Here is a 57,671-nt window from a genome sequence, read left to right on the forward strand (position 1 = left end):
GCGGTGTGTCAGGCTCAGAACCGTGACTGACATACCGCCATCGGGAGCAAGCCCCCTCCCACAGTAACCGCGTTAAGCCTTAACTGACTGGCATTTGGGCTTACCCCGCTCGCTACATGGCGGCCACCAGGCTGCTGATGAACGCGGCGCTGTCGATGATGCCGTCATGGTCGGTATCGATCATCACCGAACGCTCGATGCGCCCCTGGCCGATCACCGTCGCCATGTTCTGCTCGATCAGGTCCTTGAAGCGCCCTGCCCGGCTCATGGACGCCCACCAGCAACTCACGGGGGCCTTGATCGGCTTGAAGTCGGATGCCGTCATGCGTTCGCTCAAGGCCCGGTCAACCTCCCAGGATATCTGCGCTTCATTGCCATGCAACAACTCCTCCTTGATCGCCGTGAAGGCTTCGCCCAGGGTCTGTTCGGCCCAGGCGACGAACACCGACCACTGCTGGTCCTCGGCCTCGCGCTGACACGCCTGCCAGGCGTCCTGGATCTGTTCGGCAAAGGCCGGGAACATCACCCCGAGCAAGGCCGCACGTCGCTCGTTGGCCGAGACCTCGCGATCATCCTGCGTCACCACCGCATCCCAATACGGCTTGAGCCATTGCGGCGGTGCCGAGTCGATCCAGCCGACAAACTCAACCTCGCGCCCGGCCTGCTCCAGGCCATAGGCGACTTCCATCGCCAGGTTGCCACCCAGCGACCAGCCTGCCAGGCGGAAGGCGCCCAAGGGCTGCGCCGCCAATAGTTGCGCCGTGTAATCCTCGACCATCGCCTGCCACGGCGGCACCGGCGTACCGGCTTCGGCCAGTGCGCGGCAGATCACCCCGAACACCGGACGCTGCTCCCTGAGTGCCAGGGCAATCGCGGTGTAGCAATGCACCGAGCCGAAGCTTGGGTGGAACATGAACAGCGGTGTGCCTTGCGTCTGGCTATTGAGCTTGACGATCAGCGAGCGACGCGTGTCGCCCTGCAAGCAGTTGACCTGGCCGCGCACGGTCGGGTTGAGCATCAGTTGGCTGATGGACAAATCGACCTCGCTGAGCTTGCGGATCCGCTCCTTGAGCATCAGCACCAACAACGAATGGCCGCCCAGCTCGAAGAAGTTGTCGTTCAGCCCAACCCGCTCCACACCCAGCACGTCGCTCCAGATCGCCGCCACCTGCTGCTCCAGCTCGGTCTGGGGCGCCTGATAGCGCTCGGCGCCCTGGGCCTGGGGCTTGGGCAAGGCCTTGCGATCCAGCTTGCCGTTGGGACTCAACGGCATCTGGCTCAGGACCACCCACTGCGCCGGCACCATGTAGTCCGGCAACTGCGCGCCCAGATGGGCCATGACCGCGCCCCTCCAGTCGTCCTCTGGCTGTTGCAGCACCACATAACCCACCAGGTAAGCCGCATCCACCGCCAGTACCGCCGCTTCACGAATACTCACGTGCTCCAGCAGGCGCGCCTCGATCTCACCCAGCTCGATCCGCAAGCCGCGCAGCTTCACCTGGTGGTCGATGCGCCCGGCGTATTCGATCACGCCGTCGTCGCGATAACGCGCCAGGTCACCGGTGCGATACAGCCGCTCGCCGCTGCCGAACGGGTCAGTCACAAAGCGCTCGGCGGTCAACCCCGGACGGCGGTGATAACCCCGCGCCAGGCCCTTGCCGCCCAGGTACAACTCGCCCAACACGCCCACCGGCGCCGGCTCCAGGTTGCCGTCCAGCACGTAGCAAGCGAGGTTGGCGATCGGTCGACCAATCGGGACGGCATCGCGACCCTCCTCCACACAGGTCCAGTGGGTCACGTCGATAGCCGCCTCGGTGGGGCCATACAGGTTGTACAACGCTGCATCCGGCAGCTTGGCAAACACTTGCTGCTGGGCATCCGCAGGCAAGGCTTCACCACTGCACACAATGCGTTGCAGGCTATGGCACGAGGTAACCGCCGCATCCTGCAGGAATGCCTGCAACATCGACGGCACGAAGTGCAGCGTGGTGATGGTCTCGGCATTGATCAACTTGACCAGCCGGGCCGGGTCACGGTGATCCCCCGGCGCCGCCACGACCAGGCGTGCGCCGGTCATTAACGGCCAGAAGAACTCCCACACCGACACGTCGAAGCTGAACGGGGTTTTCTGCAGCACACTGTCACTGGCATCCAGGCCATAGGCTTGCTGCATCCAGCACAACCGGTTGGTCAGGGCGTTGTGGCGATTGCCGGCGCCCTTGGGTTGGCCGGTGGAGCCGGAGGTGTAGATAACATAGGCAAGGTGTTCGCCATCGACCGCAATGCCTGGATTGTGCTCGGCATAGTCCGCCAGCCAGGCGTCATCCGGCTCCAGCACCAGGTGTTGTACGCCTTGGGGGATCGGCAGTTGCGCCAGCAGATGACGCTGGGTCAACAACAAGGCCACGCCGCTGTCTTCGAGCATGTAGGCCAGCCGGTCACGCGGGTATTCCGGGTCCAGCGGGACGTAGGCGCCGCCGGCCTTGAGCACCGCCAACAGGCCCACCACCATTTCCAACGAACGCTCCAGCGCCAGCCCGACCAGCACGTCCGGCCCGACACCCTCTGCGATCAAGCGATGGGCCAGGCGGTTGGCCCGCGCATTCAACTCGGCGTAGCTCAGGCACTGCCCGCCAAACGCCACGGCCGGCGCCTGCGGCGTACGCACCACCTGTGCCTCGATCCATTGATGCACCGGCTGATCCAGCGGATAACTCTCGGCCGTGGCGTTCCACCCCAGCAGCACCTGCTCGCGCTCCTCACGGGCCAGTGAAGGCAATGCACCAAGGCGCTGCGAGGCATCGCCGGCCAGTGCTTGCAGCAATTGCTGGAAGTGCTCGGCCAGGCGTTGAATGTGCGGTGCGCTGAAGCACTGGCGGTTGTAATTGAACTCCAGGCCCAAGGTCTCGCCAATCGCCAGCAGCACGGTCAACGGATAGTGGGTCTGCTCCAGGCTGTGTACCGCACCAAAGCTCAGCCCCGACGGCGCGCTCTGCTCCAGCGCCTCGGACACCGGGTAGTTTTCGAACACCAGGATGCTGTCGAACAACGCCTCGCCGCCCAACCCGGCCCAGCGCTGGATGTCGAACAACGGCGTGTGCTCCTGCTCACGCAAGCGCACGTTCTGTGCCTGCACCTGTTGCAGCCACTGGCTGACCGTCCATTGCGCATCCGGCGTCGCCACCACCGGCAGGGTGTTGATGAACAAGCCGACTTGCTGCTCGATGCCGCGCAGTTCCGCCGGGCGCCCGGCCACGGTGGCACCGAAGGCGACCGTGGCCTGCCCGGTGTGATGCTGCAGCAGCAATAGCCAAGCGCCTTGCACCAAGGTATTGAGCGTCACTTTGTTGCGCTGGGCGAAGGTTTTCAGCTGTTCGGTTTGCGCGGCATCCAGGCTCAGGCGGTACTCGCCGTTGGCCCCAGGTTGCGCGTCGCGCACCTCACGGGCCAGGCGGGTTGGCTCACGCAGGTTTGCCAGCTGGTCTTTCCAGAACGCTTCGCTGACCGCCTTGTCCTGCGCCTGCAACCAGGCGATATAGTCGCGGTAACGCCCGGTCGGCGCCGGCAACGCTTCACCGGCGTACTGCTGCAACACTTCGCCGAACAGCTGCGAACCGCTCCAGCCGTCCATCAGCATATGGTGGTTGGTGTAGATCAGGTGATAACTCGACGCTGCGGTACGCACCACCGACAAGCTCAACAACGGCGCCTGCTCCAGCACAAAACCCTGGGTCCTGGCGGCCTGCGCCCTGTCATCCAGCGCCTGGGCGCTATCTGCCCGCTCGCGCCAATCGAGTTCGGCAAACGGCAGGCGGGCCTGTTTGTAGACCACCTGCAAGGGTTGCTCAAGCTCGGTCTGCCAGAGGAAACCACTGCGCAGGATCTCGTGACGGTCGACCGCCGCCTGCCACGCCTGGCGAAAACGCGGGACGTCCAGGCCCTGCACATCGATACGCATCTGGTTGATGTAATTCCCAGACCCTGCGCCATACAACGACTGGAACAACATGCCTTGCTGCATGGGCGACAGCGGATACAGGTCTTCGACCTCACTGACATTCAGCGGCAAGGCATCCAGTTGCGCTTGCGACAACCGCGCCAAGGGGAAGTCCGATGGCGTCACGCCCCGGCTGGCCGGCTCGCAACAGTGATCAATCAGCGCCTTGAGTTGCGCGGCGTAATCGTCGGCCAGTTGCTGCACGGTGGCTTCGTCAAACATGGCCTGGCTGAAACTCCAGTTCAACTTCAGCTCGCCGCCGTAGACCTGGCCGTTGATCTCCAGCCAGTTGCCCAGGGGTGCATCGGGGCTTTGCTCGGCACCGCTGGCGTCACCGGAGGGCGCGAACAGCCCCTCTTGCTCGCCGCTGTCGAAACTGGCGTCGAACTGCCCCAGGTAGTTGAAGGTAATGCGTGGGCGCGGCAAGGCGGCCAGCGCCTGTTGTGCCTCGGGATTGCCCAGATAGCGCAGCGCGCCGAACCCCAGGCCCTTGTCGGGCACCGCGCGCAGTTGCTCCTTGATCTGTTTGAGGGACGCGGCCAGGGAGTCCGCCGGCACCAGTTGCAGCGGATAGAGGCTGGTGAACCAACCGACCGTACGGGTCAGGTCGATCTCGTCGAACAGGTCTTCGCGCCCATGGCCCTCCAGGCGGATCAACATCGACGCCTCACCCGTCCAGCGCACGATGACTCGGGCCAGGGCCGTCAGCAGCAGGTCGTTGATCTGGGTCCGGTAGGCACTCGGCGCGTCTTGCAACAAACGACGGGTATCGCTCGCGTCCAGTTGGGTGCTCACGCTCAACGCCAGGCGGTTGCTCAAGCTGGCGTGCGGGTCAGCCACCGGCAAATCGGTCGGGCTGCCCTGCAATTGCGCTTGCCACCAGCTCAGCTCCTGCTCCAGCGCCGCGCTGCGCGCATAGGTTTGCAGGCGTTCGGCCCAGGCGCGGGTGGCGCTGGTCTTGGCCGGCAAGACCACTGGGGCACCTTGGGCGAGCTGCTGATAAGCGCGTTGCAGGTCTTCCAGCAGGATGCGCCAGGACACGCCGTCCACCACCAAATGGTGGATCACCAGCAGCAAACGCTGGGAGCCGTCGGGCAACTGCGCCAGCACCGCACGCAACAAGGGGCCGGCTGCCAGATCAAGGCTGCGCTGGGCTTCGTCACCCAGGGCGTCGAGCTCCTCGACCTGGTGCAGCGACGTCTGCCACAACAGCTGGTCCGCCTGATGCAGTTGCGGCCCGCGATACGTCGCGCTCCAACCCGCCGCGCCCTCGACGAATGCCGTGCGCAGGGCATCGTGGTGCACGATCAGCGCCTGCAAGGCCGCGACCAGCAGCGACGCCTGCAACGGCTGGTGGGGCTGCAGCACCACGGACTGGTTCCAGTGGTGACGCTGGGGGATCTCATCGGCAAAAAACGCCTGCTGCACCGGCAGCAGCAACAACGCGCCGGTCTGCGCCGATTGGTCCAACTGCACCGCGCCCTCGCCTTCACGGGCCACGGCAGCCAGGCTCTGCACGGTCTGGTGCTGGAACAGGTCCTTGGGCGTGAACCGCACACCGGCCTGACGCGCGCGGCTGACCACCTGGATCGAAATGATCGAGTCACCGCCCAGTTCGAAGAAGTTGTCGTGCAGCCCCACCTGCGGCAAGCGCAGCACATCGGCCCAGATCGCGGCGATCTGCTGCTCCAGCTTGCTCTGGGGCGCCACATACACCTGCTGCAACTGGCTCACATCCGGCTTCGGCAAGCCCTTGCGGTCGAGTTTGCCGTTAGGTGTCAGCGGCATGCGTTCGAGGAACAGCAGATGCGTGGGCACCATGTAGTCCGGCAGGCGGGTTTTCAAGGCGCGACGCAGGGCTTCGCGGCCGTTGGACTGGGCCACGGCGTCGTCCAGCAGGGTCGGGTCCAGGGGCACCACATAGGCCACCAGTTGCTTGCCGGTCGGGCCGTCCTGCGCCACCACCACGGTTTCACCCACGCTGTCCTGCTCGCGCAGGCGCGCTTCGATTTCACCCAGTTCGATGCGGAAACCACGGATCTTCACCTGATGGTCGACACGCCCCAGGTAATCCACTACGCCGTCCGGGCGCCCTCGGGTCAGGTCACCGCTGCGGTACACGCGGCTACCAGGCTTGCCGAACGGGTCCGGCACAAAACGCTCGGCGGTCAGCGCCGGACGCTCCAGGTAACCCCGCGCCACGCCCTCGCCGCCCAGGTACAACTCACCGGCCACGCCGATGGGTTGCAGGTTCAACTGCGCATCGAGCACGTAGCCGCTGCGGTTGCCCAGCAGCGTGCCAATCGGCGCATACACCGCCCCGCACGGGTCGCCCTGGCGGGCTTTCCACAACAGCGGCGTGACCACGGTTTCCGTCGGGCCGTAGCCATTGAACAGGTAGGTCGGGCGCAGTGCGCGCCAGGCCAGGTCATAGCTCGCCTGGGCCACCGCATCACCGCCGAAGCAATACACGCGCACGGCCGGAGGGTTGCCGTCACGTTCGGCATGCTCGGCCAGCTGTTGCAGGTACACCGGCGGGAATACCGCCATGGTCACCTTGTGACGGTGCATCTGTTCGTAGGTGTATTCCGGCAGCCATAGGCTGTCGTCGCGGATCAGCACGCTGGCGCCGTTGATCAGCGGGTGCATCCAGCCTTCGTGGGAGCCGTCGAAGGCGAAAGACATGAAATGCAGCTCGCAATCGCTCGGCCCGGTTTCATAGCGTTCGCCGGTGGCGATGATGTGCGCCACCAACGGCCCATGGGACACCGCCACGCCCTTGGGCAGGCCGGTGGAGCCGGAGGTGTAGATCACATAGGCCAGGTTGTCGCCGTATAGCGTCACTTGCGGCGCACTGTCGCTGTAATCTGCCCACACCGACACCTCGTCGATCGCCAGGGCTCGCAAACCCTCGGGAATCGGCAAGCGTTGCTGCACCGCTGAATGGGTCAGCAACAGTTGGGAGCGGCTGTCCTGCATCATGTACAACAGGCGATCGCGTGGGTACTCGATATCCAGCGGCACATATACGCCACCGGCCTTGAGCACCCCCAGGAAGGCCACCATGATCTCGGCACTGCGCGGCATGGCGATGGCCACGCGCACTTCCGGGCCGACACCACGGGCGATCAGCGCATGGGCCAGGCGGTTGGCCTGGCGGTCGAGTTCGCCATAACTCAGGGTGTGGGTATCGAACTTCACTGCGACGGCGTCGGGGTTCTCCCGGGCGCGGTCGGCGAACAGCTGATGCACCAGGCGCTCGGCCGAGAAGCCGGAATCAGCGCAGTTCCAGCGTTCGAGAATCTGCTGTTGCTCGGCAGCATCCAGCAACGGCAGTTGGCTCAGGGGTTGTGCAGGGTTGGCGACCATGCCTTGCAACAGGTTCTGCCAATGCCGGGCCATGCGTTGCACGGTGGCGGCTTCGAACAGGTCCTGGGCGTACCCCAAGGTCGCCCAGATACCTTCGGTAGACTCCTGGATATCGAGGTCCAGATCAAAGTGGGCGGTCTTGCTTTCCCACTCCAGGCCTTCAACCCGCAGGCGTGGCAGTTGCTGCTGCACCTGCGCCTGGCCGACATCGGTCTGGTGGTTGAACATCACCTGGAACAGCGGGTTGTGGCTAAGGCTGCGCTCCGGCTGCAGGGCTTCGACCAGTTGCTCGAACGGCAAATCCTGATGCGACTGGGCCTCCAACGCCCGCTGGCGGGTATGTTGCAGCAACTGCTCGACACTCATCTGGCCGTGCAGGTCGGCCTTGAGCACCTGGGTGTTGACGAAGAAACCGATCAGGCGTTCGGTCTCGCTGCGGTTGCGGTTGGCGATCGGTACGCCGACGCGAATCTCTTCCTGGCCACTGTAGCGGTGCAACAGGGTCTGGAACGACGCCAGCAACAGCATGAACAGCGTGACGCCTTGTTGCTGGGCCAATGCCTTGAGCTCAACCGTCAACGCCGGCGCCAGTTCGATAGCCAGGCGCGCACCGCGATGGCTTTGCACGGCCGGGCGCGGGTGGTCGAACGGCAACTCCAGCACGCTTTGCTCACCGCCGAGCACGTCGCGCCAGTACGCCAACTGACGCTGCTTCTCGCCGGCATCCATCCACTGGCGCTGCCACACGGCATAGTCGGCGTACTGAATCGGCAACGCCGGCAGTTGCAAGTCCTGGCCCTGGCTGTAAGCGGCATACAACTGCACCAGTTCCTCGACCATCAACTGCATCGACCAGCCATCGGAGACGATGTGATGCTGCACCAGCACCAACACATGTTCGTCCGCCGCCAGGCGCAACAAGGTCACGCGCAACAATGGGCCTTGTTGCAGATCGAACGGCTGGGCGATCTCTGCCTCGACCCGCGCCTTGAGCTGGGTTTCATCGATATCCACCCGGGTGATGGGCAACCTCGCAAACGCCTCGATCACCTGCACCGCGCCCGCAGGCTCCTGGCGGATATGGGTACGCAGGCTTTCGTGGCGGGCCAGCAGCGTGTCAAAGCTGCGTTGCAGCGCGGCGTGGTCCAACTGCCCGTGCAAACGCAGTGCGCTGGGGATGTGATAGGCCGCGCTGTGGGGCTCCAACTGCCAGAGAAACCACTGGCGTTCCTGGGCGTACGACAGCGGCAACGGCTGTTCGCGACCGGCCGGCAACAAGGCCGGAGCCGTTGGCGCGCTGTTGTCCTGGACCTGCATCGCGGCCACGAAAGCGTCCAGGCGCGGGTGTTCGAAGAGCGCCTTGAGCGGCACTTCCAGGCCCAGTGCCTGGCGAATACGCGATACCACCTGCATTGCCAGCAGCGAATGCCCGCCCAGTTCAAAGAAGTGCTGGTTCAAACCGACCCGCTCGACACCCAGGATATCCGCCCAGATCGCCGCGACTTGCTGCTGCAACGCGCTGACCGGCGCCAGCCATGCCTGCTGCAGCGGGCTGCCGTCCGGCTTGGGCAGCGCCTGGCGGTCCAGCTTGCCGTTGGGGTTGAGGGGCATGCGGTCGAGGAAGATCAGGTGCGCGGGCACCATGTAGTCCGGCAGATGCTCACGCAGGGTCTGCATCAATAGCTCGCCCGCCGCCACGCGCTCGGCGTCGGACAATGGCTGCGTCGGCACCAGGTAGGCCAACAATTGGTTGTCGGCCGCCAGCAACAGCGCTTCGCGCACGCTGTCCTGGGCCAGCAGCAAGGCTTCGATCTCCCCCAGTTCAATACGGAAACCGCGGATTTTCACTTGGTGGTCGACACGCCCGACGTACTCGACCACACCGTCGGCGCGATAACGCGCCAGGTCGCCGCTGCGATACAGACGCTCGCCGGCGGCGCTGAACGGGTCGGCGACAAAGCGCTCGGCGGTCAGGCCCGGGCGCTGCAAATAGGCGCGGGCCAAACCGCTGACGCTGGCGATATACAGCTCGCCCACGGCCCCGGTCGGCAACAGGTTCAGGTCGCCGTCCAGCACATACAAGCCGCGCCCAGGCAGTGCACGGCCAATCGGGCTGGCCGTGACGCCAACCACGCTGGCGGGGTCGGTGCAATCGAGCACGCTGGACACCACCGTGGCTTCGGTCGGCCCGTAGGTGTTGAGCAGGCGCACATGGCCCAGCCCCGCCCGCTGCCACACCATCGGGCCATCCAGCGGCATGGCTTCGCCGCCGATATGGATCTGGCGCAACGCCCCATAGCTGCGTGGCCCGGCGGCCAGGCAATCGTGCAGGAACAGCTTCCAGTAGGCGGTCGGCAAGTCGGCCAGGGTGATGCCCTGGGCGATGATTTGCCGGTACAACTCGGCGCCGTCCCACAGCTGCGGCCCGCGCAGAATCACGCTGGCACCCAGGGTCAGCGCCGGGTACAGCTGCTCGACGAAACCATCGAAGTTCAGGGTCGCGAACTGCAACACCCGATCACTCGGGACCAGGCGTGAATAATGCGCCGCGATACCGGCGAACTCACTCAAGGCGGCATGGTTGATGGCAACGCCCTTGGGTTTGCCGGTGGAGCCGGAGGTGTAGATCACATAGGCCAGGCTCTGCGGTTCAAAAGCCCGTTGCGGATTCTCGTCGCTGTACTGCGCCAATGCGCTGTCGGCAAGGTCAAGGTCCAACGCCGCCAGCCCCGCCGGCAACGGCAGGCGCGGGCGCAAGTGGGACTGGGTGAGCACCCGTTGCGCGGCGCTGTCTTCGAGCATGTGCACCAAGCGTTCGCGGGGATACTGCGGATCAAGTGGCACATAGGCCCCGCCGGCCTTGAGCACCGCCAGCAGGCTGACCACCATCGCAAAGGAGCGCTCGACGGCAACGCCCACCAACACTTCCGGGCCGACACCCTGGGCGATCAGGTAGTGCGCGAGACGGTTGGCCTGCCGGTTCAATTCGCCATAGCTGATGACCTGGTCATCCAGTACCAGCGCCGGATGCTCGGGTTGAGCCTGGGCCTGGGCCTCGAACCGATGATGCACCGCCTCGGGTTCGGCGGCCGTCGCCGGGGCATTCCAGTCGTGCAGCAGCGCGTGGGTTTGCGCGGTGCTCAGCATGGCCAGTTCCGCGAGACGGCAGTGAGGCGTGCTGACGATCGCCGCCAGCAGGTTCTGCCAATGTTCGGCCAGGCGCGTGATCGTCGCGGCGTCGAACAAGTCGGTGGCATAGGTCAGCGCCGCCCAGAACCCTTCGGCGGACTCATGAGTGTCCAGGCTCAGGTCGAAGTGGGTGGTGTGGTTGTCCCAGTCCAGCTCCACCACGTGCAGGCCCGGCAGTTGCTGGCCGTCGCGACCGCCCTGGGCGTCGGTCTGATGGTTGAACATCACCTGGAACAACGGGTTATGGCTCAGGCTGCGTTCCGGCTGCAAGGCCACCACCAGTTGCTCGAATGGCAGGTCCTGGTGGGCCTGGGCTTCGAGGGCGCGGCGTTTGGTCTGTTGCAGCAGCTCGGCGAAGGTTATCTGCCCGTCAAGGTCGGCCTTGAGCACTTGGGTATTGACGAAAAAGCCGATCAGCCGCTCGGTCTCGACGCGGTTACGGTTGGCAATCGGCACGCCGATACGGATATCCGACTGCCCGCTGTAGCGATAGAGCAAGGTCTGGAACGACGCCAGCAGCAGCATGAACGGCGTCACGCCCTCTTGCTGCGCCAGGCGTTTGAGGCCCGCGACCAGCGCCGCAGGCAGGTGCACTTGCAGGCTCGCACCGCGATGGCTTTGCTGGGCCGGGCGCGGGCGGTCCAGGGGCAGTTCCAGCACCGGTTGTTCGCCGCCCAACAGCGTCTGCCAGTACGCCAATTGGCGCGCACGCTCCCCCGCCTCCATCCAGCCGCGTTGCCACAGGGCGTAGTCGGCGTACTGGATCGGCAGCGCCGGCAATTGCCGCTCAGTGCCCTGGCTGAAGGCCGCGTAGAGTTGCACCAGCTCCTCGACCATCACCTGCATCGACCAGCCATCGGAGACGATATGGTGCTGCACCATCACCAGCACGTGTTCGTCTTCAGCCAACTGCAACAGGGTCACCCGCAACAGCGGCGCCTGGTGCAGATCGAACGGCCGCGCGACTTCCGCTTCCACGAAGGCCAGCAACTGCGCTTCTTCAATGCACGCCTGATGGATCTCGACCTGCGCCTCGGGCAGCACCGTTTGCAGCACCTGCTCGCCCTGCTCGACCAATCGGGTGCGCAGGCTTTCGTGACGGGCCAGCAGGCTGTCGAAGCTGCGCTGCAGTGCCGTCAGGTCCAGGCGCCCCTGCAAACGCAGGGCACCGGGGATGTGGTAGGTGGCGCTCTCTGGGTCCAGTTGCCAGAGAAACCACTGGCGCTCCTGGGCGTAAGACAACGGCAGCACTTCGGCATCGTGCCGCGTGGGGGCAATCGGCAGTTGAGCGAAACTCATGCCACGGCTTTGCAAGCGCTGGTAGAACTGCTGGCGCTGCTCCAGAGGCAAGCGAAGAAAGCGCGACACCAGGTCGATATTGGGGTTGGAAAGCATGGTTCAAATCGCCTCTAGTTCGCTCAAAAAGTCACGTAGATCATCAAAATCTTCCGCACTGCCGGCGCGGAAGGTGGCTGCAGCCTGCACGTAGCTGCGCAGCGATTCGGTCTGGAACAGTTCCACCAGCGGCACCTCCAGGCCCAGTTCGGCCTGGACCCTCGAGGTGATCTGGATCGCCAGCAAGGAGTGGCCGCCGACTTCGAAGAAGTTGTCGTTCAAGCCCACCTGCGGCAGGCGCAGTACCTCGGCCCAGATCGCGGCGATCTGTTGCTCCAGTTCGCTCTCAGGTGCCACGTACTGCTGTTGCAGCAGGCTTGCGTCCGGCTCGGGCAGGCCCTTGCGGTCGAGCTTGCCGTTGGGCGTCAGCGGCATCTGGGCCAGGAACATGAAGTGCGCAGGCACCATGTAATCCGGCAGGCGGGCTTTCAGGGCGCGGCGCAAGGCGTCACGGAACTCGGCCTGATTGCTCAGGCCGGCATCGGCCGGCACGACATACGCCACCAACTGCTTGCCGGTCGGGCCGTCCTGGGCCACCACCACGGTTTCACCCACGCTGTCCTGCTCGCGCAGGCGCGCTTCGATTTCACCCAGTTCGATGCGGAAACCACGGATCTTCACCTGATGGTCGACACGCCCCAGGTAATCCACTACGCCGTCCGGGCGCCCTCGGGTCAGGTCACCGCTGCGGTACACGCGGCTACCGGGCTTGCCGAACGGGTCCGGCACAAAACGCTCGGCGGTCAACGCCGGACGCTCCAGGTAACCCCGCGCCACGCCCTCGCCGCCCAGGTACAACTCACCGGCCACACCGATGGGTTGCAGGTTCAACTGCGCATCGAGCACGTAGCCGCTGCGGTTGCCCAGCAGCGTGCCGATCGGCGCATACACCGCCCCGCATGGGTCGCCCTGGCGGGCTTTCCACAGCAGCGGCGTGACCACGGTTTCCGTCGGGCCGTAGCCATTGAACAGGTAGGTCGGGCGCAGTGCGCGCCAGACCAGGTCATAGCTCGCCTGCGCCACCGCATCACCGCCGAAGCAATACACACGCACGGCCGGCGGGTTGCCGTCACGCTCGGCATGTTCGGCCAGTTGTTGCAGGTACACCGGCGGGAATACCGCCATGGTCACCTTGTGACGGTGCATCTGCTCGTAGGTGTATTCCGGCAGCCACAGGCTGTCGTCGCGGATCAGCACACTGGCGCCGTTGATCAGCGGGTGCATCCAGCCTTCGTGGGAGCCGTCGAAGGCGAAGGACATGAAGTGCAATTCGCAATCGGTCGGCCCGGTTTCATAGCGCTCGCCGGTGGCGATGATGTGCGCCACCAACGGCCCGTGGGACACCGCCACGCCCTTGGGCAGGCCGGTGGAACCGGAGGTGTAGATCACGTAGGCCAGGTTGTCGCCGTCCAGCCTCACCTGCGGCGCGGTATCGCGGTAGTCGGCCCAGTCCTCGGTGCGATCGATCGCCAGGGTGTCCAGGCCATCGGGAACCGGCAGTTGCTGCAATGCCACGGTATGGCTCAGCAGCAGTTGCGCACGGCTGTCCTGCATCATGTACAGCAGGCGATCACGCGGGTACTCGATATCCAGCGGCACGTACACGCCACCGGCCTTGAGCACCGCCAGGAAGGCCACCATGATCTCGGCGCTGCGCGGCATGGCAATGGCCACACGCACTTCCGGCCCCACGCCACGGGCGATCAGCGCATGGGCCAGGCGGTTGGCCTGGCGGTCGAGTTCGCCATAACTCAGGGTGTGCGTATCGAACTTCACGGCGACGGCGTCGGGGTTCTCCCGGGCGCGGTCGGCGAACAACTCATGCACCAGGCGCTCGGCCGAGAAGCCGGAATCGGTGCAGTTCCAACGGTCGAGAATCTGCTGTTGCTCGGCAGCATCCAGCAACGGCAGTTGGCTGAGGGGTTGCGCAGGGTTGGCAACCATCCCTTGCAACAGGTTCTGCCAATGCCCGGCCATGCGTTCGATGGTGGCCGGGGCGAACAGGTCGGTGGCGTAACTCAGGGAGGCGCGCAGCGCCTGCTGGCTTTCTTCCACGTCCAGCGCCAGGTCGAACTGCGCGACGCCGTCCTCCCCGCTCAATACCTCGACGTGCAGGTCGACCAAGCGTTGCAAGTGGCTGTCCGCCGCAGTGACGCGGTGGTTGAACAGCACCTGGAACAACGGGCTCAGGCTGAAGCTGCGCTCCGGTTGCAGCGCTTGCACCAGTTGTTCGAACGGCAGGTCCTGATGGGCCTGGGCCTGCAGGGAGCGTTGGCGTACCTGGGCGAGCAATTGCTCCACGCTCATCTGCCCATGGAGATCGGCCTTGAGCACCTGGGTGTTGACGAAGAAACCGATCAACCCCTCGGTTTCGAGGCGGTTGCGGTTGGCGATGGGCACCCCGACGCGCACATCTTCCTGGCCGCTGTAGCGGTGCAGCAGCGCCTGGTAGGACGCCAGCAGCACCATCGGCAACGTCACCCCGGTGTTGTGCGCCAGTTGGCGCAACCCGGCCAATAACTCGGGCGCCAGCTCGATACCCAAGCGTGCCCCACGATGGCTGGGCAGCGCCGGGCGCGGGTGGTCGAACGGCAATTCCAGTACCGGCTGTTCACCGCCCAGTTGCTCGCGCCAGTAGGCCAGTTGACGCGCTTTCTCGCCGGCTTCCATCCATTGGCGTTGCCACACGGCATAGTCGGCGTACTGGATCGGCAGCGCCGGCAGCTGCGGCTGCTCACCCTGACTGAAGGCGGCGTACGACTGCACCAGTTCCTCGACCATCAGTTGCATCGACCAACCATCGGAGACGATGTGATGCTGCACCAGCACCAGCACCAGCACATGATCATCCTCGGCCAGACGCAACAACGTCACCCGCAGCAGCGGCCCGCGCAGCAGGTCGAAGGGCCGTGCGATCTCGTCCGCGACCCGCGCCTTGAGGTCGGCGTATTCGGTGTCGGCCAGGGCGATATCGATCACGCCGGTCGCTTCAATGACCTGCACCGTACCGCCGGCGTCCTGGTGCAAATGGGTGCGCAGGCTTTCGTGGCGGGCCAGCAAGCTGTCGAAGCTGCGTTGCAGTGCGTCCAGGTCCAGCGGGCCGTGCAGACGCAAAGCGCTGGGAATGTGGTAAGCCGCACTGTGCGGGTCCAGTTGCCAGAGGAACCATTGGCGCTCCTGGGCATAGGACAGCGGCAACGGCTGCGTGCGGTCGGCCTTGAGCAGCGCCGGTGCGGCGACGCCCTCCTCGCCCAGGGCACGTACGAAGTCACCCAGCAAGGGTTGTTCGAACAGGGTCTTGAGCGCCACTTCCAGGGCCAGTGCCTGCCGCACGCGCGACACCACCCGCGTGGCCAGCAGCGAATGCCCGCCCAGCTCGAAGAAGTGATCGTCGAGGCCGACCTGCGGCACGTCCAGCACCTCGGCCCAGATCGCCGCAACCTGTTGCTCCCTTGGGCTGACCGGCGCCACATGGCGTTGGCGCGCCAAACTCGCGTCCGGCTTGGGCAGCGCCTTGCGGTCGAGCTTGCCGTTGGGGGTCAACGGCAGGCTGTCGAGAAACAGCAGGTGCGCCGGCACCATGTAATCCGGCAGGCGCTCACGCAAGGCGGCTTTGTACGCCTCCTGCGTATCGGGCGCCGCGCTGACCAGATAAGCGATCAAGCGCTCGTTGTCGGCCAGCACCACGGCTTCACGCACACCCTGATGTTCGCGCAGGCAGGCTTCGATCTCGCCCAGTTCGATGCGGAAACCGCGCACCTTGACCTGATGGTCGACCCGGCCGATGTACTCCACTACGCCGTCGTCGCGGTAACGCGCCAGGTCGCCAGTGCGGTACAGGCGCTCGCCAGGGGCGCCGAAGGGGTTGGGCACGAAGCGTTCGGCGGTGAGTGCCGGCCGTGCGTGATAACCCCGCGCCAAGCCCACGCCGCCGATCAGCAACTCACCGGGGGCGCCCAACGGGCACGGGGTCATGCCGGCATTCAGGATGAACAGCGAGGTATTGGCGATCGGTCGTCCGACAAAAGGCTGCGCCTGAGACAGACGGTGGGCAGCCGACCAGATGGTGGTTTCCGTCGGGCCGTAGAGGTTCCATACCGGCCCTTGCAGGTCGAGCAGACACTGGGCCAGGTCCGTCGGCAGCGCCTCGCCGCCACACAGGCATTGGATACCGCGCAACAGCTCGGCGCGTGGGCTGTCGAGCAGCATGCGCCAGGTGGACGGCGTGGCTTGCAGCACACTGGCCGATTGCTGGTGAGCCAGATCGAGAATGGCTTCCGGGTCGAGGGCCATTGCCTGGTCGCTCAACAGTAGCGTGGCGCCGACCGTCAGCGGTACGTACAGCTCCAGGGCGAAGATGTCGAACGAGAACGTGGTCAGCGACAGCACGCGCGCCTGCGCATCGATGTGCAGGGTGTCGGCCATGCCGCTGGTAAAGCTGCACAACGCCTGGTGCCGCACCATCACGCCCTTGGGCTTGCCCGTGGAGCCGGAGGTGTAGATCACGTAAGCCAGGTGCTCCGGCACAACCTCAACCTGTGGGTTGTGTTCAGCGCCGTCGGCGGCGTCCACCTGCAACACCCGCAGACCTTGCGGCTGCGCCAGTTGCCCGAGCAGGTGCGGCTGGGTCAACAGCACCCGGGCACGGCTGTCTTCGAGCATGAAGGCCAGCCGGTCCGCCGGGAATTGCGGGTCCAGCGGCACGTAGGCGCCACCGGCCTTGAGCGTGGCCAGCAGGCTGACGATCATGTCGACCGAGCGTTCGACATGCACGGCCACCAGTACATCCGGACCGACGCCGGCGGCGATCAAACGGTGGGCCAGGCGATTGGCGCGTCGGTTGAGTTCGCCATAGCTCAGGGCCTGGTCATTGAATTGCAGCGCAACCGCGTGCGGCTGGGCCAGCGCTTGGGCTTCGAACAACTGATGCACGCAACGCTCACGCGGGTAAGCGCGGTCGCTACGGTTCCAATCGCTGATCAGTTGCTGCGATTGCGCCGTGCTGAGCATCGGCAGCTCATCCAGGGCCAGCGCCCCATCGCGCACCACGGCACGCAGCAGGTTTTGCCAGTGCTCGGCCAAGCGTTCCACGGTCGCCGCCTCAAACAGGTCGGTGGCGTAGGTCAGCGAGGCCCACAAACCGTCGGCCGACGCTTCGGTTTCCAGGTTCAGGTCGAACTGGGTGGTGTGCGCCGCCCAGTCCACCGGCTGCAGGTCCAGGCCGGGCAAATGCAGCGGCGCCGGACGCAGGTTGTCCTGGTGGTTGAACATCACCTGGAACAGCGGGTTATGGCTCAGGCTGCGCTCCGGTTGCAGCGCCTCCACCAATTGTTCGAAGGGCAAGTCCTGGTGCGCCTGGGCCTCCAGGGCCCGGCGCTTGACCTGGGCCAGCAACTGCTCGAAGGTCATGTGCCCGCTGAGGTCGGCTTGCAACACTTGGGTGTTGACGAAGAAACCGATCAGCCGCTCGGTTTCCAGGCGGTTACGGTTGGCGATCGGCACCCCGACGCGAATCTGCGACTGCCCGCTGTAGCGATGCAGCAAGGTCTGGAACGACGCCAGCAGCAACATGAACAAGGTCACGTCCTGGCGCTGGGCCAGGGCCTTGAGTTCGGCCAACAAGGCGCGGTCCAGCTCAATCGTGCAGCGTGCACCGCGATGGCTTTGCTGCGCCGGGCGCGGATGGTCCAGTGGCAATTCCAGCACCGCCTGTTCACCGCCCAGGCGCCCACGCCAGTAATCGAGCTGGCGCTGTTTTTCCCCGGCCGCCATCCAGTCGCGCTGCCACACGGCATAGTCGGCGTACTGGAGTGGCAACGCCGGCAGCGGAGCCTGGCCCTGATAGAGCGCCACCAGTTCGTCGATCATGACCTGCATCGACCAGCCGTCGGAGATGACGTGATGCTGGGTGATCACCAGCACGTGGTGCTCGGGCGCCACCACCAGCAGTTTGACGCGCATCAGCGGGCCGTTGCGCAGGTCGAACGGGCGCTGGATCTCTTGCGTTACGGCCTGCTCGACGCTGGAAGCGGCGACGTATTCGAGCTCGATGGAAGTCGTCTGGCGCGGTTGAATCACCTGCCAGGTCTGCTCGCCCTGCTCCACAAAAGTGGTGCGCAGCGGCTCATGACGCTGCACCAGTGTTTGAAAGGCCAGCTCCAACGCGGCGATGTCCAACGGGCCGCGCAGATGCAAGGCGCTCGGCACGTGATAAGCGGGGCTGGCCGGGTCCAATTGCCAGAGGAACCATTGGCGTTCCTGGGCAAAGGACAACGGCAGCGGTTGATCGCGCTTCACCGCCACCAGCGGCGGCGCGGTGTCGGCTTGCAGCCCCGCGCAGGCGGCCGCGAATGCTTGCAGGGTCGGCTGCTCGAACAGCGTGCGCAACGGCACTTCCAGCGAAAGGGCCTGGCGCACCCGCGAAATCACTTGGGTGGCCAGCAACGAATGGCCGCCGCGCTCGAAGAAATGGTCATCGAGCCCGACCTGTTCAACCTGCAACACGGCCTGCCAGATCGCCGCCAGTTGGATTTGCATGGCGCTGTGGGGGGCGACGTAGGCGTGCTGCATCCGGTTCAGGTCCGGCAGTGGCAATGCGCGACGGTCGAGCTTGCCGTTGTTGTTCAACGGCAAGGCGTCCAGCACCTGCCAATGGGTCGGCACCATGTAGTCCGGCAGGGATTGGCGCAGCGTGCTCGCCAGTGCCTGGGTGTCCAGTGTCTGCTCGCGGGCGGCAACGATGTAGGCCACCAATTGCGCGCCGGTGGCGCTCGGCTGGGCGATCACCGCCGCTTCACGCACCTGGGGCAGGGCTTGCAGGCTGGCTTCGATTTCGCCGATTTCGATACGGAAACCGCGAATCTTCACTTGATGGTCGATGCGCCCGACATACTCCAGGGCGCCTGCCGCGTTGTAACGGGCCAGGTCGCCACTGCGATAAAGCCGCGCACCGGGTACGGCAGAAAACGGGTCCGGCAGGAAACGTTCGGCAGTCAGCGCCGGGCGGTCGAAGTAACCCTGGGCCAGCCCGGCGTCGGCGCCGATGCACAGCTCGCCGACGCCATCGGTGGCCAGCAACTCAAAAGCGCTGTCGAGCACATACAGCGAGCGGCCTGCAATCGCCTGTCCAATCGGCACACCGAACACCTCGCTGGCATCGGCCAGTTGGCAGTCATGCACGCTGGACACCACGGTGGCTTCGGTCGGCCCGTAGGTATTGACCAGCCGCACGCCGCCCAACCCTGCCGCATGCCAGGCACGCAAGCCTTCCACCGACATGGCTTCACCGCCCACATGCACTTGGCGCAGGTTACCCAGTGGCTTGCGGTCGACGGCGCATTCCTTGGCCAGCAAGTACCAGTAGGCCGCCGGCAAGTCGGCCAGGGTCACGCCTTGCTCGACGATTTCCCGCGCCAGTTGCCCGGCATCCCACAGTTCATCGCCACGCATGATCAGCGCCGCACCGGCACACAGTGGCGGGTAGCACTGTTCGACAAAGCCGTCGAAACTGAACGTGGCAAATTGCAGTACACGATCCTCGGCGGTCAGGCGGCTGTAGCGTTCAGCGCTGTCGCAGAACTGGCCGAGGGCCGCGTGGTCGATGGCCACGCCCTTAGGCTGGCCGGTGGAGCCGGAGGTATAGATCACGTAGGCCAGATCAGCCGCGGCTGCCCGATTGAGCGGGTTGCTGGCGGGGTAGCCGGCCGACTCGTCGCCGCTGGCGGTGAACGCCACACGGGCCAGCCCCGGGGGCAGCGGCAGGTCGTTGAGCAACCCGGTTTCGCATAGCAGCAGATCAAGGCGACTGTCAGCCAGCATGTAGGCCAGGCGTTCGGCCGGGTAGTTCGGGTCCAGGGGCACATAGGCCGCGCCGCTCTTGAGCACCGCCAGCAGGCTGACGATCAATTGCGGGCCGCGCCGTGCCGCCAGCCCTACCCGCCGGCCCGGGCCTGCGCCCTGCTCCAGCAAATGGTGGGCGAGGCGGTTGGCGCGTGCGTTGAGTTGGGCATAGCTCAAACGCACATCACCGGCCTGCACCGCCAAGGCATCCGGGGTAGCCTGGGCCTGAGCGGCAATGCGCTCATGGACCCGCGTGTGCCGCTGGGCAGCGGCGGCGCACTGGCTGAGTGCAAGCACGTCGCGCTGCGCGCTGGCGTCCAGCAGTTGCAGGGTGCCAAGCGGCGCACGGGCGTCGGCGAGCATCTGCGTCAACAGGTGCTGCAGGTTGGCGCTCAACCGTGCGACTTGCGGCGCGCTGAAACGCGCGCAGTCGTAGCTGAACTCCAGGCGCAGGCTGGCGCCCAGCTCGATGCCCAGGGTCAGTGGGTAATGGGTGTGTTCATGGTTGTGCAACGGGCCGAAGCGCAGGCCGGCCGGTGCGCCCTGCTTCAAGGCTTCGGCCACCGGGAAGTTTTCAAACACCAGCAAGCTGTCGAACAGCGCAGCACCTGGTTGACCGGCCCAGCCCTGGATGTCGTAGAGCGGCACGTGTTCGTGCTCGCGCAGGCTGAGGTTCAGGGCTTGCAGCTCACCGAGCCAGTCGGCAACCGATTGTACCGGTGCAGCCGCGCTGATGATCGGCAAGGTGTTGATGAACAGGCCCAGTTGCTGTTCGATCCCCGGCAACGGTGCTGAACGTCCGGCCACGGTGGCGCCGAAGGCCACGCACACCTGGCCGGTGTAGCGTTGCAACAAGAGGCTCCAGGCGCCTTGCAACAGCGTGTTGAGGGTAACTTTGTGTTGACGGGCATAGGCCCCGAGACGTTGGGTGAACTCACTGCCAAGGGCCACGTGATGATCCGCCATGCCCACGCCATCGACCGGCGCACGCAGCGCGTCAGCCAACAAGGTCGGCGCTTGCAACGGCGCCAGGGCGGCTTTCCAGAACACTTCGCCCGACGCTTGCTGCTGCAGCCAACCCAGGTAATCGCGGAACTGCCCCAACGGGGCCGGCAGCGCCTGGCCGGCGTAATGGGCGAGGACTTCACTGAGCAACTGGGCGTTGCTCCAGCCATCCATAAGGATGTGGTGACTGGTGAACATCAGCTGCCAGGCCGTGCCTGCGCCGCGCACCAGCATCAGGCGAAACAGCGGCGCGCTGCTCAGCTCGAAGCCGCGCTCGCGCTCAGCCGCGGCCAGCGCGTCACAGTCGGCGTTTACATCTTCAATCACCTGCAATTGCAGGTCGACCTGACGCTGAATCACCTGGTGGGCGCTGTCCAGGCCCTGCCAATGGAAGCTGCTGCGCAGGATGTCGTGACGGTCCAGCACCGCCTGCCAGGCGCGGCCGAACCTGAGCAGATCCAGACCTTCGATGTCCAGGCGCAGCTGGTTGATGTAAGCCTGCCCCTCGGGCGCGTACAAGGTGTGGAAGAGCATGCCCTGCTGCATGGGCGACAGCGGATACAGATCGGCGATGGCCGGCCCGGCGACCGGCAGTGCGTCCAGTTGCGCCTGGGTCAGGCGTGCCAACGGGAAGTCCGACGGCGTGACCTGCCCTGCCGGCGTGGCGCAGCAGTGTTCGATCAAGCCCTTGAGTTCAGTGGCGTACTCGTCCGCCAGGTGCTGGATGGTCGAGGCCTGGAACATGTCGCGGCTGAAGCCCCATTGCAACGCCAGCTCGCCGCCAAACACCTGCCCTTCCACCGTCAGCCAGTTGGCCAGCGGCGCTTCGGGGTCCTGCGCCTGGCCACTGGTCTGGCTGGCCGGCACCCACAGCGTCGAGTCATCGAACTGGCGATCGAACTGCCCCAGATAGTTGAAGGTGATACGCGGCGCAGCGGCGCCGGCCAGGACCTCGCGCACCTCAGGGGCGCCCAGGTAGCGCAGCAGGCCGTAGCCCAAGCCCTTGTCGGGTACGGCGCGCAGCTGTTCCTTGACCGATTTGATCGCACTCGCCAGCTCACCCTCAGCCTGCAAACGCACGGGGAACAGGCTGGTGAACCAACCCACGGTGCGCGTCAGGTCGATATCGTCGAACAGGTCTTCACGCCCATGCCCCTCCAACTGGATCAACGCAGCGGGCTGGCCGCTCCAACGCCCGACCACGCGGGCCAGTGCGGTCAGCAGCAGGTCATTGACCTGGGTGCGATACGCCGCAGGCGCCTCTTGCAGCAGTTGGCGGGTATGTTCGGCATCCAGGCGGATTTCAATCTTGCTGCCCAGGCGATTTTGCAGGCCGCCATGGGGGTTGTCGCAGGGCAGCTCGGCGCCGACGGCCTGCGCCTGCCAGTACGGCAGTTGCGCATTGAGGCGTTGGGCATGATCTTGCGACTGTCGCGCCCACTGCTGGAAAGCACTGGTCTTGGCCGGCAGCGGTGCTACGCGGTAAGCCTGTTGCAGGTCTTCCAGCAGGATGCGCCACGACACGCCATCCACCACCAGGTGATGCACCACCAACAACAGGCGCTGGCTGCCATCGCCCAGGTTGACCAGGGCGGCGCGCAACAGCGGCCCGTGGCCCAGGTCGAGACTGCGCTGGGCTTCATCGCACAAGGCGGCCAGTTGAGTGTCATCGTCGGCTTGGGACTGCCACAACGCCGCCTCGCTGACCGGCGCCGCGTAGGCTTGCTGCCAGCCATCGGCATGCTGCACAAAACGCAGGCGCAGCGCGTCGTGATGGTTGATCACGTGCGTCAGCGCGGCCTCCAGACGCTCAGGCTCCAGCCGTTCACGCGGGGTCAGCAGCAACGACTGGTTCCAGTGGTGGCGCGCCGGGATCGCCTGCTCGAAAAAGCTCTGCTGCACCGGCGTCAGGACCACCTCGCCCGTGACCGGCCCCTGGTCGATCACGCTGGCATGCTCAAAGCTTGCCACCAAGGCCAGGCTGCGCACGCTCTGATACTGGAACAAGTCCCGTGGGCTGAGGCGAATGCCTGCCTGGCGTGCACGACTGACCACCTGGATGGAGATGATCGAATCGCCGCCCAGTTCGAAGAAGTTGTCGTCCAGGCCGACCTGCTCCAGGCCCAGCACGTCGCTCCAGATCGCCGCCAGGGCTTTTTGCAGCGCGCTTTCCGGCGCGATAAATGCCTGTTGCGGCGCGGCGTCCGACAGCGGCAAGGCTTTGCGATCCAGCTTGCCGTTGGCAGTCACCGGCAGTTTGGCCAGCACCATCAGGTGCGTCGGCACCATGTATTCCGGCAGGCTGCCGAGCAGCCACGCCTTGAGGTCGGCGGGTTCGGCGCTTTCCAGCACCAGGTAGCCGACCAACTGCTTGCCGCCCTGCACCAGCACCACGGCTTCGCGGACTGTGGGGTGCTGCAGCAGGCGGGCCTCGATTTCGCCCAGCTCAATGCGCAAACCGCGCAGTTTCACCTGATGATCGAGGCGGCCGAGGTATTCGATCACGCCGTCGGCACGCTGGCACACACGGTCGCCAGTTCGATACAAGCGCTCGCCGCGCAGGAACGGGCTCGGCACAAAGCGCTCGGCCGTCAGCGCCGGGCGCCGATGGTAACTGCGCGCCAGGCCGGTGCCGCCCAGGTACAGCTCACCCGCGACGCCGGCGGGCACCGGGTTGAGCTGGGCATCGAGCACGTAAGTGGCCAGGTTGGCGATCGGACGGCCGATCGGCACGCTGTCGGCGCCTTCGTCGACGCAGGTCCAATGGGTCACATCGATGGCCGCTTCGGTCGGACCATAGAGGTTGTACAACCCCACCCCCGACAACTTGGCGAACACTTGCGATTGCGCGTCCAGGGGCAAGGCTTCACCGCTGCACACAATGCGCTTGAGGCCCGTGCAGGCGTGCACGCCCGGCTCATGGATGAACGCCTGGAGCATCGAGGGCACGAAGTGCAAGGTGGTGATGGCGTACCGGCCGATGGTTTCGATCAGCCGCGCCGGCTCACGGTGCTCACCGGGAGCCGCGACCACCAGGCGTGCGCCGGTCATCAGCGGCCAGAAGAACTCCCACACCGAGACGTCGAAGCTGAACGGGGTTTTCTGCAGGACCGCGTCGCCCTCATCCAGGCCATAGGCGTGCTGCATCCAGCACAAGCGATTGACCAGCGCACGATGGCTGTTGCCGGCGCCCTTGGGTTTGCCGGTGGAACCGGAGGTATAGATCACGTAGGCCAGGTTCAACGCCTGGAGATCCACGGCCAGCGATTCGCGGCTGTAGCCGTCGAGCCAGCCGGCGGCCTGGTCCAGGGCAATCACCGGGACACCGGCGGCGGGCAACATCGGCAGCAGGTGTTGCTGACTGAGCAGCAGTGCGATGCCACTGTCTTCGATCATGTAGGCCAGGCGGTCCTGCGGGTATTCAGGGTCCAGCGGCACGTAGGCGCCCCCGGCCTTGAGGATCGCCAGCAACCCCACCACCATTTCGATGGAACGTTCGACGCAGATGCCGACCAGCACGTCCGGGCCGACGCCCTGTTCGCGCAAGGCATGGGCCAACGAGTTGGCACGGGCATCCAGCTCGGCGTAGCTCAAAGTGCTGGTACCAAACTGCAACGCCGGTGCGTGCGGCGTGCGCTGCACCTGGTCCTCGATCAACTGATGGATGCCGCGTTCGGTCGGGTAGGTCTCGACGGTCTGGTTCCATGCGTTCACCAGCACATGCTGCTCGTCGGCGGCCAGCATCGGCAGCTCGCCGATGCGTTGCTCACCATCGGCAGCCATGGCCTGCAGCAGGCTGATCCAGTGGCGCGCCATGCGCTCGATGGACGGCGCGTCGAACAGGTCGTTGGCGTAGGTCAGCGCGGCATGCAGGGTGCCGGACTTTTCAAAGGTGTCGAGGGTCAGGTCAAACTGGGTGGTACGCCCTTGCCACTCCACCAGCGCCAGTTCCAGGCCCGACGCGGTGCTGACGGCGGCGATATCCGCCACCAGCGGCTGGTGGTTGTACATGACTTGGAACAGCGGCGTATGGCTGAGGCTGCGCTCGACTTTCAACGCTTCCACCAGGCGCTCGAACGGCAATTCCTGATGAGCCTGGGCCTCCAGGGCGTGCTCCTTGATGCCTTGCAGCAACTCGGCAACACGGGTTTGCCCGGTGAGTTCGGTGCGCAGCACCTGGGTGTTGACGAAGAAACCGATCAGCCCCTCGACTTCGGTGCGGTTGCGATTGGCGATCGGCACGCCGACGCGAATATCGCCCTGCCCGGTGTAGCGATGCAGCAACACGTTGAACGCGCCGAGCAGCAGCATGAACAGGGTGACGTTATGGGTTTGCGCGCAACTGCGCAGTTGCGCGGCCAGTGCCGGGTCAATCGCGAAATTATGGCGGGTGCCCTGATAGCTGGGCATCGCCGGGCGTGGACGGTCGGTCGGCAACTCCAACACCGGATGCTCATCGCCCAGACGCGCCTGCCAGTACGCCAACTGACGCGCCTGCTCCCCCGCTTCCAGCCACCGGCGCTGCCACAGGGCGTAGTCGCTGTATTGGATCGGCAACGCCTGTAGCCGGGGCTGCTCATTGCGCTCATGGGCGTCGTAGCAGCGGATAAATTCGTCGATCAGCACGTTCATCGACCAACCGTCGGAGACGATATGGTGCAGGGTCAGCAGCAGGACATGCTCCTGCTCATCAAGCTTGAGCAGTTGCACGCGCAGCAGCGGGCCGTTCTCCAGGTCGAACGCCAGCAGCGATTGCCGGGTTGCCGCGTCGTTGACGGCCGGCTCGCGCGCATCAGCCGGCAATGTGCTGAGATCCACCTGTTCGATGACCAGCGATGGCACTTTGGCGACTTGCGCCAGGCGATCGTCCGCCTGGCGCTGGAACACCGTGCGCAAGGTTTCATGGCGCGCCACCAGGCTGGCGAAGGCTTGCTCCATCGCCAGCACATTCAGCGCACCCTTGAGCCGCACGGCACCGGGCAGGTTGTAGGCACCGCTTGCCGGGTCCAATTGCCAGAGAAACCACATGCGCTGCTGGGCGTAGGACAGCGCCTGGCGATCCTCCACTTCCACTCCTGCCGGAATCGGAAACCGGGAAAAATCCACGCCTTCTTTCTGCAGGGCCTGCAGGAACAATTGGCGTTTTTCCAGGGGCAGTCCGATAAACCGGCGAGCAAGTTTCAAGGAGTCTTCAGCATTCATTTCTTGGGGTCCGGAGCAATAGGCGGGAAGCACAAAGGCACGTCGTCCCTATAAAACGAACCGGGAAGGGAAAAATTAGCGGGGGGGTTGGGACCGGTATCTGCTGGAACGCAGCGACCGGGAACGGTCCTACACAAAACCCGTACGCAACTGATGTTGCGAGTGAAATGCCTGGCCTAGGGTGAGCGGCGCCAGGTCACCGAACTGTTGCAGTCAGGAGAAACCGCTCAATGAATCGTGCTTTGAAATACAAGGGGCACACTGGATCAGTTGAAACCAGCGTCGAGGACAATTGCCTGTTTGGCAGAGTTTTGCATATCGACGCGCTGGTTAGTTACGAAGGACAAACCGAAGCAGCAATCGAAACTGCCTTTCGGCAGGCGGTGGACGACTTTCTGGAAAGGGCAGGCACAGGGGCCGCATCAGCCCAACCGCCGATACCCTACCAACGCTGATCCCAGCACCACCGCCCCCGCCATCAGCGCCACCCAGAACCCACGGGTGGCGCCATAGTGGTCAATCATCCAACCCGAACTGGCGGCCCCCATGGCCACGCCGATGCTCAGGCCGGTGATCAGCCAGGTCATGCCTTCGGTCAGGCGGCTGGGTGGGACGATCTGCTCCACCAGGGCCATGGACACAATCAGGGTCGGCGCGAAGAACAAGCCGGAGACGAACACCGTCAGCGCCAGGCCGGGAATATTGCTCACCAGCAGCAGCGGCAATGTGCTCAACGCGGTCGCCACACCGCAGAACAGGAACTGCCGGGGCAACGGCGCCTTGCGCTTGAAGGCGCCGAAAGCCAGCCCGGCCAGGCACGAACCGATGGCATACACCGACAACACGATGCTTGCCGCGGCCGGCTGGCCTTGCTGCTGGGCAAAGGCCACGCTGACCACATCCACGACGCCCACGATCACCCCCATGGCCAGCAACAGCACCATCAGGATCAACACCGAGGGCGAAGCGATCAGCCAGCGGCCATGATGGCTCTGGTGTTCGTGGACCGGCGGCTCGGTTGCGCGTTGCAGCACAAAGGTGGTGACGCCCACCGCCAGCAGCAAAGCCGCAACCAACGGCCCGGCCTGCGGGAACACCACCACGCACAAGCCGACCGATATCGGCGGGCCGATGATGAAGCACACTTCATCCAGCACCGATTCCAGCGCAAACGCGGTTTGCAGCTTGGGTTGGCCGCGATATAACGCGGTCCAGCGCGCCCGCACCATGGCCGACATATTGGGCATGCAACCGGCGAAGGCCGCGAATACGAACAGTGTCCAGTCAGGAGCTTGCACATAGGTGCACAGCAACAACAGCAACAAGGCCCCGCCGCCGATCAACGCGGCAATCGGCAGGACCCGGCCCTGGCCGTAACGGTCAACCAAACGTGAAACCTGCGGCGCACACAAGGCCGTGGCCAAGGCAAACACCGCCGCCACCGAGCCCGCCAGGCCGTAACCGCCGTGCACCTGCGAGAGCATCGTGATCAGCCCAATACCGGTCATGGACACCGGCATGCGCGCCAACATGCCGGCCAACACGAAAGCGCGCGAGCCAGGCGCCTGGAACAGCTCGGCGTAGGGATTTGCCATCAATCAAACGTCTTGTTTTGTGGATTTGTGCAAGCTTGTATCACACCAAGCGCTTGATCTGCTTGTGCCGCCATACCACTCGATAATACGCAGTCTGCAAGGCCAGCATTGCCAGGTAGGTCACCGGAAACGCCATCCACACCCCTTCCAGGCCGAAATGCGCATTGAACAGGTACGCCATCGGCAGCTCAACGCACAGCACACAGAAGATCGAGATGGCGACCGGCATCAGCACCACGCCGCTGGCACGCATGATCCCGCCGATCACCGCCTGGAAACCGAAGACCAGCACGCTCCACAGCATGATGTGCAGCAGGTGTTCGGCGTTGACTCGCGCAGCCTCGTCGGTGATGAACAACCCCAGCAGCCAATGCGACAGCAGGTAGCCGAGCACGATCAAGCCACCGGTCAGGCAGGTATTGATCAGCAGGCCCGTGCGCAGGATCGGCCCGATACGTTCCAGGCGCCCGGCACCGATCGCCTGGGCGCCCAGGATCGAGGCGGTAATGGCGATCGACAATGCCGGGAATTGCACATAGTTGACGATCTGCGTCACCGCGCCATACGCCGCCGTGGCCTGGGAACCGTGGCCGTTGACCAGGGCGAGAATGACCAACTCCGACAGCGACAGCACCACCATCTGCAAGCCGGTGGGCAGGCCGATACGCAGGACTTTACCGAGAATCACGCGGTCCAGGCGCAAGGCGCCGAGCAACTCACGGTCCGGCGCCATCACATGGTTTTTATGCCGCAGGCGCAGCATCAGGAACAGCATCGCCAGGGTGTTACCCACCAGCCCTGCGTACACCGCGCTCTGGATACCCTGGGGCGGCAGGCCGAGCCAGCCGCGAATCAGCGCCGGTGTCAGCAGCAGGCCGGCCAACGTCGACACCATCAGCGCCAGCAGCGGCGAGATCGTGTCACTGACGCCGCGCAACAACTGGGTGTAGAGGATGAAGACCAGCAACAGCGGCATGATCAACATCATCATCTGGGCATACCCGACGGCCTCCTCCAAGACATCAACCGGCGTGCCCAACGCCTGCAAGGCCGGGCGCGCAAACAGGCTGCCCAGCACCGCCGCGACCAAGCCTACCAGCGCGCCCAAGGTCAGGGTGGCGCCAGTGATCACCTTGACCATTGAGGTTTCCTGGGCACCCCAGGCCTGACCGATCAGCACCGAGGCGCCCGCCCCCAGACCGATCACCAGGGCAATAAAGAAAAACACGATGGGGAACATCCCCGACACCGCTGCCAACGCCTGGGTGCCGAGCATCTGCCCAACGTAGATACCGTTGAGGGTGCCGGAAAAGCTCTGTAGAAAGTTGGACAGCACCATCGGTGCCAGAAAGAGCAGGTAGATCTGCCAAAGCGGGCGTTGCAAGGGGCTTTGCATGAAAAACGGGGCCTCGGGTCACTAAAGCGTCCGAGGGTTATACCGCAATTGGATCCCATCTTCCTGTGCTTTTGGGCGCCGCCTTGCAACAGGCATGCGGCAAGCGCCGGCTCAAACTCAGCCCGCAGGGGGCTGGTTCAAGGGTGAAGCGCCTGCCCTACTCCGCTATCTCTTTTCGCCGCCGTGGGGCAATTGCCCCACCGGGCACGCGGAGACACCTACCGTGCTGCGAGTGAACTGCTCGACAGTCTCCTGCGCCTTTCGTGCGTCCAGCACCCAGGTGCGGTAGAACTCGAACGGACAGTCCGCCACGCCCCTGTCGCCGTCCCCCGAGGCATGCATGCCGGTGTAGCCACGGTGCAGCAGCTTGAACAGATGGTTCTGCGACTGGTCATTGGCCCGTGCATCGCGAATCTGCGACACCGACAGCTGTGCATACTGGATACCCGTTTCCTCCTCGCCACATTCGCCCAGGGTACGTCCGTCGAAGCCAATGATTGCCGAGTGGCCAAAGTACGCATACACACCGTCGAACCCGGCCGCATTGGCCACCGCCACGTAGCAGTTATTCGCCCAGGCCATGCTCTTGGACATCTGCACCTGCTGCTCCTTGGCCGGGTACATATAACCCTGGCAACGCACGATCAGCTCGGCGCCTTTCATCGCGCAGTCGCGCCAGATCTCCGGGTAGTTACCGTCATCGCAGATGATCAGGCTGATTTTCATGCCCTTGGGCCCGTCGCAAACATAGGTGCGATCCCCCGGGTACCAGCCTTCAATCGGACACCAGGGAATGCACTTGCGATAACGCTGCACGATCTCGCCGAGGTTATTGATCAACACCAGCGTGTTGTAAGGCGCCTTGTGCGGATGCTCTTCGTGGCGCTCGCCGGTCAGGGAAAATACACCCCAGGTATTCGCCTGGCGGCAGGCCGCCGAGAAGATTGCGGTTTCCTCGCCGGGAATACTCGCCGCGGTAGCCATCATTTCTTCAGGGTCGTACATGATGCCCATGGTGCTGTACTCGGGGAACACCACCAGGTCCATGCCGGGCAGGCCCTGCTTCATGCCGACAATGATCTCGGCAATTTTCTTGGCGTTATCGATGACTTCGGCCTTGTTGTGCAGGCGCGGCATCTTGTAGTTCACCACCGCTACACCGACGGTGTCCGGGCTGCTGGAAATGTCGCCATGGCGCATTGCAATGCTCCTGTTCTAGTGACTGATCATCCACGGCCGTGGGCCGGTCCTGGTCTTGAGCCCCAAGGGATTGGCCTTGCTCGGCACGACTTTTTTACTCGTACCGCAGCAACTGCAACCGACCGGGTGCCTGCGACTTTCCTGGTATTCGCCGACAGTTTGCGGCGCGTGGGCGCTGCGCTCGTTGCCGGCGATAGCCTTGCGCTGGTTCGCCGACAGGGTTTGCAGCGCCGGGGCCGATACCAGCAGTTGCCCGCCAGGTCCTTCACAGTACGGGCATTGGCTGGGTTCGTTGCGCTGCGCCATTGGGCGCAACATCGTGAAAGTGCCGCAGCTGTCGCAGGGGTATTCGTAGGTCGGCATGGCTACAGGTCCAGGGCGATGGGCAGGTCGATACTGCCGTCGAGGAACCGGGTCGGGCCGTTGGCGCTGGGGTTGATGTCGAACTCGAAGATTTCCGTCGGCAACCACAAGGTCGCGCAGGCATTCGGGATGTCCACCACGCCGCTGATGTGCCCTTGCACCGGCGCGGAGCCGAGCAGCGCATAACCCTGGGCCGGCGAGTAGCCGAACTTGGTCAGGTAGTTGATCGCGTTCAGGCAGGCCTGGCGGTAGGCGACGTTGACATCCAGGTAGTGCTGCTGACCCTGTTCGTCTACCGAGATACCTTCGAAGATCAGGTAGTTCTGGTAGTTCGGCGTGATCGGGCTCGGCTTGAACACCGGGTTCTTGATCCCGTACTTGGCCATGCCGCCCTTGATCAGCTCGACTTTCATATGCACCCAGCCGGCCATTTCGATGGCGCCGCAAAAGGTGATTTCGCCGTCGCCCTGGCTGAAGTGCAAATCGCCCACCGACAGTCCCGCGCCTTTGACATAGACCGGGAAGAAGATCTTCGAGCCCCGGGACAGATCCTTGATATCGCAGTTACCCCCATGTTCACGCGGTGGCACCGTACGCGCGCCGGTCGCGGCGGCATCATCACGCGCCTGGCCTTTCATCTTGCCCATATGGGCTGTGGCGGCCAGCGGTGCATTGGCCAGTGGCGGGACACGGGTCGGGTCAGTGTCGATCAGTTCCTGTTCGCGGCGGTTCCAGTCGGCGAGCATCACCGGATCGGGCAGGCAGCCGATCAGGCCGGGATGAATCAGGCCGGCGAAGTTCACGCCGGGAATGTGCCGCGAGCTGGTGAACATGCCTTTGAAATCCCAAATCGCTTTTTGCGCATGGGGGAAGTGATCGGTGAGAAAGCCGCCGCCGTTCTGTCGCGAAAAAAACCCATTGAAGCCCCACTGGGAATCCGCCTTGGCGCCGATATCCAGCAAGTCGACCACCAGCAGGTCCCCCGGCTCGGCGCCGTGCACACCTACCGGCCCGGACAGGTAATGCACGGTGGACAGGTCCACATCGCGCACATCACTGGCGTCGTCGTTGTTCTTGATCGCGCCGGCGGTCCAGTCGTAGGTTTCAAGGATGAAGTCATCACCCGGCTTGACCCAGCACGCCATCGGGATATCCGGGTGCCAGCGGTTGTGGATGTGCTCGTTCTCGGTAACAGGCTGGTTGAGGTCGACTTTGATCAGTGTTTCGGTCATGGACTGGCTCCTGGGAAGGATGACAAGGCGTGGGATCCAGTCTCAGGCGGCCAGGAAAAACGGGAAATACGTCGGATGACGTATGAATCCAGGTTTTATTCCATCAATTTGCTCGATGATGGTTTAAGTATTTACTGATTGGACCCGTGGCAGGCAGATCGATAGATTCGCGGTACAGATAGCTTTTAGCCATCACTCCTTGCCCTCCCGAATATCGAGCTTTCCATGAAAAAACCTATGTCGTTGGCGATGCGCATCGGACTGGGCTTCGCGTCCACCCTGTCGTTACTGGTGCTGATCACTGCGGTCGGTATTCAACGCGTGGGCTTTATCGACAGCACGCTCAAGGATGTCGGCGAAAAAGCCGCCGTGGTCCAACGCTACGCGATCAACTTCCGTGGCAGCGTGCACAACCGCGCCATCGCCATTCGCGACGCGGTACTGGTCAAGGATGAGACGACGCTCAGCCACCACTTGGCCGAGATCGAGCAACTCAAACGCGATTACCAGGACTCGGCGGTGCTGATGGATCGCCTGTTCGCCCAGACCACGGCCGGCGCCGAAGAATCCCGGCTTCTGGGGGATATCAAGGCCATCGAGACCCAGGCCCTGGCCTCCACCGAACGCGTGATCAGCCTGCGTCGCGGCAATGACATTGCCGGCGCCCAGGAGCTGCTGCTGACCCAGGCATCGCCGTACTACACCGAATGGCTCAAGCGCGTGAATGCATTGATCGACTTCGAGGAAGCCCAGATCAAGCAACGCCTGGACACGGTGCAATCGGCAGCCGGCAATTTTGCCGTGCTGATGCTGCTGGCCAGTGCCGTGGCAATCGTCTTGAGTGTGCTGGTATCGCTGCTGATCATTCGCCAGGTCAAGGCGACCCTCGGTGCCGAGCCGGAAGAAGTCGCCCAGGCGATCCGTCGCCTGGCCAATGGCGATTTGAACCAGCTCATCGAAACCCGCTACCCCGATAGCGTGATGGGCATCCTGAAAAACGCCCTGGCGCGTCTGCGCGACACCATCACCGAAGTACGCTCGGCGGCCCAGGCGCTACGCCACTCCTCGGTCACCCTGTTGACGGTGGCCAGTGACAACCGCCAGCAGATCACCCTGCAAACCAGCGAGGCCCAGCATGTAGCGGCCGCGATCACGCAAATGGCCGCCTCGGTCAGCGAGGTTTCGGGCTACGCCTCGACCGCATCGAAAGCGACGAGCCTGGCGGATGCCGAAGTGGACAGCGGCCATCGCCTGGTGGGCGAGGTCACCGTGGCCATCGAGGAGCTGGCGACGATCCTCGACCAGGCCACCAGCCGGGTAAACCAGGTTTCCAGTGACAGTGAAAACATCGAAACCGTGATCGAAGTGATCAACGCGATTGCCGCCCAGACCAACCTGCTGGCACTCAACGCCGCCATTGAGGCGGCGCGGGCCGGTGAACAGGGTCGTGGTTTTGCGGTGGTGGCCGACGAAGTCCGCTCGCTGGCGACGCGCACCCAGGCGTCCACCCAGGAAATCCGCGACATGATCGGCAAGCTGCAAAGCGGCACCCAGGACGCCGCCGGCATCATGCAACGCAGCCGCAGCCTGGCCCAGGTCACCGTGGCGCAGACCCGCGACTCACAAGCGGCACTGGGCAAGATCAGCCAGGAAGTGGGCGCGATCAACGCGATGAATGCGCAGATCGCCAGTGCCGCAGTCCAGCAAAGCGCCGCCGCCGAAGAAGTCGCGCAGAACGTCACACGCATCCACAGCTCCACCGTGCAGTCGGCGGCCCGTTCCGAACAGGTAGAAAACTCCAATCATGAACTGGTGGAGCTAGCGGACCGCTTGAGCACCCAGGTGGCGTTTTTCAACGTGGCCTGAAGTTTGTCGCGCTTGATCTGCAAGAGCTTGCAGGTCAAGCGCGCAGCACTTTTCACACCGACAGATAGCGGCTGATCGTCGCTTCGTCGACCCGGTCCCGGGTCTCTTCGATCACAAACCGCCCCTTCTCGATCACCAGGAAGCGGTCGGCGATGTCCAGGGTGAACGACAGCACCTGCTCCGAGACCACGATAGTCAGGTCGCGCAGGTTGCGAATCTCCTTCAGCGTGCGCGCAATGTCCTTGATGATCGACGGCTGGATGCCCTCCGTCGGTTCATCCAGCAACAGCACCTTGGGATTGGTCGCCAACGCACGGGCGATCGCCAACTGTTGTTGCTGGCCGCCGGAGAGGTTGCCACCCTTGCGCGATTGCATGTCGTAGAGCACGGGGAACAGTGCGTACAAGTCTTCCGGCACTTTGCCGCGTGCCGACGCCGGCAGGCCGGTCTGGATATTCTCCAACACCGTCATGCTCGGGAAAATCATGCGGCCCTGAGCCACATAGGCGATGCCACGTGCCACCCGTTCATGGGTTTCCAGCGCCGACACATCGTGGCCGTCCACGCTGACCTGGCCTTTCCACTGCGGCAGGATGCCCATCAGGCTCTTGAACAGGGTGGTCTTGCCCATGCCGTTGCGGCCCATCACAGCGACGATTTCACGCTTTGCGACGTCCAGATGCAGGTCATGGAGGATCTGGCTCTGCCCGTAGCCGCAGGACAACTGGTCGATCTTGAACATACCTGTTTCCTCAGTGGCCCAAATACACTTCGATGACTTTCGGGTTGCTTTGCACCGACTCCATGCTGCCCTCGGCCAGCACCTTGCCCTGGTGCAACACCGTGACTTTGTGGGCGATGCTTTTGACGAACTCCATATCGTGCTCGATCACCAGCACCGAACGGCCCTGGCTGATGCGCTTGAGCAGCTCGGCGGTTTGCGCGCGCTCGTTGACGCTCATGCCCGCGACGGGTTCGTCGAGCATCAGCAACTCGGGGTCCTGCATCAGCAACATGCCGATTTCCAGCCACTGTTTTTGCCCGTGGGACAGCAGGTCAGCCTGTTGTTGCAGCAAGTCGCCAAGAAAGATCTCTTGCGCCACCGCTTCTACCCGTTGGATGACCTGGGCACTGCGCTTGAAGAACAGCGCGCCCCACACCTTGCGCCCCGCCGGGTAGGACATTTCCAGGTTTTCGAACACCGTGAGGTTCTCGTAGATCGACGGGTTCTGGAACTTGCGCCCGACCCCGGCCCGCACAATGTTGTACTCGCGCATCCTGGTCAGTTCCTGGCCATCGAACTGGATACTGCCGCTGGTGGCGCGGGTCTTGCCGCAGATCAGGTCGAGTACGGTGGTCTTGCCCGCGCCGTTGGGGCCGATCACCACGCGCACTTCATTGCGGTCGATATACAGGTTGAGGTTATCGACGGCCTTGAAACCGTCGAACGAAACGGTGAGACCTTCGATGGCCAGCACCGGTTTGTTCATTTCAAAACCGACGGCGGTCATGGTTGGGTCTCCAGGATCTTGGTGTTGGCCTTGGCTTTAATCGGGGCTTGCACTACCGGTTTGCGTCGCAACAGTTTCGCCAGCGCCTGGCGACCATGGCTGTCCCATAGCCCGGCGAGACCATTGGGGAAATACATCACCACCGCGATAAACAGCCCGCCCATCAGGTACAACCACAACTCGGGGAACGACTCGGAAAAGTACGTCTTGCCGTAATTCACCAGCAGCGCGCCGTACACCGCGCCCAGCAGCGACATGCGCCCACCCACCGCCGCAAAGATCACCATCTCGATCGATGGCACGATGCCCACGAACGAAGGCGACATGAAACCCACCTGCAAGGCAAACATCGCCCCGCCGATCGCCGAGAAGGCAGCCGCCACGCAGAACACGAAGATCTTGAAGCTGGCCACGTCATAGCCGGAGAAACGCACGCGCTCTTCCTTGTCGCGCATGGCCATCAGCAGCCGGCCGAGCTTCGACGCCAGGATGAAACGACCAATCAGGATGCAGCCGAACAGCAACCCGGCGTTGATGAAGTACAGGGCCATCTTCGCGCTGTCGGTGCGCAGGTCCCAGCCCAGCAGGGTCTTGAGGTCGGTGATGCCATTGACGCCCCCGGTCAGACCTTGCTGGCCGACGATCAGCACCGTGAGGATCAGCGCAATCGCCTGGGTGACAATGGAGAAATACACATCGCCCACGCGCCGCTTGAACAGCGCCATGCCGATGATGAACGCCAGCAGCACCGGCACCGCAATCACTGCCACCAGCGTGAAGCTGAAACTGTGGAATGGCTGCCACAACCACGGCAGTTCGGTGATCTGGTTCCAGTCCATGAAGTCCGGGATGCCCGGCGTCGATTGAATCTTGGTGCTTTCCGGGTCCGAGGCCTCAAGCTTGAGGAACATCGCCATGCAATAGCCGCCAACCCCGAAGAACACGCCCTGCCCCAGGCTGAGGATGCCGCCATAGCCCCAGCACAGCACCAGGCCGACCGCGACAAACGCGTAGGTCAGGTATTTGCCGACCATGTTCAGGCGGAACGCATCCAGGGTCAGGGGAAATATCACCAGGATCAACAACGCCAGCAACACGATGCCGATCAGGTTTTGCTGGCCGCCCAGCAGCTTGTCTAAAGCCTTCATCCGGTCGCCTCTACTTGCGCACTTTGATGGAGAACAACCCTTGCGGGCGCAGCATCAGGATCAGAATCACCGAGGACAAGGTGAGCACCTTGGCCATCGAGCCACTGAGAAAAAACTCCGACAGCGATTGGGTCTGGGCAATCACGAACGCCGAGGCGATGGTGCCGAACAGGCTTTGCGCGCCGCCGAACACCACCACCAGGAAAGTGTCGACGATGTACTGCGAGCCCGCCGTCGGCCCGGTCGAGCCAATCGTGGTGAATGCCGCGCCGGCCACACCGGCCACGCCGCAGCCCAGGGCGAAGGTCATGCGGTCGACCTTGCGCGTATTGATACCCACCGCACGGCTCATCAGACGGTTCTGCACCGTGGCGCGTACCTGCAAGCCCCAGCGCGAACGGTAGAGCATCAGGAAGATCGCAGCGGTGAGCAGCAGGGTCAGGCCCATCATGAACAGGCCGTTGCGCGGGATCTCGATGGCATCGGTGAAGTTCACCGACCCCATCAGCCACGCCGGTGGTTCTGCGCTGACTTCACGGGCACCGAATACCGACCGGAAGGTCTGTTGCATCACCAGCGACAAGCCCCAGGTGGCAAGCAAAGTGTCCAACGGGCGCTTGTACAACCGGCTGATCATCGCCCATTCCACCAGCCAGCCAATGGCACCGGCGACGAGGAATGACAGGGCGATGGCGAAGAAGAAGTAATAGGGTTGGAAGCTCGGTGCAAAGTGCGCCGTGAGGCTGGAACACACGTAGGTGGTGTAGGCGCCGATGGTCAGGAACTCACCGTGGGCCATGTTGATGACGCCCATCTGGCCAAAGATGATCGCCAGCCCCAATGCCATCAGCAATAGCACGCAGAACACGGACAAACCGTTGAACCCCTGCATCGCCGCGATGGCTCCAAATTCCGATAGCCATTCCATGATGATGGTCTCCTGCAGAGAAATGAAATGCGGGCTGCCTTGGCTTTATGTGGGAGGTGGCATTAGGGCAAGCCACCTCCCACAGGTGAAACCCGTTACTGGTAGCCTTTCGGGAATGGGTTCGGCTCGATCAGGTCCGACTCGTAGATCACCTTGAACTGGCCGTTCGGCTGCACTTCGCCGATGCGCGACTTGCTCCACAGGTGATGATTCTCGTGGATCTTCACATAGCCTTCCGGCGCGGTTTTCAGTTCGATGCCCGGGGACGCGGCCACCACTTTATCCACGTCGAAACTGCCGGCCTTCTCCACCGCCGCTTTCCACAACCATGGGCCGAGGTAGGCTGCCTGGGTTACGTCGCCGATCACCGCATCCTTGCCGTACTTGGCCTTGAAGGCTTCGACGAAGGCTTTGTTGTTAGGATTGTCCAGGCTCTGGAAGTACTTCATCGAGGCATAGAAACCGGCCATGTTCTCGCCGCCGATGCCGAGCAGTTCGTCTTCGGTGACCGACAGGGTCAGCAAGGTCTGCTTGGAGGCATTCACGCCTGCGGCATTGAGTTGTTTGTAGAACGCCACGTTGGAACCGCCCACCACGGCGGCAAACACCACGTCAGGCTTTTTCAGCTTGACCTTGTTGATCAGCGAACCGAACTGGGTGTTGCCCAAGGGGTAGTAGTCTTCGCCGACCACGGTGCCGTGCAGTACGTTTTCAATGTGCTTGCGCGCGATCTTCATCGAGGTGCGCGGCCAGATGTAGTCGGAGCCGACCAGGTAGAAGGTCTTGGCGCCCTTGGTCTTGGCGATCCAGTCGAGGCTGGCGAGAATTTGCTGGGTGGCTTCCTGCCCGGTATAGATCACGTTTTTCGACTGTTCCAGGCCCTCATAGAAGGTCGGGTAGTACAGCAGGCCGTTTTCTTTCTCGAAGATCGGCAGCACGGCTTTGCGCGAGGCCGACGTCCAGCAGCCGAACACCGCGGCAACCTTGTCGTTGACCAGCAGTTTCTTGGCTTTTTCGGCGAAGGTCGGCCAGTCGGAGGCACCGTCTTCCTGAATGACCTTGATCTGCCGTCCCAGGATCCCGCCCGAGGCGTTGATCTGTTCGATGGCCAGGCGCTCGGCCTGGATCGAGCCGGTCTCGGAAATAGCCATGGTGCCGGTGGCCGAATGCAATTGGCCGACGGTGACTTCGGTGGGGGTCACGGCCAGGCCTTCGTTATCGGCCAGCACGCCCTGGCTGAACAGAGCGGCCGCCAGCAATGACAAGGCCAACAGCGGTGTGGAGCGGATCAATCGTATTGCCATGGGGCGACTCCTCTGCAATGAGGTGTCCAGCATGGCGGCAGTCATCCGGCTCGGGTATACGCAGCCTGACGTAACGGTGTACGTCATTTGACGTATGCCGCGGCGCACCAATCCAGGGCAGGATCACGCTCCCCCAGGCACTGGAGATCCCCTGTGAGAGCGGGCTTGCTCGCGAATGCGCGGTAGCTGTCACCCCATCAGCTACAGGCACACCGCATTCGCGAGCAAGCCCGCTCGCACATTTGGATCTGGGTGCCTGTCGGGGCATGGAATTTGCTGATCAATCTCGCCCACTTCCCGGAGCCTTCCACCGTGCAGCCCCCTCCCGGTACCCAGCGCATCATCAAGATCCGCCGCGACTACAACACCTGGGTCGCCGACGAGACCATGGAAGACTATGCCCTGCGCTACACCCCCAAGTCCTTTCGCAAATGGTCGGAACTGCGCATTGCCAACACGGCCCTCGGCGCGGTGTCGTTCCTGGCGCTGGAAGCCATCGGCGGCGTGCTGGCCTTGAGTTACGGCTTCACCAACACCTTCTGGGCGATCCTCGCCATCAGCCTGATAATTTTCTTGAGCGGCCTGCCCATCAGCTACTACGCCGCGCGCTACGGTGTGGACATGGACCTGCTCACTCGCGGTGCCGGCTTCGGTTACATCGGCTCGACTATCACCTCGCTGATCTACGCCAGCTTCACCTTCCTGTTCTTTGCCCTGGAAGCAGCGATCATGGCCCTGGCCCTGGAGCTGTATTTCCATATCCCGCTGGCCCTGGCCTATGTGATCTGCTCACTGCTGGTGATCCCGTTGGTGGCTTACGGCGTGACCCTGATCAGCCGCCTGCAATTGTGGACGCAACCGATCTGGCTGCTGTTGCTGGTGTTGCCCTACGGCTTTGTGGCGTGGAAAAACCCCGACGCTTTCAGCGACTGGACCAGCTTCGTCGGGCGCAACGCCGACGGCGGCGATTTCAATCTGCTGGCGTTCTGCGCCGCCTGCACCGTTGCGCTGTCGCTGGTGACGCAGATCGGCGAACAGGTGGACTACCTGCGCTTCCTGCCGGAAAAAACTGCTGCCAACCGCAAGCGTTGGTGGGCCGCCCTGCTGTGTGCCGGCCCCGGCTGGATCGTCCCCGGCGCCTTGAAGATGTTCGGCGGGGCGTTCCTGGCATTTCTCGCGCTGCAACATGAAATCCCCATGGAGCGCGCCGCCGAACCGACCCAGATGTACCTGGTCGCGTTCCACTATGTGTTCAGCTCACCGGAATGGGCACTCGGCGCCATGGTGTTGTTCGTGTTCATTTCGCAGATGAAGATCAACCTGACCAATGCCTATGCAGGCTCGCTGGCCTGGTCCAACTTCTTTGCCCGGGTCACCCACAGTCACCCCGGCCGTGTGGTGTGGCTGGTGTTCAACGTGGCCATTGCGCTGATGTTGATGGAGTTGGGCGTGTTCGATGTGATCGATCAGGTACTGGGGCTCTATGCCAATATCGCGATTGCCTGGATCGGCACCCTGGTGGCCGACCTGGTGATCAACAAGCCTTTGGGCCTGTCGCCCAGGCACATCGAGTTCAAGCGCGCGCACCTCTACGACATCAACCCGGTAGGCGTCGGCTCGATGCTGATTGCCTCATTGCTGTCGATCCTCGCGCACTTTGGCCTGTTCGGCGCCCTGGCCCATGCCGCGCCGCCCTTCGTGGCACTGGGTACCGCGCTGGTGATGGCGCCGCTGTTGGCCTGGCTGACCCAGGGCAAGTACTACATCGCCCGTACCAGCGACGTGCAGTTGATTCACCCGGTTGCCTGCGCGACGCACGCGGTCTGCGGGCTGTGCAGCAACCCGTTCGAGACGGCGGACATGGCGTTCTGCCCGGCCTATGGCACGCCGATCTGTTCGCTGTGCTGTTCGCTGGATGCGCGTTGCGGAGATCGTTGCAAGCCCCACGCCCGTTTAGTCACCCAGTTCGAAAGCGTACTGCGCTGGTTGCTGCCCAATACGCTGATGCCACGCCTGCATACCCGGTTGGCACATTACCTCGGATTGCTGATGGCGCTGGTGTTGATGCTCGCCGGTGCCTTGGCCTTGATCTATGTGCAGGCAGCGCAAGGCTTGCCGCATTCGGAAACCTTGTACCAGGCGTTCTTCAAGGCTTTCCTGACGTTATCCGTGTTGGCCGCGGTGCTCGCTTGGTGGGTGGTGCTGACCCGCGAAAGCCGTGGCGTGGCCCAGGAGGAATCCGACCGCCAGACCCTGCTGCTGATGCAGGAAATCGACGCCCACAGCCTCACCGACCAGGCGCTGCAACAAGCCAAGGAGGCCTCCGAAGCGGCGAATGCCGCCAAGAGCCGCTACGTCACCGGCCTGTCCCATGAACTGCGCACGCCGCTCAATAGCATCCTCGGTTTCACCCAGATTCTGCAGCGTGACAGCGCCATGCCCGAACAGCACCAGGATGCGCTAGCAACCATTTTGCGCAGCGGCTCGCACTTGGTCTCGCTGATCGACGGCCTGCTCGACGTGGCCAAGATCGAGGCCGGCAAGTTGCGCCTGGAACCCACCGAGATCCCCTTCCCCGAGCTGCTCCACGACCTGGAACAGATGTTCACTCCGCAAGCCCGGGACAAGGGCCTGCGCTTTCGCCTGGACTGCGTGGGCAAGATCCCCGCCGTGGTGCGTGGCGATGAAAAACGCGTGCGCCAGATTCTGATCAACCTGCTGGGCAATGCGGTGAACTTCACCGACAGCGGCGAGGTGTGCCTGAGGGTCAGCTATAGGCGCGAGACCGCCAACTTTGAAATCATCGACACCGGTATCGGCATCGACCCCGGGCAGTTGGAGCGGATTTTCCAACCGTTCGAACGCGGCGACCTGATGCGCCAGGGCAATGGCGTGGGCCTGGGGCTGACCATCACCCGCATGCTCACGTCCTTGATGGGCGGCGAACTGCGGGTCACCAGTGAACTGGACAAGGGCACCTGCTTCCAGGTGCGGCTGTTCCTGTCGCAGGTGCGTGCACCGCAAGCGGTGGTACATGTCGAGCACGACATCATTGGCTATCAAGGCACGCGACGGCGCATTCTGGTGGTGGATGACCATGTGGATCATCGCAAGGTGCTCAGCGGCATGCTCACGCCGCTGGGTTTCGAGGTGATCCAGGCCAGCAACGGCCAGGACGCAATCCGCCAGGTGGCGCTGCTGGCGCCCGACCTGATCCTGATGGACCTCTCGATGCCGACCCTGGATGGCTATGAAACCAGCCGCCTGATCCGCCGCAATGCGTTGTCCACCGCGCCGATCATCGTGATCTCGGCCAACGCGTTCACCGACGACCGCGAACGCAGCATTGCCGCCGCCTGCAACGATTACCTGGCCAAGCCCGTGCGCACGCCGGAGCTGCTCGGCTGCTTGCAACAGCACCTGGGCCTGCAATGGCTGCGGCGCACCCAAAGTCGGATACCACCGCCACCGCCCAGCGTATTGCCCAGCCCTGCAGACCTGGCTGAACTCGCCGAGCTCAGCGCCATCGGCTATGTGCGGGGCCTGCATGCCAAACTCGACACCCTCCTTGAACAGCGCCCGGACACCGAACCTTTTATCAGCAAGGTCCGCGGGCTGCTCAAGGGCTTCCGCCTGGATGAACTCAACCGAACCCTCAAGGAGGCCGCAGATGAATGCATTGACCAGTAATGAACCCGGCGTCGTGCTGATCGTGGACGACACCCCGGATAACCTGGCCATGCTCTCCGACGCCCTCGACGACGCGGGCTATATGGTACTGGTTGCCCTCGACGGCCTCAGCGCGTTGAACCGCGTGCAACGCCGGCGCCCGGACCTGATCCTGCTGGACGCGATGATGCCCGGCCTGGACGGCTTCGAGACCTGCCGTCGGCTCAAGGCGCAGCCTGCCAGCGCAGACATTCCGGTGGTGTTCATGACCGGGCTGACCGATAGCAAGCATGTCGTGCAGGGGTTTGAGGTAGGTGGCAGCGACTACGTGACCAAGCCGATCCAGACCGATGAAGTGCTGGCACGGGTGGCGGCACATTTGCGCACGTCGCGTATTTTGCTGTCGGCAAGGGAGGCACGGCAGCCGAGTGTACTGACGCTTGAAGATGCGCCGGCACAAAGGCTGCTGTCAGCCAGATTCCAGCTGACCGAGCGCGAGGTGGAGGTGTTGCGCTGGGTGGCGTGTGGGAAGACCAACCGGGATATCGGGGATATTCTGGGGTTGAGTCCGAGGACGGTGAACAAACATCTGGAGCATGTCTATGTGAAGCTCGGCGTGGAGACCCGCACGGCAGCCACGTCGGTAGCCCTGGCCGCGATCTAGACCTGTGCGGGGCGATAGGGGGTACCGCAAAAATGAGTTATCCCCCAAACGTCTGTGAAGGCCGGCGCAAGGTCGGATCAAACGGGTTGATCCGCGGCCCGATCGCCGCCGCTTCGCGCTTCAACAACTCCACCACCATCGGTAAGCGGCTCGGCCCCAGCCGGTCGCTGATGGTTGCCACACTCAACGCCGCCACCGCATGCCCCTCGCGATTGAGGATGGGCACCGCCAGCCCGGCCATGCCCTCCAGCACCCCGGTATTGCGCGCCGCATAGCCAAGCTGGCGCACGTTCTGCACCTCCGAGCGCAACAGCACTTCGTCATACAGATGGAAGTCCTTGAGGCGGGGCAAGTTGTAGCGGATCACCGTTTCGCGCTCTTCCTCCGGCAGGAACGCCAGGATCGCCAGGCTGCCCTGCCCCACACCCAGCGCCACGCGCCCGCCGATATCGCCGGTGAAGGTGCGGATCGGGTATGGACCTTCGCTGCGGTCAAGGCAAATCGCATCAAAACCGCTGCGGGCCAGCAAAAACAGTGAGTCGCCCAGGGACGCGCTCAGGCGCAGCAGGCTTGGCCGCGCCAGGTCACGCAGGTTGCCGGTCTTGCCCGCATTCGCTGCCAGCGCGAAAAACTCCAGGCTCAGGCGGTAGCGCTTGCTGCGCGCATCCTGCTCGACCATGCCCTCGTCCACCAGGCTGCGCAGCAGGCGGTGGGTAGTGGGCTGGGACAGGCCCACCTGCTGCGCCAGTTGGGTCACGCGTTCGCCGCCTTCCGGTACTGTACCCAGCGTGCGCAATAACGCAAACAGCCGAGACACACTGCCCGCGCCGACTTCCTTGCTCTCGATATTCCGCTCAGTGGAATCATTTTCCATCGAAAAGCCTCAACTATTCTGACCATTGAATAAAACTGAAAATAATACTTCATTCAGTGAAATTCCATCTTCCACCCTTCCGGCTCTTCGTCCTAATCTGCGTTCACAGGGGCGAAATGAACAACAATCGGCAGCCGACTTGAGATCGAGCGCCAACGCACCCGCGACACTTCTTTCGCATCTGCCCAAAACAAAAAAGCGCGTCTCGACGCGACTCAAAAAGGTGGAACGCACTATGGCATTTCTCCAACTCAACGCCTTGAGCAAACGCTATGGCGCCGTCGACGCAGTGGTCGCTACCGACCTTGCGGTGGAAAAAGGCGAATTCGTGTCCCTGCTCGGCCCCTCGGGTTGCGGCAAGACCACCACCTTGCAAATGATCGCAGGCTTCGTGGACGTCAGTGGCGGGCAAATCCTGCTCGACGGTCGCGACATCACTCACGCCAAGCCCGCCAGTCGCGGCCTGGGCGTGGTGTTCCAGAGTTATGCGCTGTTCCCGCACATGAGCGTGCGCGACAACGTCGCGTTCGGCCTGAAGATGCGCAAAGTGCCGGCCAGCCAAATCGCCACCCAGGTCAAAAACGTGCTGGAGCTGGTACGCCTGGCGCAACATGCCGAGCGCTACCCGCGCGAGCTGTCCGGCGGCCAGCGCCAACGGGTGGCCCTGGCGCGTGCGCTGGTGATCGAACCACCGGTGTTGCTGCTGGACGAACCGCTGTCCAACCTCGACGCCAGCCTGCGCGAAGAAATGCAATTTGAAATTCGCCGCATCCAGTGCGCCGTGGGCATCACTACCTTGATGGTTACCCACGACCAGGCCGAAGCGCTGTCGATCAGCGACCGCGTGGTGGTGATGCAGGCCGGGCGTGTGACCCAGATCGACGCGCCGTACACACTCTATGAGCACCCGCGCACCCGGTTTATCTCGGACTTCGTCGGCAAAGCCAACCTGTTGCCCGGCGACTACGACGCACTCGGCAACCCGCAAGTGCGCCAGGCAGGCGGCAGCGGTGAACTGACCCTGAGCCTGCGCCCGGAGAAAATCCAACTGGTAGACGCCGGCCTCGGCCGCCTGCAAGGCAGCGTGCGCGACCGCTACTTCTTCGGCAGTCAATGGTTGTACCGCGTCCAGACCCCGCTCGGCGAAATCACCGTGGCCTGCAGCAACGACGGCAGCGTGCCACTGGGCTGCGGCACGGCGGTGGGCCTGCAGTGGCAAGCCGAGTTGTTGCGCGTCTTGGCGGCGGATGAGGTGCGCCCATGAGTCGGGGCTACTTATTGTCGTTGCCGGCCCTGGCCCTGTTTACCGGGCTGTTGCTGCTGCCGCTGGGCTTGACCTTGGTGCTGTCGTTCAACGTGTTCGACTATCAGGTCGGCGTGAAGGCCGATGAGTGGACCTTGGCCCATTACCTGTCTTTGCTGCGCGATGCGTATTTCTACGAAATCTTCTGGCGCACCTTCTGGATCAGCGCCTTGGTGACCTTGCTGTGCGTGGTCATCGGCGTGCCCGAGGCCTACATCCTCAGCCGCATGGGCACCCCGTGGCGCTCGATTTTCCTGATCCTGATCCTCACCCCGCTGTTGATCTCGGTGGTGGTGCGCGCCTTCGTCTGGAGCTTGCTGCTGGGCGCCGACGGCTTGGTCAATCAAGTGATCCAGGCCCTCGGTGGGCGCCCGGTGAAGCTGTTGTACACGCCATTTGCCGTGATCATCGCGCTGGTGCACGTGATGCTGCCGTTCATGATCATTCCGGTGTGGACCTCGCTGCAAAAACTCGACCCGTCGGCTGAACAGGCGGCGCTTTCGCTGGGCGCAAGCCAGGCCACGGTGATGCGCAAGATCGTCTTGCCGCAGGTGATGCCCGGCGTGTTGTCCGGCACCTTGATCGTATTCGGCCTGGCCGCCAGCTCATTCGCCATTCCCGGCCTGCTGGGCGGGCGGCGCCTGAAAATGGTCGCCACCGTGGTGTACGACCAGTACCTCTCGGAACTCAACTGGCCCATGGGCGCGACCATCGCAGTGGTGCTGCTGCTGGTCAACCTGCTGATCATGCTGAGCTGGAACCGCATGGTCGAAAGCCGCTACAAAAAGTCCCTGGGGGTTTAAGCGCATGTCCAGAAACGGTCCTTTGGCCCTGGGTTTTCACGGCCTGGTGGTGCTGTTCATGATGGCTCCGCTGGTGGTGGTGTGCCTGGTGGCCTTCACCCCGGAAAACACCTTGAGCCTGCCCACATCGGGGTTTTCCCTGCGTTGGTTTCGTGCGGTGTTCGAGCGCGCGGACTTTATCCAGGCGTTCTATAACAGCCTGGTCCTGGCCTTCACGGCGGCAAGCCTGGCCACACTGATTGCGGTGCCCGCCGCCTTGGCCATCAGCCGCTATCAGTTCCCCGGACGCAATTTTTGCAGTGCCTTGTTCCTGTCGCCGATCATCATCCCGCACCTGGTGCTGGGGGTGGCGATGCTGCGTCTGTTTGCGCTGATGGGCGTCAACGGCAGCTTCACCTGGCTGATGCTGGCGCACGTGGTGATCATCACGCCGTATGTGCTGCGCCTAGTACTGGCGGCAGCCATCGGCATTGACCGCAGTGCCGAGCAAGCGGCCGAATCCCTCGGTGCCGGGCGCTTTACGCTGTTTCGCCAGATCACCCTGCCGATGATCCTGCCCGGCGTAGCCGGCGGCTGGCTGCTGGCATTCATCAACAGTTTCGATGAAGTGACGCTGTCGATCTTCGTCAGCTCACCGGCCACGCAAACGCTGCCGGTGCGCATGTACGTCTACGCCACCGAATCCATCGACCCCATGATGGCGGCGGTGTCGGCACTGGTGATCGGGTTGACGGCGGCCACCATGATTGTGCTGGACCGGGTCTACGGCCTGGACCGCGTCCTGGTGGGGAAACACTGATGGCGCTGTTCAAGCGATTGGCCGAAACCACGCGCCCTGCCCTGGCCTTTACCCTGGACGGGCAACCGGCCACGGGCCTGCTGGGCGACACCCTGCTCACGGCCATCCTGACCTGCGCCGACCACCTGCGGGGTAGCGATTTCAGCGCCGAGCGCCGCGCCGGGTTCTGCCTGATGGGCGCCTGCCAGGATTGCTGGGTGCGGTTGGAGGACGGGCGGCGCGTGCGGGCCTGCTCGACGCTCCTGGAAGAGGGCCAGGCCATCAGCCGCGACCCAGGGCGCCAAGCATGAAGCCGGTGGTGATTGTGGGCGCAGGCCCGGCGGGGATCAGTGCGGCGCGTACCCTGCTCGAGCATGGCATCAAGCCGTGCCTGATCGATGAAAGCCTGCGCGGCGGCGGGCAGATTTATCGACGGCAACCGGCGAACTTCCAGCGTTCGGCCAAGCAGCTTTACGGTTTTGAAGCGGGCAAGGCTGAGGCGGTACACCGCACGATGGATGAATTGGCGCCGTTGCTCGACTACCGGCCCGAAACCCTGGTGTGGAATGCCGAAGGCGGTCGCCTGGACCTGCTCCATCACGGCCGTGCCGAAAGCCTTGCGTACTCGCGCATCATCGTTGCCACCGGCGCCACCGATCGTATCCTGCCGGTGCCGGGCTGGACCCTGCCTGGGGTGTACAGCCTTGGCGCTGCGCAAATCGCCTTGAAGTTTCAAGGCTGTGCCATCGGTGAGCGCGTGGCGTTTTGCGGCAGCGGGCCGTTGCTGTATCTGGTGGCGTATCAATACGCCAAGGCCGGGGCCAACGTGGTGGCGGTGCTCGACAGCGCGCCCTTCAGCGCTCAATGCCGGGCATTGCCGGCGTTGCTCGGGCAACCGCTGACGTTGGCCAAGGGCTTGTACTACCGCGCCTGGCTCACGGCACATGGAGTTCCCGTACATCAGGGGGTGACGCTCAAGCAGATTGACGGTGAACAACGGGTCAGCGCCATCCGCTGGGCTGAACAGAGCCTGGCCTGTGATGCGGTGGCCTTCGCCCATGCGCTGCGCAGCGAAACCCAGCTGGCGGACCTGCTCGGCTGCGAATTTGCCTGGAACGCCCTGAATCGTGCCTGGTTGCCGCAACGCGACAGCGCCGGGCGCAGCAGTGCCGACGCGGTGTACCTGGCTGGCGACGGCGCCGGCATCATGGGCGCGGAGGCTGCCCACATGGCCGGTGAGCGGGCAGCCTTGGCGCTGCTGGATGATTTGGCTATCACCATTGATCAGCGCCGCGCCGCCTGGCTGGAGCAGCAGTTGGTGGGCATCCAGCGCTTTCGCCAGGGCCTGGAAACCGCCTTCCCCTTCCCGCAGCAGTGGGCAGCCGAGGCGCCCGATGCGTTGATCCTGTGCCGTTGCGAGGAAGTCAGCGTGGGCGATGTGCGCGCGGTGGTCGACGAAGGCCACTGGGAGATCAACCGGGTCAAGGCCCATTGCCGCGTCGGCATGGGCCGCTGCCAGGGCCGCATGTGCGGTTTGGCGGCGGCGGAAATCATTGCCGAACACAGTGGCCGACGCATTGAGCAGGTCGGGCGGCTGCGCGGCCAGGCACCGATCAAGCCACTGCCATTTGGCGTGCAGGTGCAACCATGATCGACGTCATTGTGCTGGGGGGTGGCATTGTTGGCGCATCGGCGGCCCTGATGCTCGCGCAGCGCGGCCAGCGCGTGGCGCTGCTGGAACGGGACTTTTGCGGCTCCCATTCCAGCGGTGTCAACTATGGCGGCGTGCGGCGTCAGGGTCGGCCATTGCATCAACTGCCGCTGTCGCAACGCGCCCATCAGCTCTGGGCGGACTTGCCGGGGTTGATCGGTATCGATGGCGAGTACGTGCGCTCCGGGCATCTGAAGTTGGCGCGCAGTCACGCGGATTTCGCCGCGTTGCAGGCTTACGCAGACCAGACGCGAGGATTCGGCCTGGGCTTGCAACTGCTCGATCACGCGCAGCTGCGCGCCATGTTCCCTTGGGTGGGCGACATCGCGGTCGGTGCTTCGCTGTGCCCCGAGGACGGCCATGCCAACCCGCGCCTAGTGTCGCCGGCCTTCGCCCGTGCCGCGCAACGCCTGGGCGCAACGATCTTTGAGCAGGCCGAAGTGATTGGCATTGAGCACGACGGAGCGTGTTTCCAGGTGCGCTGTGCCAACGGCCTGCACTTACACGCACCCTGGCTGCTGAACTGTGCCGGCGCGTGGGCCGGCACGGTCGCCGCACAGTTTGGCGAGCCGGTGCCCATCACTTCGGCGCACCCGGCGATGCTGGTGACCGAACCGCTGCCGGTGGTGATGACGGTGAGTACCGGCGTTGAAGGCGGTGGGATTTACGCGCGCCAAGTCGCCCGCGGCAATTGCATCCTGGGCGGCGGCCGCGGCTTCGCCCTGGGCCCGCTGACGGCGCGCCCAGGGCAAGCGGCCGTGCTGGAGATCTTGCGTAACGCTACTGAGCTGTATCCGTTTCTCCAGGGCGCGCAGGCGATTCGCACCTGGAGCGGCACCGAAGGCTACCTCCCCGATCATGAACCGGTGATCGGTCCCAGCAGCACCCAACCCGGCCTGCTCCACGGTTTCGGCTTTGCCGGCGCCGGGTTCCAGCTCGGCCCGGCGGTCGGTGAAGCCCTGGCGGACCTGGTCTGCACAGGCGCCAGCCGCCAACCCATTGCAGCGTTTTCCATTCGTCGTTTCCAAGCCTGAGAGGAAAAACATCCATGAGCCTACGTATTGCACTGTCCTGCTTGTCCCTCGCCACACTTGCTTGCACCGCCCAGGCGGCGCCCACGCTGTACCTGGGCATGAACGGCGGCACCATGGAGCGGGTGTACGCCGACAAGGTGCTGCCCGCCTTCGAAAAAGCCAATAACGTCAAGGTGGTGATCGTGCCCGGCACGTCGTCGGACATCCTCGCCAAGGTCCAGGCCAACAAAGACAACCCGCAGATGCACGTGATGTTCCTTGATGACGGCATCATGTACCGCGCCATCTCCATGGGCCTGTGCGACAAGCTCACGCCCAATCCGACCCTGGAGCAGATCCCCGCCAAGGCGAAGATCAAGGATCAAGCCGTGGCCGTCACGCTCGGCGTGACCGGCCTTGGCTACAACGCCAAGATGTTCAAGGAAAAAGGCTGGGCGGCGCCCACCTCGTGGATGGACCTGGCCGACCCGCGCTTCAAGGACAAAGTGGTGTTCCAGTCGCTGGCCTCCTCCACTTTCGGCCTGCACGGCTTCTTGATGTTCAACCGCATCCAGGGCGGCAACGAGAGCAATGTGGAGCCCGGCTTCAAGGCCTGGCCAAGCACCATCGGCCCGAATGTGCTGGAGTACATCGCCAGCTCCGCAAAAATATCCGAAATGGTGCAAACCGACGAAGCCGCCATCTTCCCGCTCACACCGACCCAGGTCACCACTCAGAAACTGCTCGGCATCCCGATGGAATATGCCCAGCCCAAGGAAGGTGCGGTGGTGCTGAACGTGGCCGAGTGCGTGATTGCGCGCAATGACCAGCCGGAACTGGCGCAGAAACTCGCGGCGTTTTTGCTGACCGCCGAAGCCCAGGCGCCGGCACTGGAAGAAGGCGACCAGATTCCGTCGAACCCGACCACCCCGACCACCGACAAGACCCGTGGCCGGGTGGAGGCCATGCAGGGTTACTTGCAGAGCGCAATTTCGATTGATTGGGACCAGGTCAACCAGGCGCGGCCGGAGTGGAACGCGCGCTGGAGCCGGTCGATCGAGCGTTGATCAGACAGGCGCTATCGGCAGCGCACGCTTGTGCGCTGTCTGGCGGTACGCCTTCTCGACGATTGCCCGCACCCGTTCAGTCACCGGTTCGCCCATCAGGTAGGCATCGATCTCGGCGTAAGAACAGCCATAGGCGTGCTCATCGAGCTTGCCCGGGGCCAGCTCTTCCAGGTCGGCGGTGGGGTGTTTGTGCACCAGGTTGCCCGGTGCGCCGAGGGCGCTGGCCAGCAGCCGGACCTGGGTCTTGGTCAGGCCCGACAGCGGTGCGAGGTCACAGGCGCCGTCACCGAACTTGGTGAAGAAGCCCATCAACGCTTCCGCGCCATGGTCGGTGCCCACCACCAAACCGTTGTGCAGGTTGGCCACCGCGTATTGGGCGACCATGCGTGCCCGGGCCTTGACGTTGCCCTTGATGAAATCGACATGGCTAGCGCTGGCCTCCGCGGCGCGCAGGCTGGCCATCAAGCCATCGACCGTGGCGGCAATGTTGAGCGTTTCGATCTGGTCCGGGGCGATGAAGTCCAGGGACGCCTGGGCGTCGCCTTCGTCGGCCTGGGTCTTGTAGGGCAGGCGCATGGCGATAAAGCTTGCGGCATACGCTTCGGCGCGCAGCTGCTCGACGGCCAGTTGGCAGAGGCGCCCGGCGGTCAGTGAGTCGACGCCGCCGCTGATGCCCAGCACCAACGCCGTGCAACCCGACTGGCGCAACGTGGACTTGATGAAGTCGATACGCCGCTGAATCTCGCGGGGCTCGCCGCCCTGGACCAGCGAGCGGTCGATGTTCAGTTCCTGAGCGATACGTTGCTGGGTTTGCATGTCACACCTCCACGCTGCCGACGTTGAATACCTGTGCTGCATACTGCAAGAACGAGGCGTCTTCGCAGACGTTCTTGATCGGGTCATCCGAGAACTTCACCACCGGCTCGCCGTGCACCCGCACCAGCTTCATCACGATGCTCAGCGGTTGCACACCGTCCACATCGCAGGCCAGGCTGGTGCCCATGCCAAACCCGAACCTGGCCTTGCCGCGCACGTGCCGCAGGATCGGCAGGCATTTCTCGAAGTTCAAGCCATCGGAGAACATCAGGTCCTTGGTCATCGGGTCGATGCCCAACTGTTTGTAGCGGGCCAGCACCTTGTCGGCCCAGGCGATGGGATCGCCGGAGTCCTGGCGCAGGCCGTCGTAGAGCTTGGCGAAATACAGATCGAAATCCTTGAGGAAGAAATCGGTGCTGATCGTATCGGTCAGGGCGATCCCCAGGCGGCCACGGTACTCACCCACCCAGTGCTCCAGCGCGGCGTTCTGGCTCTCGCGCAGGCGCCCCAGTTGCTGGTGCACCATCAGCCATTGGTGAGCCATGGTGCCGATCAACGGCAGGTCGAATTCGTAGGCCAGGTGCGCGTTGCTGGTGCCGACGAACTGGCCGGGAAAGTCGCGGCGCATGATGTCCACCACTTCGCGCTGGGCCTTGAACGACAGGCGCCGACGGGTGGAGAAGTCAGACACGCGCAAGTCGGCCAGCTCCTCGCGGCTGAGGTTTTTCTCCAGCCAGTCGAACTTCTGGTAGAGCTTGCGGGTGACGTCTTCCAAGGTGACGTCGGGGTATTTGTCACGGTTGCGCAGTTCGCTGACCAGCGCCAAGACCGGTTGTTCGAACATGATGCAGTGCAGCATCGGGCCGATAACCCGGATATTCAGTTGGCCGTCGACTTCGCTGACGTGGATATAGCGCAGGTTGAAACGGAACAGGCCGAGAAAGCGTTCGTAATCCGGCGTGAGGTATTCGCGAAAACGCGGGTTGAACAGAAAGCGCAATTCGCCTTCACGGGCCTGCAAGCCGGCCATGTTCTCAAGTTCAGCACGCAGTTGCGGGATCAAGTGGCCGAGCTTCTCCTTGGAGCGCACGATGAAGTTGTATTCCACATCGACGTTGGGGTACTGATGCAATACGGCCTGCATCATGGTGAAGGTGTAGTAGTCGGTGTCGAGCAAGCCCTGGATCACCGGGGTTTCGTAGTTGTAGGCACTTTCCATGGTGAGTCTCCTTAACGCGTGGCGTGTACTGCCAGTTCTTCGCGGGTGCTGCTGATGACGGCACCGGCCTTGAGCAATTCATTGACGGCCTGCACGCTGCCCTCCTCACTGATCCCCCGGCAGGCCGGCAGGTGCAGGACGACCTCCAGGCCGGCCTTGAGCAATTGCAGCGCGGTGGTCTTGACGCAGTAGTCCAGGGCCAGGCCGCCGACGATCACCCGCACGACGCCCTGGGCCTTCAAATACTCGATCACACCGGTGGAAAGCTTGTCGTGCAGGTCGTGATAGCAGGCACCGTAAGGGTGCAGATCGGGTTCGACGCCCTTCCAGACGAAGTAGTCGTAGTCATACGGAGTGGGCAATTCATCAAGCAGCGTAAAACCCTCGGTACCCGGCACGCAGTGGCTGACCCAGGAGAGGTCGGCGTGAGGCAGGCCGGTGGGTTGCAACATCGCGCTGGCCTCGGTCACCACCCACGGTGCGTGCGGGGTGTGGGCGTCCTTGCTGCCCACGCGGTGGCCGACAAGACTGGCCATGTAGTTGAGCTCGGCGCCGATCTGGTCGCCACCCGCCACCGGCAACTCGTTGGGGCACAGTGGCGTGAAGCTCTTCTGGGCATCGACATCAAATGAAGCGAGGGCGGTTTTCGCGAGGGTCATGGTGGTTCTCCTGTGGCCTGGAAATAAAAGTACACGTCATGTACTTTCATTGCAAGAAACATTTGTTTATCTATGCTGGAACCAGTACATGACATATCTGTTCGATTGGTTAGACTGTGCGCCACTGCCGTTGCGAAGGATTTCACATGCCACTTAGCCCTTACCTGCACACCGTCGACCTCTGCGCGCTGTTCTACTGCCGCGCCTCCGGCGAATTGAAACTGCTGCTCAATAAGCGCGACGCTGAACCCTTCGCCGGGCATTGGGCGCTGCCCGGCGTGGTGGTCAACGGCGACGTGCAAGACTTGAGCCTCAAGGATGCGGTGGAGCGTTTGCGGGTGAGCGCCAAAGTCGGCCTGGACCTGGCCTGGTGCGAGCAGGTCGGCACCGTGGGCGACGCGTTTCGCGACCCGCGTTGCTGGTCGTCGTCCACCTTCTACCTGGCGATCGTTGCGCAAGAGGTGACGCTGGCTGAACACCAGGGCTGGTTTTCACTGAATGCGCTGGCAAATGGCAGCATCAAGCTACCGTTTGACCATAACCTGATCGTCGCGGCAGTCCAGGAGCGGCTGTTTTCCAAGTCGCTGTACAGCAGCTTGCCGTTGCTGTTCCTGGGGAATGAATTCAGTGCGCCGGAAGCGACCACGATTTTTTCGCTGGTGCTGGCGCGGCCGGTGTTGAAAACCAGTATTCGTCAGCGTCTATTGAAGCTGACCGAGGCGGGATATCTGCGTGAGACCGGGCGCAAGAAGCACGGCGAAGGCGGCAGGCCCCAGGCGACCGTGCAGAACCTGAAGCCTGGAGCGGTGTATTTCTTTGATCGCAGCTTTGCTGAATAGACGCGGTCAGCTCATCCAGTTGCCACCGTCGACGTTGTAGGTTTGCGCAACCACATAGTCGGCGTCTTGCGAGGCCAGGAAGATCGCCATCCCGGTCAGGTCCTGCGCCGTGCCCATGCGCCCGAACGGCACTTCGGCGCCCACCCGCCTCTTCTTCTCGCCGGGTGCCAGCCCCTCATGCCGGGCGAACAACGCATCTACCCCGTCCCAGTGCTCACCGTCTACCACCCCCGGGGCGATGGCGTTGACGTTGATACCGTGCTTGATCAGGTTCAAGCCCGCCGACTGCGTGAGGCTGATTACCGCCGCCTTGGTCGCACAATAGATCGCCACCAACGGCTCGCCACGCCGCCCTGCCTGACTGGCCATGTTGATGATCTTGCCGCCATGGCCCTGGTTGATCATCTGCCGTGCGGCGGCTTGCAGCGTGAACAGCGTGCCGGCGACGTTGATCGAGAACAGCCGTTCATAGCTGTCGCGGGTGATCTCGACAATCGGCGCCAGGTCGAACAGCGCCGCGTTGTTGATCAGGATGTCGAGCTTGCCGGCATGGGCCACGACCGCGGCAATCGCCGCATCGATAGAGGCCTGGTCGGTGACGTCCATCGCCACCGCGTAAGCCTGTTGGCCCAATTCGAGCGCCGTGGCCTGGGCGCGTTGCAGGTTGATGTCGGCGATCGCGACGCTAGCCCCTTCGGCAATATAGGCCTGGGCAAAGGCGCGGCCGATACCGCGTGCCGATCCGGTTATCAGCGCGCTTTTACCTTGCAGTCGTTTCATGAGCGTGGTCCCTCGGGGGTCATAGGGGTGTTGTTGGAGCGTTATTGGGTAGCTGTTGGGTAGCTATTTGGGATAGCCGGCGCGCTTCATCTCGCGCTCGGTGGTCGACTGGGCCTCCAGCAATGCCTGGTCAACCGACATGCCGCCGGTGAGCGCCGCCGAGAACAGCTTGCCAACCGAGGTGCCGATGGCCTGGAACTCGGGAATCGTCACGTACTGGATCCCCACGTAAGGTACCGGTTGGGCCGAGGGGTGCGCAGGGTCAGCATGTTTCATCATCTCCAGGGTCACCTGGGCAAACGGCGCCGCTTTCAGGTAAGCCTGGTTGTAGGTGGACTGGCGGGTGCCTGGCGGCACGTTGGCGATGCCTTCCTGATCAGCCACCAACTGGATGTAGTCCTTGGATGTCGCCCACGTGATAAATGCCTTGGCCGCGTCCTTGTGCCTGGACGTAGCCGGGATAGCCAGGGACCAGGCATACAACCAGGATGAGCCTTTGTCGGTGACTTCGGTGGGGGCCGCCGCAAAACCCACGCTGTCGGCTACTTTGCTCTGGCTTTTGTCGGTGGTGAAGGAGCCGGCGACGCTGGCGTCGACCCAGATCGCGCATTTGCCGCTGTTGAACAGTGCCAGGGTTTCGTTGAAACCATTGCTGGAAACCCCAGGCGGCCCATAGTGCTTCAGGGTGTTGACGTAGTAGTTGGCTGCCGCCGTCCATTCGGGGCTGGTCAACTCAGGCTGCCACCGTTCATCGAACCAGCGTGCACCAAAGGCGTTGGCCATGGTGCTCAACAATGCGATGTTTTCGCCCCAACCCGCCTTGCCACGCAGGCACAGGCCGTATTGGTCCTGGTCTTTTGCCGTGAGCTTGGCGGCGAATTCGCCGAGCTGGGTCCAGGTCGGGTGCGCGGGCATCGTCAGCCCGGCCTGCTTGAACAGGTCGGTACGATAGTAGGTGAGCGTACTTTCGCCATAGAACGGCAAGGCATACAGGGTGTTGTTGACCGACAGGCCCTGACGCACGGCGGGGAAGATATCGTCGGCGTCGTAATCCGCCGGGAGTGGGCTCAGCGGTTCCAGCCAGTGTTTGGCGCCCCACAGTGGCGTTTCATAAGTGCCGATGGTCAGCACGTCGAACTGCCCGCCCTGGGTGGCGATATCCGTGGTGAGGCGCTGGCGCAACACGTTTTCCTCCAGCACCACCCAGTTGAGCTGGATGCCCGGATGCTGCTGCTCGAAGACCTTGGACAGACGCTGCATGCGGATCATGTCGCTGTTGTTGACCGTGGCGATGGTCACGGTGTCGGCGGCGTGGCTGGGCAAGGCCAACGCCAGGCCGGCCAGCACGAACAACGCTTGCGGGAGCTTGGACATAGCGGTTTCCACCTGTTGTTTTTGTTGTTGAGGGCCGATTACAGCAGCTTGACCAAACCCTCACAAACGCGTGGCGAATGCTCGACTGATACTTTTTTAACCTCATCGTCAAAATCAAAAAAGTATCGGCTCAGGGCGAAACCCTGGGTAGCGCAGAGGCTGCCGGTGCGCGTATTTTGAGACGTTCCCTTACTTGAAAAGAGGCATGAGCATGCCCGTCAGCCGCGCCGAACTGTTCGAGCATCGCCCCGCCGAACTTGAAGTGATCCTGCCCGAACCGGACCGCTGCTTTCGCTGGTTCGAACATGACTACCCTTACGACCTGGCGCGCTGGAACCACCATCCCGAGTTCGAAATCCACCTGATCCGCCAAGGCAGCGGCAAACTGGTCGCCGGGGATTACATCGGTGCGTTCAACGCCGGGCATGTTGCGCTGATCGGCCCGGACCTGCCTCACGACTGGATCGGCGACCTCGCCCCCGGCGAATACCTGAAGGGGCGCGACGTGGTGCTGCAATTCGACGGCGCCGCCCTCCTCGCCCTGCGCAAAAACCTGCCGGAGCTGGGCGATTTGCTCCCCTTGTTCGAACGGGCGCGGCGCGGCCTGGCATTCAGCGGCAGCACGGCCACGCAGGCGGCACAGTTGATCGAGGCCATCGGTCATGCCCAGGGCCTGCAACGGCTGATCCTGTTCCTGCAACTGCTCGACACCCTGAAAACCGCACCACAGCAGCAGGTTCAGACACTGGCCAGCCCCCGCTACGCCCCCACGCTGGATGCGCGCAGTGCCGAACGCATCAACCAGGCCTTCGACTACCTGATCCGGGAACTCACCGGCGACGTGCGCCTGTCGGTGATCGCCCGGCAACTGGAGATGAGCGAAGCGGGTTTCTCGAGGTTCTTCAAGCGCAACACCGGCCATGGTTTTATCGAGCTGATGCGCAAGTTCCGCGTGCAGCGCGCCTGCCGGTTGTTACTGCAAAGCGAGATGTCGGTGGCGGCTATCTGCTTTGAAGTGGGCTACGCCAACTTGTCCAACTTCAACCGGCACTTTCGGATCGAGATGAATCTGACGCCGAGTGAATATCGCCGTGAAACGGCGATGCGATGGTTCAACCGCACTGGCCTGTAGCGTCGGTTACCGGGCCAACGCGCTTTGTGCCAAGTAGACGACCTCAAGATTGATTTCTGCGCGCTGGCGTTCTCCGTCCTCAAGAAACCAGGCTGCCGATAATCCGGCATGCGCCACTACCCATTGCAGCAGGCGTGGGCGGGCGAGGCCGGCCATTTGTGCAATCACGTCAACCTGGCGGATGAAACGTACCGGGTCGTTACAGGTAGGCAAATCCGGGTTACAGATCAGATTGGCGTAGTCGTAACCGCGCTCGCCCATCACCCGCTTTGGGTCGATCGCCAGCCAACCCCGCGCACCGAAGTCGAGAATATTGTCGTGATGGACATCACCATGCAGCACCACGATGTCCTGTTGCGCCGCCAGCAACGCACGCGCCGTCGCTGCGCAGTCGAGCAACCTGCCGCCCTCATCCTCAGCCGCATTCCACA

Annotated in this window: 32 protein-coding genes and 1 pseudogene (1 of these 33 running past the window's edge); 14 read left to right on the forward strand and 19 right to left on the reverse strand. The window is 63.5% G+C overall.

What is annotated here, in order from left to right:
• Nucleotides 1–112: 112 nt before the first annotated feature.
• Both ACQRBV_RS23880 and ACQRBV_RS23885 read right to left on the reverse strand, forming a co-directional pair.
• The gene (locus ACQRBV_RS23880) at nucleotides 113–11,950 is read right to left on the reverse strand and encodes a non-ribosomal peptide synthase/polyketide synthase (protein WP_411984598.1); all 11,838 of its coding nucleotides are present in this window, start codon (nucleotides 11,948–11,950) and stop codon (nucleotides 113–115) included.
• Nucleotides 11,951–11,953: 3 nt separating this feature from the next.
• The gene (locus ACQRBV_RS23885; RefSeq protein WP_411984599.1) at nucleotides 11,954–25,996 is read right to left on the reverse strand and encodes a non-ribosomal peptide synthase/polyketide synthase; all 14,043 of its coding nucleotides are present in this window, start codon (nucleotides 25,994–25,996) and stop codon (nucleotides 11,954–11,956) included.
• Nucleotides 25,997–26,226: 230 nt separating this feature from the next.
• On the opposite strand from ACQRBV_RS23885, the gene ACQRBV_RS23890 reads away from it, so the two are divergent.
• Nucleotides 26,227–26,451 carry a hypothetical protein gene (locus ACQRBV_RS23890; protein WP_198763087.1) on the forward strand — a complete coding sequence of 75 codons (225 nt, stop codon included), beginning with the start codon at nucleotides 26,227–26,229 and terminating at the stop codon, nucleotides 26,449–26,451.
• On the opposite strand, the gene ACQRBV_RS23895 is transcribed toward ACQRBV_RS23890, so the two are convergent.
• The 5 genes from ACQRBV_RS23895 to fmdA form a co-directional block, all read right to left on the reverse strand.
• A complete protein-coding gene (locus tag ACQRBV_RS23895; RefSeq protein ID WP_060755329.1) occupies nucleotides 26,419–27,591 on the reverse strand; it encodes an MFS transporter in 1,173 nt (390 codons plus the stop codon). The two genes, ACQRBV_RS23890 and ACQRBV_RS23895, sit on opposite strands and share 33 nt — an antisense overlap.
• Before the next feature lie 40 nt (nucleotides 27,592–27,631).
• Entirely contained in the window at nucleotides 27,632–28,987 is a 1,356-nt protein-coding gene (locus ACQRBV_RS23900) for an MATE family efflux transporter (RefSeq protein WP_060755330.1), read from the reverse strand.
• Between the two features lie 165 nt (nucleotides 28,988–29,152).
• Nucleotides 29,153–30,187 (reverse strand): aliphatic amidase, encoded by a 1,035-nt coding sequence (locus ACQRBV_RS23905; RefSeq protein WP_411984600.1) that lies wholly within the window; start codon nucleotides 30,185–30,187, stop codon nucleotides 29,153–29,155.
• A gap of 15 nt (nucleotides 30,188–30,202) precedes the next feature.
• Entirely contained in the window at nucleotides 30,203–30,550 is a 348-nt protein-coding gene (locus ACQRBV_RS23910) for an FmdB family zinc ribbon protein (protein ID WP_411984601.1), read from the reverse strand.
• Nucleotides 30,551–30,552: 2 nt separating this feature from the next.
• Entirely contained in the window at nucleotides 30,553–31,782 is a 1,230-nt protein-coding gene (fmdA, locus tag ACQRBV_RS23915) for a formamidase (RefSeq protein ID WP_060755333.1), read from the reverse strand.
• 249 nt (nucleotides 31,783–32,031) lie between these two features.
• Here fmdA and ACQRBV_RS23920 point away from each other — a divergent pair.
• Together ACQRBV_RS23920 and ACQRBV_RS23925 are read left to right on the forward strand one after the other, a co-directional pair.
• A pseudogene (locus tag ACQRBV_RS23920) lies at nucleotides 32,032–32,523 on the forward strand (MCP four helix bundle domain-containing protein); the annotation flags it as partial.
• A 417-nt stretch (nucleotides 32,524–32,940) separates the two neighbouring features.
• Nucleotides 32,941–33,648, forward strand: a complete 708-nt coding sequence (locus tag ACQRBV_RS23925; RefSeq protein WP_411984738.1) for a methyl-accepting chemotaxis protein — start codon at nucleotides 32,941–32,943, stop codon at nucleotides 33,646–33,648.
• Between the two features lie 52 nt (nucleotides 33,649–33,700).
• Here the strand turns inward: ACQRBV_RS23925 and urtE are convergent, their stop codons facing one another.
• From urtE to urtA, 5 genes are all read right to left on the reverse strand, one after another.
• The gene (gene urtE / locus ACQRBV_RS23930) at nucleotides 33,701–34,390 is read right to left on the reverse strand and encodes an urea ABC transporter ATP-binding subunit UrtE (protein WP_411984602.1); all 690 of its coding nucleotides are present in this window, start codon (nucleotides 34,388–34,390) and stop codon (nucleotides 33,701–33,703) included.
• Between the two features lie 10 nt (nucleotides 34,391–34,400).
• On the reverse strand, nucleotides 34,401–35,159 hold the full coding sequence (urtD, locus tag ACQRBV_RS23935; RefSeq protein WP_060755336.1) for an urea ABC transporter ATP-binding protein UrtD: 759 nt from the start codon (nucleotides 35,157–35,159) through the stop codon (nucleotides 34,401–34,403).
• Complete coding sequence (urtC, locus tag ACQRBV_RS23940; RefSeq protein ID WP_060755337.1) at nucleotides 35,156–36,307, reverse strand: urea ABC transporter permease subunit UrtC; 1,152 nt, start codon at nucleotides 36,305–36,307, stop codon at nucleotides 35,156–35,158. Before urtC ends, urtD begins: the two co-directional genes overlap by 4 nt.
• Before the next feature lie 10 nt (nucleotides 36,308–36,317).
• A complete protein-coding gene (gene urtB / locus ACQRBV_RS23945; RefSeq protein WP_060755338.1) occupies nucleotides 36,318–37,235 on the reverse strand; it encodes an urea ABC transporter permease subunit UrtB in 918 nt (305 codons plus the stop codon).
• Between the two features lie 95 nt (nucleotides 37,236–37,330).
• Entirely contained in the window at nucleotides 37,331–38,539 is a 1,209-nt protein-coding gene (gene urtA, locus ACQRBV_RS23950) for an urea ABC transporter substrate-binding protein (protein WP_060755339.1), read from the reverse strand.
• Between the two features lie 312 nt (nucleotides 38,540–38,851).
• Between urtA and ACQRBV_RS23955 the strand changes: the two genes are divergently transcribed.
• Nucleotides 38,852–42,229, forward strand: coding sequence for an ATP-binding protein (locus ACQRBV_RS23955; RefSeq protein WP_411984603.1), 3,378 nt, complete (start codon nucleotides 38,852–38,854; stop codon nucleotides 42,227–42,229).
• Nucleotides 42,210–42,872: a response regulator gene (locus ACQRBV_RS23960; RefSeq protein ID WP_060755340.1), complete on the forward strand. Its 663-nt coding sequence runs from the start codon at nucleotides 42,210–42,212 to the stop codon at nucleotides 42,870–42,872. The genes ACQRBV_RS23955 and ACQRBV_RS23960 overlap by 20 nt, the downstream gene beginning before the upstream one ends.
• A 37-nt stretch (nucleotides 42,873–42,909) precedes the next feature.
• Here the strand turns inward: ACQRBV_RS23960 and ACQRBV_RS23965 are convergent, their stop codons facing one another.
• Complete coding sequence (locus ACQRBV_RS23965) at nucleotides 42,910–43,746, reverse strand: IclR family transcriptional regulator (RefSeq protein WP_411984604.1); 837 nt, start codon at nucleotides 43,744–43,746, stop codon at nucleotides 42,910–42,912.
• A 235-nt stretch (nucleotides 43,747–43,981) separates the two neighbouring features.
• Between ACQRBV_RS23965 and ACQRBV_RS23970 the strand changes: the two genes are divergently transcribed.
• From ACQRBV_RS23970 to ACQRBV_RS24000, 7 genes are read left to right on the forward strand one after another with little or no spacing between them, the layout of a single operon-like run.
• The gene (locus ACQRBV_RS23970; protein WP_411984605.1) at nucleotides 43,982–45,010 is read left to right on the forward strand and encodes an ABC transporter ATP-binding protein; all 1,029 of its coding nucleotides are present in this window, start codon (nucleotides 43,982–43,984) and stop codon (nucleotides 45,008–45,010) included.
• Nucleotides 45,007–45,852: an ABC transporter permease gene (locus ACQRBV_RS23975; RefSeq protein WP_411984606.1), complete on the forward strand. Its 846-nt coding sequence runs from the start codon at nucleotides 45,007–45,009 to the stop codon at nucleotides 45,850–45,852. The genes ACQRBV_RS23970 and ACQRBV_RS23975 overlap by 4 nt, the downstream gene beginning before the upstream one ends.
• Nucleotides 45,853–45,856: 4 nt before the next feature.
• A complete protein-coding gene (locus ACQRBV_RS23980) occupies nucleotides 45,857–46,651 on the forward strand; it encodes an ABC transporter permease (RefSeq protein WP_161549422.1) in 795 nt (264 codons plus the stop codon).
• Nucleotides 46,651–46,941 (forward strand): (2Fe-2S)-binding protein, encoded by a 291-nt coding sequence (locus tag ACQRBV_RS23985; protein WP_060755345.1) that lies wholly within the window; start codon nucleotides 46,651–46,653, stop codon nucleotides 46,939–46,941. Before ACQRBV_RS23980 ends, ACQRBV_RS23985 begins: the two co-directional genes overlap by 1 nt.
• Nucleotides 46,938–48,281, forward strand: coding sequence for an NAD(P)/FAD-dependent oxidoreductase (locus tag ACQRBV_RS23990; RefSeq protein ID WP_411984607.1), 1,344 nt, complete (start codon nucleotides 46,938–46,940; stop codon nucleotides 48,279–48,281). The genes ACQRBV_RS23985 and ACQRBV_RS23990 overlap by 4 nt, the downstream gene beginning before the upstream one ends.
• Nucleotides 48,278–49,375: an NAD(P)/FAD-dependent oxidoreductase gene (locus tag ACQRBV_RS23995; protein ID WP_411984608.1), complete on the forward strand. Its 1,098-nt coding sequence runs from the start codon at nucleotides 48,278–48,280 to the stop codon at nucleotides 49,373–49,375. The genes ACQRBV_RS23990 and ACQRBV_RS23995 overlap by 4 nt, the downstream gene beginning before the upstream one ends.
• Nucleotides 49,376–49,389: 14 nt before the next feature.
• Nucleotides 49,390–50,421: an ABC transporter substrate-binding protein gene (locus tag ACQRBV_RS24000; RefSeq protein ID WP_198763079.1), complete on the forward strand. Its 1,032-nt coding sequence runs from the start codon at nucleotides 49,390–49,392 to the stop codon at nucleotides 50,419–50,421.
• On the opposite strand, the gene nadE is transcribed toward ACQRBV_RS24000, so the two are convergent.
• Genes nadE through ACQRBV_RS24015 form a run of 3 tightly spaced genes read right to left on the reverse strand, consistent with a single transcriptional unit; the run spans nucleotide 50,422 to nucleotide 53,115 of the window.
• Nucleotides 50,422–51,237: an ammonia-dependent NAD(+) synthetase gene (gene nadE, locus ACQRBV_RS24005; RefSeq protein WP_244383777.1), complete on the reverse strand. Its 816-nt coding sequence runs from the start codon at nucleotides 51,235–51,237 to the stop codon at nucleotides 50,422–50,424.
• 1 nt (nucleotide 51,238) lies between these two features.
• Complete coding sequence (pncB, locus tag ACQRBV_RS24010) at nucleotides 51,239–52,456, reverse strand: nicotinate phosphoribosyltransferase (RefSeq protein WP_060755350.1); 1,218 nt, start codon at nucleotides 52,454–52,456, stop codon at nucleotides 51,239–51,241.
• Between the two features lie 11 nt (nucleotides 52,457–52,467).
• Nucleotides 52,468–53,115 (reverse strand): nicotinamidase, encoded by a 648-nt coding sequence (locus tag ACQRBV_RS24015; protein WP_411984609.1) that lies wholly within the window; start codon nucleotides 53,113–53,115, stop codon nucleotides 52,468–52,470.
• 146 nt (nucleotides 53,116–53,261) lie between these two features.
• Here ACQRBV_RS24015 and ACQRBV_RS24020 point away from each other — a divergent pair, with 146 nt between their 5' ends.
• On the forward strand, nucleotides 53,262–53,954 hold the full coding sequence (locus ACQRBV_RS24020; protein WP_411984610.1) for an NUDIX hydrolase: 693 nt from the start codon (nucleotides 53,262–53,264) through the stop codon (nucleotides 53,952–53,954).
• A gap of 6 nt (nucleotides 53,955–53,960) precedes the next feature.
• On the opposite strand, the gene ACQRBV_RS24025 is transcribed toward ACQRBV_RS24020, so the two are convergent.
• Together ACQRBV_RS24025 and ACQRBV_RS24030 are read right to left on the reverse strand one after the other, a co-directional pair.
• Nucleotides 53,961–54,734 carry an L-iditol 2-dehydrogenase gene (locus ACQRBV_RS24025; RefSeq protein ID WP_411984611.1) on the reverse strand — a complete coding sequence of 258 codons (774 nt, stop codon included), beginning with the start codon at nucleotides 54,732–54,734 and terminating at the stop codon, nucleotides 53,961–53,963.
• A gap of 63 nt (nucleotides 54,735–54,797) precedes the next feature.
• On the reverse strand, nucleotides 54,798–56,108 hold the full coding sequence (locus ACQRBV_RS24030) for an ABC transporter substrate-binding protein (protein WP_090371730.1): 1,311 nt from the start codon (nucleotides 56,106–56,108) through the stop codon (nucleotides 54,798–54,800).
• 211 nt (nucleotides 56,109–56,319) lie between these two features.
• Here ACQRBV_RS24030 and ACQRBV_RS24035 point away from each other — a divergent pair, with 211 nt between their 5' ends.
• Nucleotides 56,320–57,240, forward strand: coding sequence for a helix-turn-helix domain-containing protein (locus ACQRBV_RS24035; protein WP_411984612.1), 921 nt, complete (start codon nucleotides 56,320–56,322; stop codon nucleotides 57,238–57,240).
• Between the two features lie 6 nt (nucleotides 57,241–57,246).
• Here the strand turns inward: ACQRBV_RS24035 and ACQRBV_RS24040 are convergent, their stop codons facing one another.
• Nucleotides 57,247–57,671 carry the 3' portion of an aminoglycoside phosphotransferase family protein gene (locus tag ACQRBV_RS24040; RefSeq protein ID WP_411984613.1) on the reverse strand. Its footprint extends 376 nt past the window's final position, so only the last 425 of its 801 coding nucleotides appear in the window; its start codon lies beyond the right edge, outside the window — the gene reads right to left on this strand; the stop codon is at nucleotides 57,247–57,249.

This window comes from Pseudomonas sp. R11F (assembly GCF_050312575.1).
GTDB classification, from domain to species: Bacteria; Pseudomonadota; Gammaproteobacteria; order Pseudomonadales; family Pseudomonadaceae; genus Aquipseudomonas; species Aquipseudomonas palleroniana.

Bases quoted from the DNA above. Each gene is read 5' to 3' on its own strand.
- ACQRBV_RS23880 (WP_411984598.1), bottom strand. From the start codon at position 11,950: ATGCTTTCCAACCCCAATATCGACCTGGTGTCGCGCTTTCTTCGCTTG.
- ACQRBV_RS23885 (WP_411984599.1), bottom strand. From the start codon at position 25,996: ATGAATGCTGAAGACTCCTTGAAACTTGCTCGCCGGTTTATCGGACTG.
- ACQRBV_RS23890 (WP_198763087.1), top strand. From the start codon at position 26,227: ATGAATCGTGCTTTGAAATACAAGGGGCACACTGGATCAGTTGAAACC.
- ACQRBV_RS23895 (WP_060755329.1), bottom strand. From the start codon at position 27,591: ATGGCAAATCCCTACGCCGAGCTGTTCCAGGCGCCTGGCTCGCGCGCT.
- ACQRBV_RS23900 (WP_060755330.1), bottom strand. From the start codon at position 28,987: ATGCAAAGCCCCTTGCAACGCCCGCTTTGGCAGATCTACCTGCTCTTT.
- ACQRBV_RS23905 (WP_411984600.1), bottom strand. From the start codon at position 30,187: ATGCGCCATGGCGACATTTCCAGCAGCCCGGACACCGTCGGTGTAGCG.
- ACQRBV_RS23910 (WP_411984601.1), bottom strand. From the start codon at position 30,550: ATGCCGACCTACGAATACCCCTGCGACAGCTGCGGCACTTTCACGATG.
- fmdA (WP_060755333.1), bottom strand. From the start codon at position 31,782: ATGACCGAAACACTGATCAAAGTCGACCTCAACCAGCCTGTTACCGAG.
- ACQRBV_RS23925 (WP_411984738.1), top strand. From the start codon at position 32,941: ATGGCCGCCTCGGTCAGCGAGGTTTCGGGCTACGCCTCGACCGCATCG.
- urtE (WP_411984602.1), bottom strand. From the start codon at position 34,390: ATGTTCAAGATCGACCAGTTGTCCTGCGGCTACGGGCAGAGCCAGATC.
- urtD (WP_060755336.1), bottom strand. From the start codon at position 35,159: ATGACCGCCGTCGGTTTTGAAATGAACAAACCGGTGCTGGCCATCGAA.
- urtC (WP_060755337.1), bottom strand. From the start codon at position 36,307: ATGAAGGCTTTAGACAAGCTGCTGGGCGGCCAGCAAAACCTGATCGGC.
- urtB (WP_060755338.1), bottom strand. From the start codon at position 37,235: ATGGAATGGCTATCGGAATTTGGAGCCATCGCGGCGATGCAGGGGTTC.
- urtA (WP_060755339.1), bottom strand. From the start codon at position 38,539: ATGGCAATACGATTGATCCGCTCCACACCGCTGTTGGCCTTGTCATTG.
- ACQRBV_RS23960 (WP_060755340.1), top strand. From the start codon at position 42,210: ATGAATGCATTGACCAGTAATGAACCCGGCGTCGTGCTGATCGTGGAC.
- ACQRBV_RS23965 (WP_411984604.1), bottom strand. From the start codon at position 43,746: ATGGAAAATGATTCCACTGAGCGGAATATCGAGAGCAAGGAAGTCGGC.
- ACQRBV_RS23970 (WP_411984605.1), top strand. From the start codon at position 43,982: ATGGCATTTCTCCAACTCAACGCCTTGAGCAAACGCTATGGCGCCGTC.
- ACQRBV_RS23975 (WP_411984606.1), top strand. From the start codon at position 45,007: ATGAGTCGGGGCTACTTATTGTCGTTGCCGGCCCTGGCCCTGTTTACC.
- ACQRBV_RS23980 (WP_161549422.1), top strand. From the start codon at position 45,857: ATGTCCAGAAACGGTCCTTTGGCCCTGGGTTTTCACGGCCTGGTGGTG.
- ACQRBV_RS23985 (WP_060755345.1), top strand. From the start codon at position 46,651: ATGGCGCTGTTCAAGCGATTGGCCGAAACCACGCGCCCTGCCCTGGCC.
- ACQRBV_RS23990 (WP_411984607.1), top strand. From the start codon at position 46,938: ATGAAGCCGGTGGTGATTGTGGGCGCAGGCCCGGCGGGGATCAGTGCG.
- ACQRBV_RS23995 (WP_411984608.1), top strand. From the start codon at position 48,278: ATGATCGACGTCATTGTGCTGGGGGGTGGCATTGTTGGCGCATCGGCG.
- ACQRBV_RS24000 (WP_198763079.1), top strand. From the start codon at position 49,390: ATGAGCCTACGTATTGCACTGTCCTGCTTGTCCCTCGCCACACTTGCT.
- nadE (WP_244383777.1), bottom strand. From the start codon at position 51,237: ATGCAAACCCAGCAACGTATCGCTCAGGAACTGAACATCGACCGCTCG.
- pncB (WP_060755350.1), bottom strand. From the start codon at position 52,456: ATGGAAAGTGCCTACAACTACGAAACCCCGGTGATCCAGGGCTTGCTC.
- ACQRBV_RS24015 (WP_411984609.1), bottom strand. From the start codon at position 53,115: ATGACCCTCGCGAAAACCGCCCTCGCTTCATTTGATGTCGATGCCCAG.
- ACQRBV_RS24020 (WP_411984610.1), top strand. From the start codon at position 53,262: ATGCCACTTAGCCCTTACCTGCACACCGTCGACCTCTGCGCGCTGTTC.
- ACQRBV_RS24025 (WP_411984611.1), bottom strand. From the start codon at position 54,734: ATGAAACGACTGCAAGGTAAAAGCGCGCTGATAACCGGATCGGCACGC.
- ACQRBV_RS24030 (WP_090371730.1), bottom strand. From the start codon at position 56,108: ATGTCCAAGCTCCCGCAAGCGTTGTTCGTGCTGGCCGGCCTGGCGTTG.
- ACQRBV_RS24035 (WP_411984612.1), top strand. From the start codon at position 56,320: ATGCCCGTCAGCCGCGCCGAACTGTTCGAGCATCGCCCCGCCGAACTT.